Source organism: Rossellomorea sp. DA94 (assembly GCF_029834455.1).
In the GTDB taxonomy this organism is placed as follows: Bacteria; Bacillota; Bacilli; order Bacillales; family Bacillaceae_B; genus Rossellomorea; species Rossellomorea vietnamensis.
In genome coordinates this window covers 37,501-95,171 of record NZ_CP122397.1, presented here as the reverse complement: position 1 = coordinate 95,171, position 57,671 = coordinate 37,501, and the positions used below count along the sequence as shown (strand labels likewise).

The following is a 57,671-nucleotide window of genomic DNA, read 5'->3' as shown; positions in this document are numbered from 1 at the left end:
GTTGACGTATTGTCTTGTTTTGTTCAGTTTTCAAGGTTCAATGTGTAAGCACTTCTCTCGAAGCGACCCTTACTATGTTACATGATCGTTAACTTGTTGTCAACAACTTTTTAAAAGAAGTTTTGATCAAGTTTTTCATGTTGTGTGTCGCGTTTTGCGGCAACAGATAATACTATACCACCATAAAAACCCTGGCGCAAGAGTTTTTATGATACTTTTTTAACTTCTATATAATATCAGTCAAATGACATTGTTTCCTTTCATTTTTACGTAAAAGAATGAGCTCCTTTAGTCCCGATTGAGTGTTTGCACCAAATTATTATCTACCATCCTTTTTGATATGATTCAAAAAAAACAGCCAAGGCTGAACCCTCGGCTGTTTTTACATATCTTATTAGTCACGATGACGCATTAATGGGAATAATAGTACGTCCCGGATGGATGGGGAATTGGTTAACAGCATAACAAGCCTGTCGATGCCGATACCCAGGCCACCCGTTGGCGGCATTCCGTATTCAAGAGCCTCGATGAAATCATTATCCATCATGTGGGCTTCGTCGTTTCCTTCTTCTCTTTCTTTCAATTGTGCCTCAAAGCGTTCTCTTTGATCGATCGGATCATTCAGCTCGGTGAAGGCATTGGCATGTTCACGGCCAACGATGAATAGTTCAAAGCGATCCGTGAAGCGCGGGTCTTCATCATTCTTCTTCGCAAGTGGAGAGATTTCCACGGGATGACCATAGATGAAGGTAGGCTGAATCAGCTTATCTTCTACCTTTTGTTCGAAGAATTCATTGACGACGTGACCATATTGCATGTTGTCTTTGATTTCGATGCCGTGTTCTTTGGCAAGGGCACGGGCATCTTCATCGGACATTTCCTGCCAGAAGTCTACACCTGTGTGCTCTTTAACGGCGTCTACCATATGAAGACGAGTCCATTCCGGCTCAAGGTTGATTTCATTGTCAGCGTATTGAACCGTAGTAGATCCGAATACTTCCTTTGCGATATGGGCAACAAGATTTTCAGTCAGAGCCATGATATCACGGTAATCCGCATACGCTTCGTAAAGCTCGATCATTGTGAACTCAGGGTTATGTCTTGTTGAAACTCCCTCGTTACGGAATACACGTCCAATTTCGTATACTTTTTCAAGTCCGCCAACGATCAGGCGTTTTAGATGAAGCTCGATTGCGATACGCATATAAAGCGGCATATCAAGAGCGTTATGATGTGTATTGAACGGACGGGCAGAAGCCCCACCTGCGATTGCGTGCATCATTGGTGTTTCTACTTCCAGGTAACCGTTATTGTCCAAGTATCTTCTCATAGATTGAATGATGCGGCTGCGCGCGATGAACGTTTCTTTGCTTTCCTGACTTGTAATCAGGTCCAGATAACGTTGACGATAACGCTGTTCAACGTCTTTTAAACCGTGGAATTTTTCAGGAAGCGGGCGAAGTGCTTTCGTCAGCAGGTGGAATTCTTTCGCTTTAACAGAAAGTTCCCCTACCTTTGTTTTGAATACAGTACCCGTGATCCCTACGATATCACCAAGGTCTGCTGTATTGAAAACCTCATACGCTTCTTCACCGATGGTATCTTTACGAACATAGATTTGAACTTGTCCAGCCAGATCCTGAAGATGGGCAAATCCCGCTTTCCCTTTTCCGCGCTTCGTCATGATGCGACCTGCGATCGTGACAGTGATATCTTTCTCTTCCAGTTCCTCTTTAGAAAACTCATCGAATTGAGATTTGATATCTGATGAACTGTGTGTACGATCATATCGTTTACCGAATGGATCCTGTCCCTTTTCACGGATGGCTTCCATCTTTTCGCGTCTGACGCGAAGCTGGTCATTGATTTCTTCGTGACTCATGTGTTTCACTCCTATTCTATCTGCTTGCTTTAGTAGACTAATACGGTTATATACCATACTATTTTACACAATATCTATGTTTGTAACACCCCTAAAGTATGAGTAATTTCAGAAACGTACGTCGAGGTGCCCGAAAACCTATTGAAAAAATCTAAAAAAGGCCGATCCAATTGGGTGACAGGGTCACATATTGGTTACAGCCTTATCTAGAATAACATAAAAAGGAATACAGGTGAATCAAGCGGCTTTTACTCACTACGGTCAGATTCTTCTTGAGGGATCAGATCGTTAAGTGGAATGTCCAGGACTTCCGCAACGTTCTCCAAGAAATCCTCTTTCGGTATCCGACTCCCTCTTTCCACTTCTCCAAGGACCGAAACGGAGATGGAAAGTTCCTTGGCCAAACTTTCCTGAGTAAATCCTTTTAGCTTTCTGAATGCACGAATGCGTCTTCCCCATTTATCTGTTTCCATAACCGAACTCCTTCTTTGTCAGGTATTTCGTCCAGAAATTCAGCCAACGGGGCATTAAAAGACGGGTGCTCGATACTCGGAGCCACCTCTAATAACGGGATTAATACAAATGCTCTTTCTTGCATTCTTGGATGAGGGATGAGAAGATTCACTGCTTCGATCGTTTCGTGATTAAAGAGTAAGATATCGAGGTCGATTATCCTCGGACCCCATTTGAACTCCCTTTCCCTTCCAAGGTCGATTTCCACCTGCAAGCACTGATGTAATAGAGTTTCTGGACTTAAACTGGTACGAATTTCGATGACCATGTTCAAAAATTGATCTTGTTCTGTAAATCCTACCGGGTCTGTTTCATACAGAGAGGATCGTTTCGTTACCTCTATCTTACCATGACTGCCTAAGATGTTTATGGCTTTTTCTAAATAACCCGCCCTGTCCCCCATATTGGAACCAAGGGAAATATATGCAGTATTCATCCTATCGACTCCTATTAATCTCCACCGCCACCGACCGGTAATGACCAGGAATGGGTGGATCAGGCTTGATTAGTGTGATTTTGCAGCTCTTGACAGCGTTGAATGTTTCCAGGATCCGGGAAGCGATGTCTTCAGCCACAGCTTCGACCAGATTCCTTGGCTCTCCTTCCACAACACTTTTGGTAATGGAATAGATCTCCGCATAGTTTACGGAGTCTTCAAGCTGATCGCTTTGACCGGACTTCCTTAAATCTAAATGCAACTCTACACTAACACGAAAACGTTGTCCAAGTTTGTTCTCCTCCTGGAATACACCGTGATAGCCGTAAAACTCCATTTCGTTCAATAGAATTTTATCCATATCTTTTCTCCTTTCCAACGAGAACATCCATCATTTTTGCCATGCGTGCCATTTCCTTTACATCATGAACACGTACGATGTGACAGCCTTTTTGAATACCGTAGCAAACTGTCGCCCCCGTCCCCTCCATCCTCTCCTCAACAGGGAGATCAAGGACATGTCCGATGATGGATTTCCGTGATGTTCCGAGCAGGACCGGATAGCCAAGGGAGACGATGACATCCAGATGCCTCATCATTTCTATGTTCAATTGTACTGTTTTGGCAAAACCAATGCCAGGATCGAGGATGATCTGTTCATCTTTTACACCCGCTCCCTTGGCGATGAAGATGCTCTCCTGCAAATCTTGAATCGCATCCCGGACGAAGTGGTTGTAATCCCGATTATCCCGGTTATGCATGAGAATGATCGGGGCACCGGTATCTGCCGCTACCCGTGCCATTTCAGGGTCCTTTTTCGCACCCCATACATCGTTAATGATACTTGCGCCCGCTTCAAGCGCTTTTCTTGCCGTCGCAGCCTTATACGTGTCAATGGAGATTGGTACGTTCACTTCCCGGGAGATCGCTTCAATAATCGGCACAACCCGTGAAATCTCTTCTTCGGCAGGTACGACCTCGTGGCCAGGCCGGGTCGACTCACCACCTATATCAATGATATCAGCACCCATCTCCACCATTTCTTTCGCCCGTTCCACAGCCCGGTCTAACTCATTGAAAGACCCGCCGTCCGAGAATGAATCAGGAGTGATATTCAGTATCCCCATGATAAGGGTCTTCTCTGTAAAATCAAGTTCGTATGTTCCGCACTTCACTGCGTCATCCCCCCTCTTTTCATTTCCTGTATGGAATTCAAGTGTCGTGTATATTTCGTGTACTGCTCATGAAAAAGCCCTACGTACTTTCCATGTCGCCCCGGTAATCGTAAAGAATCCATTTTGTTTACCGGTATGATCTCTTGAACGGAATTCGTGAAAAACACTTCATCCACTTCAAGCATGTCCACTTTTTCAAACATCCCGACCTGCACCGGTATATTCAATCGATCGGCAAGAGCCAGGATGAACTGCCTGGTGATCCCGTTTAACAAACCGGTTTCCACCGACGGCGTATATAATCTCCCGCCCTTTACCCAGAAGAGGTTGGAGGTGATCCCTTCACAGAGGTACCCTTCTTTTGTCAGAAAGATCCCTTCTTTATCCACGGTTGCTCCCAGTTCCCTTTTTGCCGCCATGTTGTTCAGGTAATGATGGGATTTGAGACGCTCTCCCGTTTCCGGAGTGTTTCTTCTAAGCTTCAGGAACACTCCTTCCTTTTCCTTTAAGGGGGCGGAAGGAGGTAATTCCTTTTGAAAAAGAATGACGGTTGCGTTCTCGTAAGGAGTCGTCTTCAAGCCGATTTCCCCTGGTCCGCCTGACACATTAAACCGGCAATATGCATCCTTAAGGTCGTTTTTCTTTAATAGCTCCGAGATGGTCGACCTGATCGTTTCCTCATCCAGGTCGGCTTCAATATTTAATTCCTTTAACCCAAGTGACAGTCTGTTCAGATGATCTTTTAGTAAAAAGGGATGACCGTCATAGGTACGAAAGGTTTCAAATACTCCCATGCCGTACAAATAGCCGTGGTCGAATGGAGAAATGGCCGCTTCTGACTGGTGTATGATGTCCCCGTTTATATATAGATACATGGGTCAGGCCATCCCTACTTTTTTATACGCGTTCAGAAAGTTAAGGAGCAGCCGCTTCCCCTGCTCCGTCATGATGGATTCAGGGTGGAACTGCACTCCCTCCACGGGAAGGTATTTATGTCTGATCGCCATGATCTCTCCCTGTGCCGTTTCCGCAGAAATATCGAAGCAATCCGGAAGGGTCTCCCGTTTAACGATCAGGGAATGATACCTCGTTGCATTGAAAGGATTCGGCATCCCTTCAAATACGGTTTTCCCGTCATGGATCATCGGGGAGACCTTTCCGTGCATCAACCGTTCGGCACGAATGACATCTCCTCCGAAAACCTGGGCGATTGACTGATGTCCGAGACAGACGCCGAAGATCGGAATCTTCCCGGCAAATGTCCGGATCGCCTCAAGACTTACACCCGCTTCGTTCGGGCTGCACGGACCCGGAGAAATCATCAAATAATCCGGAGACAAAGCTTCAATTTCATCGAGGGTGATCTCATCGTTTCGCTTCACGATCAGTTCCTCCCCAAGCTCCCCTAAAAATTGCACAAGATTATAGGTGAATGAATCATAGTTATCAATCATGAGAATCATAGATTTTCTCCTTCCGCCATTGCCTTTGCGACCCAGAGGGCTTTCGCTTTTTTGAGGGATTCCTTGTATTCGTACGCCGGATTGGAATCGATCACCACTCCCGCTCCTGCTTGGATGTGACCTATTCCTTCTTTGACAAGCATCGTCCGTATGACGATGTTCAATTCCATATCGCCATTGAGACCGATCCAGCCAATGGAGCCTGTGTAAATGCCCCGCCTGACCGGTTCAAGCTCCTCAATGATCTCCATCGTCCTCACTTTGGGCGCCCCGGTAATCGTTCCTCCGGGAAAAACAGATCGAATGACGTCCGCCCCTGTTTTGGTTTCATCCAGTTTGCCCCTGACATTGGATACGATGTGCATGACGTGGGAGTATTTTTCGATCACCATGAACTCGTTGACTTCGACTGTCCCGTACTGGCATACCTTCCCCAGGTCATTACGCTCCAGATCTACAAGCATCACATGCTCGGCTCTCTCTTTTTCATTATGGATCAGTTCCAGGGCAAGTCTCTCATCCTCATCCGCATCCTTCCCACGGGAACGGGTACCCGCAATCGGCCTCGTACTTACTTCCATTCCTTTTTTCTTCACGAGCAGTTCAGGTGACCCGGAAACAATCTGGAAGTCCGGGCTGTGGATATAACTCATATAAGGTGAGGGATTTAATTCCCGAAGCTTTTTATAAACCGCATACGGCTCTGTTCTCAACTGTTGAGACTGCCGGACAGATAAATTCACCTGAAAGACATCCCCCTGTGAGATATACGCTTGAATTCTTTTCACTGCTGCTGAGAATTCTTCCTCATCCATCGACACTTCAACATCCGCCATGTCGTCATTAGGATCCTTCTTCGTTTCATTCTTGGATGACAGGGCATTTTCCCAGGAGGCAGTCCACTGTGAAAGCTTCGCCTCTGCCGATTCCGGATCTTGCTCGGATAACATCATTGTCCATAAACAATCCTCCTGATGATCGAAGACCGCCCACTCTTTCAGGTAGTAAAAATAAAGGTCGGGAATCTCCAGATCATCACGTCCCAGCGAAGGAAGTTTCTCGATCTTTCTTGCATAGTCATAACTAAGAAAACCGATCACTCCCCCCTGGAAGTCAGGGAGATCCTCTCTTCTTTCCGTTCGATGGGGGGTCATCCATTTTTCCAATTGGATCAATGGATCTCCATGTATCACTTCAGCTCCAGTAGAGTCTTGTATTCTCAAACCTTCCGGAATACTTTGTAAAATGACGTCAGGTTGCAGTCCAGCCACACTATAACGACCACCCCGTCCGCTTTCTAACAAAATGTGATGTGTTTGATGCTGACTGAGCTGTTCATATGCTGCGAAAAATTGTTCTTTGGTTGTATGGTTTTTATGAAAATACAGGTGCTGCACGGACCCCTCACACTCCTAATGTTTATCTCCTTTCATGATACATGAACTTCAGGAAGGTTTCATCGTTAAAAAATTGAAATTATGCAGGGCTGAGAGGTTTTTTAAACATAAAAAATGGATCCTGAAGCAACGTGCACTTCAGGATCCGGCATTCACATTTTATTCTTCATCAAATTGGTAAAGTGGAGTGCTTAAATAGCGCTCCCCATTACTAGGAAGGATGGCGAGCACTTTTTTGCCCTTTCCTAACTTCTTCGCTACTTCTAGGGCTGCATAGATGGCTGCCCCGGAGGAAATCCCGCCCAAGACCCCTTCTTCTTTAGCTGCTCTTCTTGCATACTCAAAAGCTGAATCCTTATCCACCTGTATAACATGGTCATACACATCTGTATCTAAAATCTCAGGAATGAATCCGGCTCCGATTCCCTGAATTTTATGAGGTCCCGGCTTTCCTCCTGATAAGACAGGGGAATCCGAAGGCTCGACTGCGTATAATTCAACCGATGGATAATGTTTTTTCAACACTTCACCAACGCCTGTAATCGTTCCGCCAGTACCGATACCTGCGATGAAGGCATCAAGCTGATCACCCATCTGTTCCACGATTTCCGGTCCGGTCGTTTCACGATGAACCTTGGGATTAGCTTCGTTTTTGAATTGCTGCGGCATGAAGAAGCCTTTTTCTTTCGACAGCTCTTCCGCTTTGCGAATGGCGCCATTCATTCCTTCAGAACCCGGTGTCAATACAAGTTCTGCTCCGTAGGCCCGTAACAGGTTACGCCTTTCTGTACTCATCGTGTCAGGCATAACGAGCAAAGAACGGTAACCTTTAGCGGCAGCGACCATTGCAAGACCGATACCCGTGTTGCCGCTTGTCGGCTCAACGATCGTATCTCCGGGTTTGATCGTACCTGCAGCTTCCCCTGCTTCAATCATGGCCAGGGCGATCCGGTCTTTCACGGAACTGCCCGGATTCATGTATTCTAATTTCAAATAAACATCCGCACTATTCTCATCCACTAATCGATTCAGTTTTACCACTGGAGTCTGACCTATTAATTCTGAAATTGAATTGGCTACTCTCACCATTCGTTCATCACTCCTAATTCCAAGTAATTTTGTTGGTTTTAATAAAATGTAACAATATTCAATATATTTGTCAACGATATTGCTTTTCTTTTCCGGGCACTGCTATACGGCATACACCGATGGCACACCCTCTTCACTCACCTACATTTATATGCACCTTACACTTATCCTATGTTACGTTGAAAGGGTTCGAACTATGTAAAAGGAGCTGACCGAAAGTCAGCTCCTTCATTACTCTTGCTTGCCATAAAACCACTCGGCGTCCACTTCATCCCAAAAGGATTCAGGCTTAAGCGGTGTTTCGACCTGTTCTAAAGCAATCTGTCTGCGAATTTGTGATTTTACTTCCTTAAACGAAAAATCCCTCTCCTTCAGGATACCGTCGACATAATAAATCATATAGTCTGAATCCTGTTGAATCGGTGATGTCCATTCACCCTGCGATAAGGGTTCTACCTCCGACTTCGCTTCCGGAGAAAGAATATCCCCATCAATGGGAACATACCCAATGTCCCCTCCTAGATGTGCGCTTTGCTCATCGGTAGACCGTTCCATGGCCAGTGCTTCAAAGTTAGATCCGCCATCGAGCTCCTTCAGAACCTGATCCGCTTCTGTTTGATCCGCTACCTTCAATTGCTTCAGCTTATACATTTTAGGGATTGAATACTGCTCCTCATTCTGGGCATAGAATTTCTTCATTTCTTTTTCGGGAACCTGAACGTCCTTCGTGATGAGCTCCTCTAATAATAATTCAGATTTGATCTGCTCTTTCAGCGTATCTTCATCTTCAAGATTCTCTTCATCATAGGCATTATAAACGGATTGAATCAGGTAGTATTCCTGTTCTACTTCTTTATTTGAAACAGAAATATCGTATTTCTTCGCCAGGTGGTCGATCACTTTTTGATTGACCATGGCCCTCAATTCTTCTTTACCATGTTGTTGTTCCAGTGCGTATAACCAATCCTCCCGGGTCACGGATTCCCCGCCAACCGATGCCACCACTTCAGGGGTACCGACTTTCCCCGAGGACCAGTTCCACACAAGTGTGATCAGATTCGTGACAAGCAGTACCCCGATGATCACCATGAGTACAGACCGTTTAATTCTCATTTCTCCCATTCTCCCTGAATGTAATTTATTCCTTAGCGCTTTCTTTCAGTTCTTCTAATTCTTCTTTAGAAAATAGATAGGTTTCATTACAGAAATGACAGCTTGCTTCCGCACTGCCGTCTTCATCGATCATCTCTTGAATTTCCTGTTCCCCTAAGCTGATGATCGCATTCGAGAAACGCTCTTTATTGCATTGGCACTTAAATGCTACTGGAAGTGTTTCAAGTACTTTGACTTCCCCTTTTCCAAGTACTTCTTCCAATACCTCTTCAGGACTTAGACCTTTTTCAATCAATTTAGAGATTGGAGGGATTTTGGCCAAGCGTTCCTCAATCTTTGTAATCGTTTCATCCTCCGTACCAGGCATAAGCTGGAGGATGAATCCTCCTGCAGCAAGTATCGAGTTGTCTGGATTGACCAGCACTCCCACCCCTACAGAAGAAGGCACTTGTTCTGACGTGACGAAATAATAGGTGAAGTCTTCCCCGAGTTCTCCTGATACAATGGGTACCTGACCAGAGAAATGGTCTCTCATACCGATATCTTTCACAACCGATAACATACCTTCCGTACCGACCGCACGGCGGACATCAAGCTTTCCGTGCTCATTCAAATCAAAGTGGACATGGGGATTGGTCACGTATCCTCTGACCTCACCTTTTGCATTGCTGTCCACAAGGATGGCTCCGATCGGACCGCCGCCTTCTACTTTGATCGTCAATTTATTTTCACCTTTGAGCATAGCCCCCATCATCACACCGGCACTGATGCTTCGACCAAGTGCTGCAGATGCAGTCGGCCATGTACCATGTCTTCTTTGTGCTTCTCCTACTGTATCCGTACTTTTGACAGCATACGCACGTACCTGCCCGTCATAGGCTAACGCCTTTACTAAATAGTCACTCATGGTTGTAGCTCCTTTCACTCTAGTTCATGTTTCTCTTATAGATTAATTTTAGCCCTTTCAACGTCAAGAATGGATCTACTACGTCAATGCTATTGGATTCTTTCGAGATCAGCGTGGCCAATCCTCCCGTTGCAATGACCGTTGGCTCCTTCTTACTTTGTGCTTTCATTCTTTGAACGATACCTTCGACTTGTCCGACATATCCATAAAGGATACCCGCCTGCATAGCTGTGACGGTATTCTTACCGATAATCTGTTCCGGACGGGCGATTTCGATCCTTGGCAGTTTGGCCGCCTTCGAGTACAGGGCCTCCGTTGATATGCCTATTCCCGGGGCGATCGCACCACCCATATATTGTCGTTCTTCATTGATATAGCAATACGTCGTCGCTGTACCGAAGTCAACGATGATAAGCGGGCCGCCGTATTCGTGAATGCCAGCGACTGCATTGACGATCCGGTCCGCTCCGACTTCCCTGGGATTTTCGTACTTGATGTTCAAGCCTGTCTTAATCCCGGGTCCAACGACAAGCGGAGTAATATGAAAATACTTCTCGCACATGCGTTCCAAACTGAACATGATTGGAGGGACAACAGAAGAAATGATGATCCCGTCAATTTCCTCAAACGTCAGATTCACATGCTCAAATAGATTCTTTACAAGCATGCCAAACTCATCTTCCGTCTTATGTCGATTCGTTTCAGCTCTCCAATGATATTTTAAATGGTCATTTTCATACACACCAAATACAATATTGGTATTCCCTACATCCATTACAAAAATCAATATCCTCACCTACTAAGCCAATTGTTTTCACACTGCCAACATCATACCATAATTTATTTTAAATAGGTATAAAAGCGCAATCCGCGTGGTTAGGTCCATTTGTTTTGTATAAATTCCAAAAAATTCATTTACCATAAGTGACAGCGGGAAAACTTTGACCGTTCCTTTCCGCTCCAGGCACTTGCTTTCCACGGGGAGGAAGTCGAGCCTCCTCGGGCTTCGCCCTGCGGGGTCTCGACCTTTCCTCTTTTTCCCGCTGGAGTCAAGTGCCTTCCGCTACAATCCACTCTGTGCTTCTCCATTGTGGCTGTGACTTCCTAGTTATTAATTGCCTTTTGGTACCATTTTGATTCAGTAATCAAAAAAGGATGCACCCATAAATGGATGCATCCTTCATTATCATGTGCGATCAGTATGAGAGTCGTCTTCTTTGGAAGTCGTGTCTTCTACAATCGCAGTTTCTTCATTTTTCTTCTGGATGTTGACCTTCACGTCACTGCTATCCTGATCGGATTCATATGTGCGTTCAGGCAATTTGCCGTGATCCATTAGAGACTTGATTTGCGCTGCGTCTAATGTTTCTACATCCAACAAAGTTTTGGCAATGAGTTCAAGCTTGTCACGGTTCTCAGTAAGAATCCGCTTCGCTCTCTCATAGCTGTCTTTGATCAGACGCTGCATTTCTAAGTCAATTTCATACGCGATGGCATCTGAATAGTTTTGTTCACTATTGATGTCACGTCCAAGGAACACTTGACCACCTTGGGATTGACCGAACTGAAGTGGTCCGAGCTTATCACTCATACCATATTCAGTGACCATTTTACGGGCGATTCCAGTTGCACGTTGGAAGTCATTATGCGCACCAGTGGATACATCTCCGAAGATGATTTCCTCTGCCACACGCCCACCAAGTAATCCGGTAATCTTATCAAGAAGCTCCGGCTTCGTCATGAAGTAACGATCTTCCTTAGGTAGCATGACAGCGTAGCCGCCAGCCTGCCCACGAGGAACGATGGTCACTTTATGTACCATGTCAGCTTCATCAAGGACTAATCCGATCACGGTGTGACCCGCTTCGTGGAATGCCACAATTTTACGTTCTTTTTCAGATATGACTTTGCTCTTCTTAGCAGGACCTGCAATGACACGGTCCGTTGCTTCGTCGATATCACGCATATCGATTTTCTTTTTGTCCTCACGGGCCGCAACAAGTGCCGCTTCGTTCAGAAGGTTTTCCAAATCGGCTCCGGAGAAACCTGGTGTTCTCATGGCAATCGCTTTAAGATCTACTGAATCATCAAGCGGTTTGTTATGAGAATGTACTTTAAGGACAGCTTCACGACCTTTTAAGTCTGGACGATCTACTGTGATTTGACGGTCGAAACGTCCCGGACGCAATAATGCCGGATCCAGAATGTCTGGTCTGTTCGTTGCAGCGACGATGATGATTCCTTCGTTCGCTCCAAAACCATCCATCTCAACAAGTAACTGGTTCAGGGTTTGCTCACGCTCATCGTGACCTCCGCCCAATCCTGCTCCACGCTGACGACCGACTGCATCAATCTCATCAATGAAGATGATACAAGGCGCGTTCTTCTTCGCATTTTCAAATAAATCACGTACACGAGATGCACCGACACCGACAAACATCTCAACGAAGTCGGAACCACTGATTGAGAAGAATGGAACTCCCGCTTCTCCAGCTACCGCTCGTGCAAGTAAGGTTTTACCTGTACCAGGAGGTCCCACTAGAAGGACACCCTTCGGAATACGGGCACCCACTTCAGAGAACTTGCGTGGATCCTTTAAGAATTCCACTACCTCTACAAGCTCCTGCTTTTCTTCATCTGCGCCCGCTACATCTTTAAAGCGGACTTTCTTCTTCTCTTCACTGTAAAGCTTTGCCTTACTCTTACCAAAGTTCATGACACGGCTTCCGCCGCCTTGAGCTTGGTTAAGTAAGAAGAAGAACAGGATGAAGATGATGACAAACGGAATGATGGTTGTGAAGAAAGATACCCAGCCGCTTGTTTCCTTGGCCTGTAATACTTCCACATCGATGCCCTGCTCTGACGCAGCTGCATTGATCTTATCCATCAGCTTTCCATCTGTGGTAAGGACATAGGTCAAGAAGTACTCTCCTTCTTTAGCCCCTTCCATTTGTCCTTTTACTTCATAAACACCTCTGCCAGGCTGAATTGAAAAAGAAGAAACATCTCCGTCTTCAAGGTTATTAATAAATGTACTGTACTCGATATTTTTGGTTGGCTCGTTGTTGTTACTGAAATAACTCACCACACCTATAATCACTAAAAAGACTAGTAAATAGAATATGGTGTTTCGAAAGATCCGGTTCATCCCTTACCTCCTCCCACGGGTAAACAAACTAAGTAAAATAGTATCATAGAAAATCATGGCATTACAACAAATTGCACTTGCAAGATTCCTCTTTAGAATATACTTATTCTCCCGTTGTATACACTCTTGGTTTTAAAACACCGATATACGGCAGATTACGATATCTCTCCGCGTAATCGAGACCATATCCGACCACGAACTCGTCAGGAACAATAAAGCCCACATAGTCCGCTTTGATATCTGCTTTACGACCGGTTGGCTTGTCGAGCAGAGTCACTATGCTGATGGATTTTGCCTTACGATAGCGGAAAAGCTCCACCAGATAGCTTAATGTCAATCCGCTGTCGATGATATCTTCAATGATGAGGATATCCCGGCCTTCCACCTTGGTATCTAAATCTTTCACAATCTTTACTTCTCCGGAAGAGACAGTAGAGTTCCCGTAGCTGGATACATCCATGAAATCCATTTCCATATGGGTATCCATGCGCTTGCAAAGGTCAGCCATGAATGGCATGGCGCCTTTTAAAACGCCAATCGCCAAAGGAAAACGATCTTGATATTCCTCTGTTAATTGTGCACCTAACGCTTTGATCTTTTCTTGAAGTTCTTCTTCTGAAATTAACACTTTCTCAATATCTTGGTTTAACAATGTTCAACTGCCTCCTAGAAGATGATTGCTTGTAAATTGTAGTACTAAACTATTTTCCTGCTCTTCTCCCAAATCGTAAATAGACTTCTTCATGCCCGGAACCCACAGTATATGTTGTTCAGCGTCCACTACAACCGGCCACTCCTCACGAAGGTGAGCGGGAAGTTTATGATCGATAAAGAGGTTTTTCAGCTTCTTGGAGCCTTCCATCCCCTTCACTTTCATTCTATCCTCTTTTCTTCTCGTTCGCACGTAAAGAGGAAGGGACACAGCGCGTGGATCAAGATAGATCACATCACTGGTACAGTCCGGGGTGTGCGGGGAAGAATTGAGATGAAACTGATATTCACCTTGAATGTCCAGCCCCTTATCAACCTGCAGCTCATAACAATAGGGAACCTCGGTTAAGGCTAATTCTCCAAAGTGAAAATAGCATGTATGATACGCACGTGTTACCTTAAGCCCCTTTGGTAAGTCTATGCTGGCATTCGGCGCTTTTCCTTTTAAAATACCCAATACATCGTAAATATGTATAGACGATAAGGAAGATGGTCTTAGTTTGTAAAGATAGTTTAATATTAGATTAATCCCTCTTCTTTGTAAAGGCTGAGCCATTGCAAGAAAACCATCGATATGTATGGAGGAGTAATCCCCGGTGTTATTCCATACCTTATTCAACTTTTCCTTTGTTAATTCCTCTAAATATGCCTCATCTTCTGCCAATTCTTCACTAAATCGTTGGAATTGAAGATGAACATGAGGGTTTTCCTGTTTTAAGAATGGAAGGATTCTCTTTCTAAACCGATTCCTTGTATAAACTTCCTTCTGGTTACTGGGATCTCTTCGCGGCTCAAGATCATGTCTTTCACAATAGTTCTCGATCTCCAGTTTCGTCACAGTCAGGAAAGGCCGGATAATATCACCGTCAGCAAATGATCGTTTCAGGGGGATGCCGGCTCTACTCGCCCCCGATGCCCCTCTTGTCAATTTCATCAGGATGGTTTCGACTTGATCATCCCCGTGATGACCCAGGGCAAGCTTGGTGGCTGACATCTCTCTCATGACACCCTCAAGAAACCCATAACGAATCTTTCGGGCCATATCCTGCATGCTTCCATTTACCGCTTCGATTTCCTTCGAAACATCCACTCTTTCTCCGTAAAAGGGGATATTCCGCTGATGACAGAAATCCCGGACGAACTGAAGCTCCTGAAAGGATTCGTCCCCCCTGAACATATGATCCAGATGGGCCGCCGCCACTTCCACCCCTAACTCTCCTTTGTTCGAGTCAAGAAAGTGCAGCAGCGCCAGGGAATCAGGACCGCCTGATACGGCTACCAGAATGCGGTCGCCCTTTTGAATGAGCCGGTGATCTTGAATGAATCGTTTTATCGTATGCTCTAACATTGTGCTTCCTCTTCCTAAAACCATTTTCCCCATTGTATCAATTTATACTGGTTTCTCACACCGTTACGCTACAGCAATTCTCCATAAATATACAAAACGTACAGGAGCGATACAATGATCACAACAAGCACAGTCTCCAGAAAGTGACTAGAATTTTTATTCCGTTGATTTTGATATCTGCTTTGGTGGGGGGAAGATGTTCTTACAGTAGAGCTTTGCGGAACGGATCTTTGGGCCTTCGGTTTAGGCTTCGTCTGCTGCACCGGCTGGGCATGAGAAAGTCCATGTAAAAGACTCTCTCTCATTTCATTGGCAGATTGAAATTTGCCCTCGAGGGAAGCAAGGATCGTCCCTGCGAACTTTTTCAGCTGGTCCTTGGAATCCACAGCCTGCCTCAGTTGTTTTATATTCCCTTCCCCGGTCTTGGTGAAACGCGTTGGATGGGCCAAATTGATAAGAATCATCCCTACTGAGAAAAGATCATAGGAAGGTTCTGCCCTCCTGGATCCCCCGATCCAATATCCTCTATCAAAAAACTCCGTAAACTCCTTGATCGCCCGGCCATTGATGGTCGTCCCCCCGACGTCAATACAGCGAATTCTGTAAGGAGGACCCGTCACAATTAAGTTTTCTGGCTTTAAATCCCCAAAGACCCATCCTTCCTTATGAATCCGCTCCAGGTCTGTCAGGAGCTGGGCAACGAGGACACCTGTCCAGGAAAATCCCTTGGACTGGACGAAGGACAAAAGATCGGTACCCTGTATATATTCCATCACATAGAAATGGATTTTTTGACCCCTTACCTCCCAATCGTCCACATCAAGAAGCTTGGGCCCAAGGGGAGAGCCTTGGACCTTGGAGAAAGCTTTTAATACATTGACCTCAGATGTAATCGACACATTGCTGTCGCTCATCTTTAACGCCTGATATCCTGAGGATCCCTGCACCAGATAGACCATCCCATTGGCGCCGAACCCCAGTTCTTTTACGATTGTATAAATATTCTTATACCATTTGCCTCTTATAACTGTTCCAGGGGGAAAACTAAATGGTTTCTTCGAAGTATTGTTCATCATCGCCACGAGAGAGCAATCCCCTTAATGAACGTTTTTTCTTAAAGTGTGTAATGGCTTCTGAGATTGCAGGCCCCGTTGGAGTGATTCCGCCTGGAGACAATTTAGAGAAAATACTCGTCAGTGTTTCGAGTCTTGGTGTCCAATCCAGCAGTTTTTCGACATCTTGTCGTTTCCCGGGAAATACAAACACAGAAAACTTATTATCACCCATCCTTGCATTTAAGCTTAATGATAGGTCCAATAGGGCTTCCTTGACTGTCGGAAGCTTATGTTTCATACTTGCTGACGTATCGACAAGAATCAACACTTCCATATCGACGGATTCACCCAGTTCATCGACCACTTCCATGACCTCTCCACGCTGTTCGGGCGGAAGTTCCTCCATGGAGGCGGATTTCCCAAGGATTTGTTTCAATTCTTTATTCACAACTCCCTGCAAGGTTTGGGTCATCGCTTTACGCGTGACCATCTGTACCGTTTGCGAAAGCTGCTGTGCATATACGATCTGGCTCACTCCACCCCCCGATAGAGCAATCCCTTCAATTTCCTGCATCCCATTATCATCTATGACATCATTGTCCATCACACCGATCACATTGACCGAGATTCCCTGCTCCTTGGCGAGGGCCGCCATTGCAATCGGGTCTTCTCCTTGATTCGAGCAACCATCCGTAATTAAAAGAATTTGACGAAGTGTACCTGGCTTCATCAGACTCCCCTCCTCATTCTAAAGTTGATATCATCTTCGCCGAATAAGGAGGGATTTATACTCTAGTTAACTATTTTAAAGGGTGCGAACCCTAGGAAATTTTATCTTTCTTCTTTGATTTTTGCATGGGGATGGATGACCACTTCGGTATGTTATGTTTGATTTTCGATACCACAATCGTCATATCATCCTCTATTAATCCGGAGCTCGACCGGATGACCTCCTCCATTAATATGTCTGCCACTTCCTGTGGATCATCGGTTTCAAGTTCTTTTATCTTCCGCTTCATCCACAGGTCATAATTTTCTACATGCTTCGGTCCCTCAAAGGCACCGTCACTCATCATGATGAGAAGATCTCCCGCTTTCAGCTGCTCCGAGACGACATCGACATCAAAGTCCTGCTGAAGCATCCCCATCGGCAAGTTACTGGCTTCCACCTTGAGGATTTTATCCCCCCGCTTAATGAAGCTTGGGGTCGAACCTATTTTTAAGAACCTCGAAGACGCATTCTGAAGATCAATCATGGCTAAATCCAGTGTGGAGAAAATTTCATCATTCGTTCTGAGGGAAAGAATCGAATTGATGGACTTGATCGCCACCTGTTCTTCGATCCCCGATTCCAGAATCTTTTTCAATAGCCTCAGTGTTTCATTGCTTTCATAATGGGCCCGTTCACCGTTCCCCATCCCGTCACTGATCGCAACGGCATACTTCCCCCTTCCCAATTCAATCATGGAGTAACTGTCTCCCGAAACCAGTCCGCCTCCTTTTGCCGCATGGGAGGCCCCTGTATCGACGACAAATTTCTTGGCAGATTGAAAGGTTACGTGACACTGACCGTTCGGAAATTGAGCGCACTCCTCCTTTTGTACAACGATGTTTTCCCCTAGAATATCCGATAACATGGGTGCGATGAGCTTTTCCCCCTGTCCGTGACCCCCGCAATAAGGCATGGTCATATCGATATCGACATTCCCTTGCTCCAGATTATAGATTTCTATATTTTCAATTTCGATCCCGAACTCTCCGATACTCGCCAGGATCTGTTCTTCCTGAATATGATGATTCTCCCTTTCTCTCTGGATTTCTTTCGCGAAATTCCCCATGACTTCGGACACACCAAGCAACTGGTCAGCCACAAGCTTCCTGCTTTCCTGGACCTGTTTCTTCAATTTCAGATTGGCCTGATAGAAAGTGAGCTCCTGATAGATCGTATCCTTCAACTTCTTCTCTCTCGTACAATGCTTCTCTACTTCTCTTGCAAGTCTCGGGGAAAGGGGGACCCTTCCCTGATCATACTCAGTCATCACTTCTTTCATGAGATTATAGGTTTTATCAAAATTCCGCGCCCAGCACTGATCCTTCTTAAAGCAGGTTTGACACGTCTTCTCCGTGACATTGCTGAGAAAATAGTCAAATTCTTTATCTTCCTCCTCTTCAAACCGGTCTTCTATTTGTTGAAAGCTGTTCGAAAGAGCCTGAAACACTGACGAGAATTGAGTGACCCGATTGGCGGTCACATCCCTCACCCGGCGCATATACCCCTGTTGGTCCTGCTGATATTCAGCAGTACCCGGTATATGCCTAGCAATTTTAGACGTTAAACTTTGAGGAGTGAGAAATAGGAGTAATATCGCTACCCCCGATTCATAAAGGGTTTTCGTTAAGACTGTATCCGTATCCCCGTACATACCCATTAGCAGTGTAGCGATTAACAAACCGATTGCCGCTCCGAATTTCTTCCCTTCTTTCATGAGTCCGCCCAGAAGTCCGGAAAAAGCAAGCAAGCTCATTTGATAAAAGCTTGAAACGTTGGCTAAACTGAAGACGAGGCCGGTCACGACCCCTACCGTCGATCCCACTGTGGCCCCTGCGATAAAGGAGAACAGCAGTACCAGATATCTTGATAACACATGTTCTACAGACAGATTGTATACGGACCATCCGATCGTTCCCGTCATGATCGAGGCCAGGAGGATGATCAAGCTCACCACTTCTTCTGTTTTCAGTGATTTCCTTCTACGCTGTACCGTAACAAGGGGGACGCTCTGGATGAAGATATAGGTTAAGAGAAACGCAAGGCTTGCTTCAATGACCGCCATGACCCCGTTATAGATCGTCAAGGCCTGTCCCTGTTGGATATAATCGAACCCAAGCTTGGCAGCCATCACCGTAAAGAACACATAGAAGGCGACAACCCTCACATTATTCTTGTGATATTTTTGCGATAATCGATACGTTAACAGGAATAATACCGCACTGACAAACGTATAACTGATACTAGGAATGGATAAGGTGAGCGCTCCTGCCAGCAATCCCATGAGTGCGATCGGCGACTTCTCTCTCCGTATGATATAAACCGACGCAAAGAATGGCAGAGCAAAAGGTGTCAGATGTGAAAGGATTAAAGCTCTTCCGAGGAGAAACCCGATGACGAATAGAGCAACCCCCTTTTCTACGAATAACCACTCAAGCTTTGAATAAATGGACCGGATCCCCTTGGACAGTTCCACCCTCGTGTGTTCAATGTCTACGTTCTGAACTGGTTCGATGATCGACTGATCGACTTTCCCCATGTATGAAACACTCCCCATTTCTTTTTTTGTTCAGTATAAAGGGTACAAGCTCAAAACTTTGTCAAAATGAGGGAATGCATTCCAAGAATGTTTCGACGTCTTTCTATGGTTTCTGGTAAAATATTCAGAATATTCATGAGGGTTCCCCGTATATTCCCGTGTTTTTTCTTTCAAATTCCTTACGTATCGTTGCTTAAGGGAATTTTGACAATTTCTTTAGGTTTGTATATTGACAAGCAAACCCTTTCTCGGTATCATAGTTTTTGTGCCAAAAAGGCGCATATCCATATGGCGGTGTAGCTCAGCTGGCTAGAGCGTACGGTTCATACCCGTGAGGTCGGGGGTTCGATCCCCTCCGCCGCTACCATATTGTGTCGGCCCGTTGGTCAAGCGGTTAAGACACCGCCCTTTCACGGCGGTAACACGGGTTCGAATCCCGTACGGGTCATAGAAAAAAGACTATCATGATGATAGTCTTTTTTGTTTATTCTATTTTCCCGTCAAACCTTTTCGGCAGATACCAATTCTTCGATCTGCTCTTGGTGGTGCTTATCGTGACTGATGAAGTCTTCGAAAAATTCTTCCAGGGTGAAGCTTTGATCCCCGACTTTGAACGATTGCCCGAAATCATCTTCCGGTACGTTTTTTACATAAGTGATCATCAGATCCCTTGTTCTGATCCCTTCTTTGATCAAATCTCCCTGGTTCACTACATGATGGGCATAGTCTTCCGCTTCTCCATTAAATTTCTGGAAATCAGGAAAGGGTGGTAGTTCTGCTCCTTCTGAAACATGAGGGAGAATATCCTGTAAAGAATATTGATCCCATTTAATGATGTGGGCTATATTGGCAGCGATCGACCATTTATCTTCTTCCATAGGCTTGAACCATTCAACTTCACTTAGCAGCTTCAATTCCTCCAACCACATCTTAAATGACTCATAGTGATCGATAATCTGTTCGTATTTCATCCATTCTGCCCCCACTCACGATATTTATCTTTACCTATTCGATAGGAGCAGGGGATTTTCCTGTGTTGATGTCCATCAATAATATAAAAAAACAGGCATACCCATCAGAATGGGTATGCCTGTTTTCCGTTCACAACCTGCTATATGGGTTAATAGACAGCAAGTTAACCTTTTTTCGCCCCTTTTCCACCACGACGAGACTCAGTATTTTTCTTTAAAGATGATAAACGATCTTCACTGTCTTTCAAGAAACGTGCCATCTTTTGTTCGAAACTTTCTTTCGTACGAGTGTCGTTCGGTTTATTATTAGTACGCGGGCGCTGAGGACGCTGAGGGCGCTGCGGGCGTTGTGGTTGATCTTTCGCTTTACGGATGGATAAACCGATCTTTCCATCTTTCTCAACATTAATAACTTTAACCGTTACTTCGTCGCCGACTTTAAGGTGTTCGTTAATATCCTTAACATAGTTGTCTGCAACTTCACTAATGTGAACTAATCCTGTTGAACCTTCCGATAATTCCACGAACGCTCCAAAATTTGTAATACCTGTTACCTTACCCTGTAACTTGCTGCCTACTTCGATTGACATAAAAGAAATGCTCCTCCTTAAAATTATAAAAGATAAACCTTACTATATATTATAGCCAATTAAAAAAAAGAGTGTCAATAAGACACCTCTTCTTCTTTCTCTTTATCTGTCTCAGGTATGTTGAAAATAATCTCACCTTCATCTGATAAAAAGTAATCCCGGCGCGCCAGTTTGGCTATATATTCATCATCGTTAAGCTTCACAATCTCTTCTTCCAAGGCTGATTGCTTATCTTTCAGGTTTTCTAACTTTTTTTCCAATTGTGCTTTTTCCGTTTGTTTATCTTCTAAAACCTGGGCTCTGGAAATGAGGGTCGAGATTAAAAATCCACTAATTGCCAACACTAAAACAAAGAAAACTGCTAATCGACGGACCAAACGCTTTTTTCTCTTAGAAGAAGATTTATGCATATGCTCCTGATGGCGGACATATTCATTTTCCATTGGTGTCACGTTTTTTCTCATTCCCAAACCTCCTTTACAATATGGAGTGGCAAAGCCTTAAGCCCTATTCTTTATCTTTAGGTTTCTTTTTGAACTTTTCTACCACTCTATATACTTTTTTGATGTACGCTTTAAAAATTCCTGCCACTTTATTATATAACTTCTCGACTCTTTTTGTAAGATTTTTCGGCAATAAATTCCAAATACCCTTCAATATCCACCATATCGGTGTGATTACGAGCTTAATCGCCCATTGCATCACTTTCATGATCACCTTTAAAAAGAATAATATGACGGATAAAAGCCCTTTTCCTATAGATAATACAATCGTGATCAGAAGCACAATCATCCATTTTATCGGTGAATAAATCAATCTTTTCACCATTTTCACTCCGAAATTATACAGGGAGATAAAAAACAATATCAGGCGTTCAAGGAACGCCAAATAATGTTGCTTGATCAACGCCTGGTAAGCGGCAAAACCGCATAATAGCGCAATGAAAATATAAAAGCGGATCTCACCGAAATTCACGACGAATAAAATATAAAAAATCGCCAGTGCCTGCAAAACCCAAAACATGATGTCATTGATGAATACAAGCCACCGTTTTCTCTCGGACCGGTGTAAGAACCGGGAATACGTGTCCAACGTCATACCAAATAGTGCCCCCATGCCGATCATGGAGAGCATGGTATAGAACTGGGTCGAGAGGGTCATCGAAACAGCTTGCTAAAGAAGCCTTTAGCCTTCTCCCCGTTTTGTTCATCCAGGTAGACGAGATCGAACACCTTTCCTTTTATAGAGACGATGCCTTTATCCACATCCAGATTTTTCATTTGAAGATTCTGGCCCCTGACGGAGAGGAATCCCATGACGGTTTCAAGGAGGAACTCTTCGTTATCGAAGCTTTCCACTTGCTTCACTCCTGTAATATCAAGCAGCTTGCGGCCCCTCATCATTACGTCATGTTCCTGAAAGGTTTTATCTTTGTTTCCATCATATTGATTCATATCCATCCCTCACATTCCCATAGTACAAGCTTTGTAACTATGTTTATGTGTATAGGGGAAAAATAGAACCAAATAACAGACCAAATGCTATGTATCCCTTACTCCGTTTCCTCGACCCTTTCCTCTGAAAGGACGGAATAAAGCCCGCTCGCTTCTTCTTTTTTCGTTGTTTCAAGAAGCCTTTCAATCTTTACCCTCATAATTCTCTGGCCAAACCTTACGCTTAATTCATCCCCTACTTTTACATTGGAGCTTGCTTTGGCCTGTTGCCCATTCACAGTGATACGTCCCTGGTCGGCAATCTCTTTCGCCAGGGTTCTTCTTTTTATGAGCCTGGATACTTTTAAAAATTTATCTAATCTCATGGATACCATTGTACATTTCCCCTTATTCGATATTCATCTTTTTCGCTTCGTTCCAAAATCGGTCCAACTCTTCCAATGTAAAATCTTCAAAACTCTTACCCGATTTCATTACTTGTTCTTCCACATAGGAAAACCTGCGGTAAAACTTCGTGTTCGTCATGGCTAATGCTTCCTCAGGGAGAATCTTATAAAATCTGGCCACATTGATTAGAGCGAATAACACATCTCCAAATTCTTTTTTCATGTCGTGTTCACTATTATTCTCGACTTCTCTTTCAAATTCCTTTAATTCTTCCCATACTTTCTCCCAGGCACCTTTAGGGTCTGCCCAATCAAAGCCCACTTTTGCAGCTTTTTTCTGATATTCAAATGCCTTCATGAGAGCAGGCATACCTTTTGCCACGTTCTTAAGCATCGGTTCCTTGTCGTCCTGTTTTTCACGTTTCTTGATTTCGTCCCAGTTTGCTTTCACCTGCTCCGTGTTTTCCACTTGAACGGTTCCGAATACATGAGGATGTCTCCGGACCATCTTGGACGCCAGTCCTTCGATGACTTCTTCCATGGTGAACATGCCCTCATCCTCGCCTATTTGTGCATGGAGCATGATTTGAAGGAGGACATCCCCCATCTCTTCGATCATATGATCAATATCTTCTTCCTCGATGGCTTCCAGTAGCTCATATGTTTCCTCAAGGAGATATTTCTTGAGTGAATGGTGGGTTTGTTCTTTGTCCCATGGGCAGCCATTCGGTCCGCGAAGCGTCGAAATGATTTCCCTTAATGTCGCATATTGCTTAAAGGAGGATTCCATTTCCTCGACAGCCGGAACATAGAGGCTTGTCAAATTACTGAGATCAGCAACCCGGTCAAGCTCCACCAGCGGGATCCGCTCCACCTTTTCTTCCGTACTTCCGGCAGCCGTTACAAGGGAGACCTCATAATCATACGGATAAAGCTCCATCAGAGTGAGCTTCACTTCAGAAGCGATGAAGGCATCATACACCTGCCCGATGATAAGCTGCTGGTTCATATGGATATCATGAAGCTTTAAGCTGGTACCATCAAGGAGCTGGAATCCATCAATCGGATCCGCTCCCACAGAAGCAAACAGGGCATCGATAAAGCTCTGTCCACCGCCGATTTCAACGTGGATTGTCCCTTCTTTATGTAGGTCCAACAGCATTTGGACAGCCTTTTCTGCAACCAATGGGTGACCCGGAACGGCATAGACAAGGGAATGCTCTTCTGATGCCGTGATCAGGTTTTGAACAATCTCTTCATATACGAGATCGAACTGATCATGTTTTTCATAGACAGCATCGAAAGAATGATAGGTGATCCCTTCTGCTATTAAATCCTTTACGACGGGATGCTGATCCGTCCTTAAGTAAAGGTGTGAACTGTTCTTAATCCTCCTGTATACTCCCAATGGCAACTGTTCTATATCTCCTGCGCCTAACCCGACGATCGTTATCGTATTCATGTTAATCTCCTCGCTACTTATTATTCGGCTGAACTTTATTCATCAACCACACCCATTTACTCCCAAAGGGCAAGAAACTGATGTCTTCTCTTGAAAGGACATTCCCTCTTAAAAACACGATCAAAAAAAGGATGCCGCCGATACAAACGCCTCCTATTGAAAAAAGGACGGAAAGCGGACGCCCGGGCATTCCATTATCCAAAAGTGTATCATATATCCACAATAGCCCCTGTAATCCAATCGTCATGGCCGCTCCACTCAGCAGCAATGTCTTATAAAAAGAGAACGTAAAGAATCGGATTGGAAACCATTTTCTAAGCTTGATCACCATCATGATGGCAATGATACTTAAAGAGCCAACAGTCGAGACCGATGCCCCCATGACTCCCATCACTGGGATGAGACAGGCATTTCCGAGGTATTTCACTAAAATTCCCATCAGGATACAGAATGCCGGGTAATAAATTCTCCCGATTCCCTGAAAGATGCCTGCAAACGTCAAAATAAGGCAGCTGAAGAATATCGATAGACAGAAGACAGCGATGACCTTGGAACCGAGGGCATTTTCAAATAGCATCGTATTGGTCGGCACCATGATATTGATGATTCCCAGCGTGGCAGCGAATCCGATGGTGATGCTGATCTTAAGGGAAAGCTGACTGTACTCCCTTACTAAAGATTCTCTTCTTTTGAGATAGGCATTTGTCACCAATGGAACGATGGTCAGTGAAATGGAGGTAGCCACTACCGTCCCGAGCTGGACAAAGGGTTGTCCCCGGTCATAAATCCCCTTCCACGTTTTCGCGCTTTCCGCTTCCATCCCTGATGACAGAAGAAGGGAGTATACATTTAATGAATCCACAAATTGGAGTAAGACGAGCAACATGGCACTTACACAGATAGCTGTTCCGTTCTTGAACAACCGGGACCAGATCTGTACGTAATCGGCAGGAAGAGAAAGATATTTACGTGAAAACAGCTTTTCCCTCCGCGCAGTAAGGAAAGTAAGAAGAACAAGAAGTCCGCCCAGACCACCGGTAATCGACCCGAACAGCGCACCTTTCCCTGTCATGTATAAAGAGTACCCTTGAGATACTAGGATGGTCGAAAAAATCAGAATCGTCGCGACCCTGATTGCTTGTTCCGTCACTTGGGAAACAGCCGTTGGCACCATATCTTCTTTCCCTTGATAATACCCCCTGATGACGGAGAGGGGGGCTAATAATAGGAACGATAAAGAAATCACTTGAAGTAACGGCTTCAGCAGGGGATCTCCCATCCAACGTGCGATCACGCCTGAACCGAAGTAGACGAGCAGAAACCAGGAAAAACCAACGAAACAAAGGAATAAAAAGGAGGTGACGGCCACTCTCTTTGCACCCTCTTCATCCTCTCCTTCTAATTTCTCTGCAACCATCTTTGAAATGATGACAGGGAATCCATAGGTGGATAGAGCGATGGCAATTCCGTAGAACGGATACACCTGCTGATATATATAAAACCCGATATCTCCAACAATATTTTGAAAAGGGATCCGATAAACGGCACTTAATAATTTGGTTACCAATGCCGCAACCGTTAATACCATGGCCCCTTTCAAAAATCGGCTGGAGGAGTACTTCTGACTCAACCCGTTTTCCTGCCTTTCTTTACCTCTTACTTCAAGTCTTGACAGACCGAAGAAAAATCATTTATATACTGGTCATTTTACCATAAAGGGTTGTATGTTTTCTCGAATGGGGATGACGACAAAAAAAAGAAGAGCGGCGATTTGCCACTCCTTTACGTTATGACTCCATTTGTCTTGCTAAAAAGCCAGCTGCCGTTTCTACTGCCTTTTGTTCCACTTCGCCTACTGTACGGTCCTTTGAGAAAATCGCAACGGCACCAATCGGATCTCCATTTGCGACAATCGGAGCGATCGTATAGGAAGCAAGATCCTCACCGTGTCCTTCTACAAGCTCAGCTTGTCCCTGTTGAGTGTGTAATAGAGACGTGCGGTCATCCATTACCTTCTCGATGAGTTCACTGATGTTCTTATTTAAATACTCTTTCTTTGAAGCGCCGGAGATGGCGATGACTGCATCCCGATCACAAATTAACACGGCACTTCCCAAACTGTCGTACAATGCTTCGCCATATTCCTTAGCAAAGTCACCAAGTTCACTGATTGGGGAATATTTCTTTAAGATGACTTCTCCGTCACGATCAACGAAGATTTCCAGGGGATCTCCCTCGCGAATCCTTAATGTCCTGCGAATTTCTTTCGGAATGACGACACGTCCTAAATCATCAATACGACGAACAATACCAGTTGCTTTCATCTATAGTTGCCTCACTTTCATCAGATGATTTTTATTTGGCAATGCATCCTTGTTGAATACTTTACCATTGTTGAGTTTAGTATCTTACAACTTAGAAGTTCTATACACATTCAGTTATTTTTTCTGTAATTTCACTAAAATTCTAATGCAGGTATCTTTTTCCATTGTTGGCAGCTGCATAAATACTAATACCCTTATCATAGTAGAGTGAAACAATCCACGCGTTTACATTTTGGTTACATTATTATAACGAAGGGAAGAAATGCCACTGGTTTGTGTCGAATTGATGAAATGATCACACGTTTTCTTCTATTTTTACCGCTTCATCCAGATGTTTGATGATGTCATATGCCATGTTAAACCATTTGGACGGTTCCAAGCGTGTTGTGTTAATCGAGATTTTGAGCTTGGAGCCTTCCATTCCAAGTCCGACTGCACGGCCGTGTTTGTTGCAAAGATTGAATACTTTGGAACCGTCGATCTGTGCCGTTCCTTCCGGCGACATAAAGATATTCACCGTTTTCTTATCCTGCTTGATGGATTCGAGCTTTGTATTCTTCGCATAGATCTTCATTTCAGAGATGAGGAATAAGTAGCCCACCTCTTCCGGATATTCACCGAACCGGTCCAGGATCTCTTCTTCGAGTTCCTCGATTTCAGGAAGGGAAGAAAGGGATCGGAACCGTTTATACATTTCGATCTTTTGATGACCATCCTTAATATAATCATCCGGAATATAAGCGTCGATTTCAATGTCCACTTCAAAGCTTGATTCAGGCTGCTTCGGAAGATCTCCTTTTCGTTCTTCGATGGCTTCTTTCAGCATTTGGGAGTACAGGTCGAATCCGACAGAATCGATGAATCCGTGTTGCTGCGCCCCGAGGAGGTTACCCGCTCCACGGATCGTCAAGTCACGCATGGCAATTTTGAACCCGGATCCCAGTTCCGTGAATTCTTTGATCGCCTGCAATCGCTTTTCTGCCACTTCTGTCAGGACCTTATCTTTACGATAAGTAAAATAGGCATAGGCAACCCTGTTTGAACGCCCTACCCGTCCCCTTAATTGGTACAACTGGGATAAGCCCATCCGGTCGGCATCAAACACAATCAACGTATTGACGTTCGGAATGTCTACACCGGTTTCAATTATCGTGGTTGTGACTAGCACATCATATTCTCCTGCAAGGAAGCTTAGTATGACGGCTTCGAGCTCATTCTCGCTCATTTGACCATGAGCATAGGCAATCCGGGCATCCGGTACGAGCATGGAGATTTCATCGGCTTTTCTTTCAATATCTTCGACACGATTATAGAGGAAATACACTTGGCCATTCCTTGCCATTTCCCTTTCAATCGCTTCTTTAATCAGGGCACCGTTGTACTCCATTACATAGGTCTGAACCGGGAACCGGTTTTCAGGCGGCGTTTCAATAACCGATAAATCCCTTACACCGAGCATCGACATATGAAGGGTGCGGGGAATCGGTGTAGCCGTTAAGGTCAGAACGTCAATATTCGTTTTTAATTGTTTGATCTTCTCTTTATGCGTGACACCGAACCTTTGTTCTTCATCGATGATCAAGAGTCCTATATCACGGTATTGAATGTCTTTTGAGAGAAGTCGGTGGGTTCCCACCACAATATCCACCGTTCCGGTCTTAAGTCCCTTCGTTGTCTCCTGCTGCTGCTTCCTCGTGCGGAAACGGCTTAATAAACCGATTTCCACTGGGAAGTCCTGAAAACGCTCTTTGATGGTTTCATAATGCTGTTGAGCAAGGATGGTGGTAGGCACGAGGATGGCCACCTGTTTCCCGTCTGCAATCGCCTTGAAGGCAGCCCTGATCGCAACCTCGGTCTTTCCATATCCTACGTCCCCACACAACAGGCGGTCCATCGGACGTTCTCTTTCCATATCGTGCTTGATTTCACTGACAGAGCGCAGTTGATCATCTGTTTCTTCATAAGGGAAAGCCATTTCAAATTCTCTCTGCATGTCCCCATCAGGAGAGAAGGCATAGCCTTTTGCCGCTTCCCGTTCAGCATAAAGCTTGATCAAATCATCGGCGATATCCTGAACGGAAGATTGAACCTTCGACTTGACCTTCTTCCATTCACTTCCACCCAGTTTATAAAGCTTTGGATCCTTATTTTCCGAGGCAACATATTTCTGGACCAGTTCAATTTGATCGACCGGTACATAAAGTTTGTCATTCCCCTGATACTTCACATGGAGATAATCTTTGTGCACCCCGTTGATCTCCAATGTTTCGATCCCAAGGAATTTACCGATCCCGTGATTCACATGAACCACATGGTCCCCGACTTTCAGCTCAGAGTAACTTTTGACTCTCTCTGCGTTTGAAAGTTTCTGCCTTCTCGGCTTCTTTTGGGTTTTCTTATTGAACAATTCTTCTTCTGTAATAACCGCAAGTTTCTGAAGAGGGAGCTCAAATCCGCTTGTCAGGCTTCCATTGATCATCTGGATCGTTCCCGGCAGGAGCTTATCTCCATCTTCGACAAAGGCAATCTCAATCTTATAATCGTCCAGTACCCTTTGAAGCTTCTTTACGCGTTCTTCATCCGGTCCTAACAAGACAACGGTATATCTTCCTTTTTTCCACCTATCCAACTCTGCCTTCAATACGTTCATCTGCCCATGGAAATTCTGCATGGGCTTCGTTGAAACATTGAAGATGTTTTGTGGACTGGTATTCGGAATATGGCGCAGGAACAATGAGAAATACACCTTTGGCAGCTTCGTCTTACTAACTAACGAAGAAAACGTGTGGGACACAGGAACGTCTTGAATGATTTGTCCTTCCTGAAGCAGGGAGGTAAACCATTCCGCTTCCTCTTTCTCCAGGGATTCACTCATTTCCTGGACGCGACTGTATTCATCAAAGAATAGAACCCCGTCATCTGGTAAATAATCTAGCAAACTACTAGGCTTTTCATATGCGAGTGACAGGTACTTAAAGATTTGCTCAGGAACCTGCCCATTTTCGAGCTGACTCACCTCATACCCTATGTACTCTGTCATCTTCTCTTTTACGGCCGCCGATTTGACCTTCTTCAAGCTTGTGGAAAGACCTGCGTTGATTTCATGAATAAGCCTCTCCATATTTTCATACTTCAATAAGACCTCTGTGGCAGGGCCTATTTCAATCTCATTGAGTTTATCAATCGAACGCTGATCTTCAACCGAAAAAAGGCGGATCGAATCAATTTCAGTGTCGAATAATTCAATCCGGACAGGGTTCTGAGTGGTTAACGGAAAAATGTCGACAATCCCCCCGCGAAGGCTGAATTCACCAGGTGTGCTAACCATCCCTGTCCGTTGATAGCCCATTTGCACCAGCTGATTTAAGATTTCATCCAAGTCGATATCTTCACCCATTTGAAAACGGATCTGATTCGTTGCCCACATCGATTGAGGTGGAAGGATTTTTCGCAATCCGGCAACAGGTACAATATAGACACCCTTTTGATGATTGGAAAGCTTATTCAATACTTCGATCCGTTGTGCCCTCAACTCGGGACTTGCCACACTTAGCTCAGCTGCGATCAGCTCATTAGCAGAATATAAATATACTTCGTCCTCAGACAAAAATTGAATGAGGTCATCATAAACTTTTTGTGCCTGAAACAAATTATGCGTCACCACTAGGGTAGATTTATTCGTTTGTAGATAGACATCTGCTATATAAGCTGTCCGGGATGAGCCCGATAATCCTGCCACAAGTTGTTCAGACAGACGCTCCTCCACTCCAGCGATGATGGACTGTAGTTCTTCACTTTGGTGAACCTGCTTTAAAATACCTTTCAAGTGTACGCTCCTCCCCTGTGGTTCTTTCTATAAATGATCTAAAAGTATAAACAGAAAAATGCTTTGGCTCTTCACCAAAGCGTTCTTACTGAATGATATGATCTAATTCATGGTAGTCCGGATTTCTCTCCAGGCTCTCCTGACAATCTTCACAGATCGTTTTCACTTGGATGTCCCCGTTATCCTGATAGTGAACCATATGTAGCCGCTCTTCATCCGTCAGCATATGAATCCCGAGCTGCTCGGAATGAACGGACACATTTGAAAGAGTCCCGACATTCGTTCCGCAATGCCGACACTGATAATGGATCGCCATATCTTTCCCTCCATACACATTTATACTGTTAGTATGAACCTGTTAGAAGGGAGTTATTCAGACCCCGGAAAGGATTGACGATAAAGGGCCCCTGGACATTCAGTATATGACATGGTCAGTTGAATTTATTCATGACCTCAAGGAATGGTTTATCCAACCAGGTTTCACACGCTTCCACGCTTGAAGAAATGGCTTTATCCAGTTCAGGCTGCTCTTCCTTCGAAAATTTGCCCAGAACGTAATCCGGCACGCTCATTCCGTTGGTCGGACGGTCGATGCCCACCCGCAGACGATTAAACTGCTGGGAACCTAAATGGGCAATGGTCGATTTAATGCCATTATGCCCCCCGGCACTCCCCTTTTGCCTTAATCTTAATTTTCCTACAGGCAAGTCCAGGTCATCATAAATGACAAGTAAATCCTCATCTTCAATTTCAAAATAATCCATCAGGGGTACAATGCTTTCCCCTGACAGATTCATATACGTAAGCGGCTTTAACAGCACGACCTTTTCACCTTTATGATGATATGTGCCGTAAACCCCTTTAAATTTGGACTGGTTCAACGAAACGCCCAGTCGATCGGCTAATGCATCTATAATAACGAAACCGATATTATGTCTCGTTTTTTCATATTGTGATCCCGGGTTCCCGAGCCCAACGATTAATTTCATTTCTCACACCTCTTCTGACCTTATACCTCTAGAATAACGTAAAAAGCGCAACCTGCAAAAGGTTACGCCAAAAAATATTGATTTTTTACTCTTCCTTCGATTCGCTTTCATCACTGGCTTCCGATTCTCTTCCTTCTTCATTCTCAGGTGTGCCAGCTTCCTGCTCTTCACCACTGTCGATTTCTTCTTCCTGTCTTGGAGCAAGGATGGAAGCAATGGTGCGGTCATCCTCTTCATTGAGAGTGACGCTGTACTTATCACGGATATCACTGATCGTTACCGTTTCTCCCACTTGGAGCTCGGTTACATCCACTTCGATGGATTCAGGGATATCATTTGGTTTCGCTGTTACAGATACCTCATGCAGAGGCTGCTGCATTACGCCACCGTCTTTCACGCCGGCCGCTTCTCCTACAAGCTCGATACGAACATCCGCATCGATTTCTTCTGACATATTCACAGCAAGGAAATCCACATGCGTGACAGCATCCTTCAGATGATCCTGCTGGTAATCACTTAAAATGACGTTTTGTTTATTACCCTCTACATTTAAAGAAATGATGCCGTTTCTTCCTACTTCACGGATGGTTTTAATGAATGTAATGGCATCTACCATAATTGGTGTATTATCTGCTTTGTAGCCGTACACGACTCCCGGGATATTCCCCTCATGTCTCAGCTTTGTTAATGAAGATCGTTTAAAATCTTTCCTGGTATTTGCTTTTAATTCTGTTGCCATGTCTAATCCAACACCTTCCCTAATCTTTTATGTTAGTTAAAGTTCTATATATAGTAATTACCCTAATGTGATTTGAAATAAACATAGAAAAATCAATTCATTACAGGAAGAGTGCTTCGAGGTTGTTGACAGATAAGGGTCTCAAGCCTTTCCGACAGGAGCCGGAAAACGAAAAAAGAAGAGCTGGTCCTAAGATTAAAAGGACAAGCTCTTCTTTCTATGCACAAACTACAAATATTAATTCTTAATCAAAAAGCGTGCTGACAGATTGTTGCTCGTAGATGCGGATGATCGCTTCGCTGATCAAAGGAGCCACTGACAGGGACTTCACTTTACCGATCATTTTCTCTTCACCCAATGGGATGGAGTTCGTCACAACCAATTCTTTGATGTTGGAGTTTTCAATGCGCTCGATGGCAGGACCAGAAAGAACCGGGTGCGTACAGCAGGCAAAGACTTCTTTCGCTCCGTTTTCAACCAATGCATTGGCTGCCAGTGTAATCGTACCGGCAGTGTCAATGATATCATCGATCAAGATCGCAATTTTCCCGTCGATATTACCGACGATGTTCATCACCTCTGCCACATTCGGCTTTGGACGACGCTTATCAATGATGGCGATAGGCGCTTTCAGACGTTCTGCAAGCTTACGTGCTCTCGTCACCCCTCCATGGTCCGGAGATACGATAACAAGATCTTCCGTATTGAATCCTCTTTCTTCAAAGTAATCCGCTAAAATCGGCACACCCATGAGGTGATCGATCAGGATATCGAAGAAACCTTGAATTTGAGGAGCATGCAGATCCAGTGTGATGACACGTGTAGCACCGGCTGTTTCTAAAAGGTTCGCCACTAATTTAGCAGTGATCGGCTCACGCGCTCTAGCTTTACGGTCTTGGCGGGCATAACCATAATAAGGCATCACGATGTTAATCGTCTTGGCAGAAGCACGTTTCAGGGCATCCACCATGATCAGAAGCTCCATCAGGTTTTCATTTACCGGCTGACAAGTGGATTGGATGACAAATACGTCACAACCACGGATACTTTCTTCAATGTTGATTTGGATTTCACCGTCACTAAAACGTTTCACGGACGATTTACCTAATTCCACTCCTACTTCATCTGCAATTTCCTTTGCAAGATGGTAGTTAGAATTAAGAGAGAAGATTTTCAACTTGGAATTAATATAAGAGTTTGGCATTGTGGACCTCCCATTATTTCTTATGATTTAGATTTTGAACATAATTTTCTTTATTTACTTGGCGAGCTCTTGCAATGGAAAGAGACTCACCGGGAACATCCTCAGTAATGGTAGAACCAGCGGCAATGTAGGCACCTTTCCCTATGCTGACAGGGGCAACCAGATTAGAATTGCAGCCTACAAATACACCGTCTTCAATCTTTGTCAGGTGCTTATTCTTCCCATCATAGTTCACGGTGATCGATCCACACCCGATGTTGACGTCACGTCCGACTTCAGCATCACCAATGTAGCTTAAATGTGAGGCCTTACTCGCTTTACCGAATGTTGCTTTCTTGATTTCTACAAAGTTACCGATCTTCACTTCATCTTCAATGGTAGAAGCAGGGCGGATATGAGCAAATGGCCCGATTTGAACATCCGCTCCGATCGAACTGTCATGAGCCACAGACTGCTTCAAGACTGTACGGTCCCCGATCTGACAATCCTTCACCTCGGAGTTCGGTCCGATCATGGCATCTTCACCGATCGATGTGCTGCCTTGAAGCACTGTGCCAGGCAGGATCACGGTATCTCTTCCGATCGTTACATCTGCATCGATATACGTATTGTTGGGATCTTTGATCGTTACACCATTGCGCATATGGAATTCATTGATGCGCTTTTTCATTGTGATCTCTGCTTGAGAAAGGGCCACGCGATCGTTGACACCAAGCGTCTCATCAAAGTCACTTGTCTGATAGGCACTGACGATTTCACCTTCCGATTGAAGGATCTCAATGACATCCGGCAAATAATATTCACCTTGTACGTTATCATTCGAAACCTTCTTCAGGGCGTCGAATAACGCTTTATTATCAAAACAATACGTTCCGGTATTAATTTCTTTCACGCTTCGTTCTTCTTCACTTGCATCTTTATGTTCCACAATGCGTTCCACTAATCCATCCTGGTTACGGATGATCCGTCCGTATCCATCAGGGGATTCCGTATGCCCCGTCAATATGGTCGCTTTGGCACCCTGTCCTTCATGATGCTTCACCAGCGCTTCCATCGTCTCTCCTTTAATGAGCGGCGTATCGCCACATACCACCAAAGTCGTTCCTTCCAAGTCACCCAGGACATCTTCAGACTGCATCACAGCATGAGCTGTCCCTAACTGCTCAGCCTGAAGAGCGAAATCACTCTTGCCTTCTAAATGCGACTTCACAAGCTCAGCACCATGACCGATGATTGTGACAGTCTTCTCTATATGTAGTGTTGAAATTTGGTCGACCACATGTTCCACCATCGGCTTGCCACACACAGGATGAAGAACTTTATAAAGCTTCGACTTCATTCTCGTACCTTGCCCAGCAGCTAATATAACGGCATATCGATTTGTCATTTTTGGTCCTCCAATAACCTTTTTATCCATAACGAATATATCCTAAAAACTCTACCATTTCAAGGATTCATGTAAAAGTACATATATTTGACAAACAGAAAAGCGGAGGCGGCTTGCCCAGAGGCGACAAGCATAGGACGAACCTGCCGGAAAGGCGCTCTTTGCCTTTTTGGCAGGTTTGACTTATGACCTCGAGCCTCTAGCCGCCGGAACTGGACATCGCAGAAAAGCAGAAACCCCAATGTCGAATTTTCTTTCCCACAAAAAAACAAAAAATGTTCATTTAGAGGTTTCGCCTTTCTATAAGCCTGGGTATACAAAAAACGTAAGAACCAGCGCTTTTTAAAAAGGGGCTCCAGAAGACAAAAAAAAAGAGCCTTACAAAAAGTAGGCTCTTGATGCTATAGATCCTATTAGGAAGCCCCAGCTTCTTCTAACTCAACTTCTTCCAGCTCTCCTAAACGGTGGTACTCAGCTAAAACGGCGTCTTGAATCTTGCCGCGGGTACCCGAATTGATTGGATGAGCAATATCACGGAATTCTCCATCCGGAGTCCGCTTACTTGGCATCGCTACAAATAAGCCATTGTTCCCATCAATCACGCGAATGTCATGAACAACAAATTCATTATCCAGCGTAATAGATGCGATAGCTCTCATGCGACCATCGGTGTTTACTCGGCGTAATCTTACGTCTGTTACTTCCATTCTGTTCACCACCTTTTTCCCTAGATGAAATCTACTCTATGTATTCAACGAATTATTTAGATATTCCTTCTTAAATTGTAAAATTTTTTGAAAAGTTTTATTTTTTCCATTCATTCAACCATTCCATTTGAACTACACTTCTTTTTTGATACAAAAAAACACCCGTGAAGATTACTTCACGAGTGCGATTACTTCAATTTCAACCTGAGCATCTTTAGGTAAGCGGGCTACTTCCACACAAGAACGGGCCGGCTTGTGGTTGCTGAAATATTCCCCATACACTTCATTGATTGCCCCGAAATCATTCATATCCTTGATGAAGACCGTTGCTTTGACCACTGTTTCGAAGGAAGCCCCAGCTTCCGATAGTACAGCTTGAAGATTGCGGAACACTTGATGCGTCTGCTCCACTACATCTCCTTCGATCATTGAACCCTCGGCCGTCAAAGGAATCTGTCCTGAACTGTAGAACAAATTATTTACGACAATACCTTGTGAATATGGCCCGATTGCTGCCGGTGCTTCCTTAGTAGAAACTACACGCATAGTAAATGCCTCCCCTTATGGTAAAAATGTTAGATCGGATTGAAAGTAATTTCCTTCCGTTAAGGAAATCTGCTTATCCTTTTCATTTACATCAGACAATTTCAACAATGAAACATAATCATCCACCAATCGTCCGTCCATGCTATTGGATTCAACCAGAACCCCGATCCCCGACAAGGTGGCAGAAAACTCTTCCAACAGGTTTTTCATTCCATTGATGGTCCCGCCAGCTTTCATGAAATCATCGACAACCAATACTTTGGACCCTTCCTTCAAACTTCTTTTAGAAAGAACCATGGATTGGATTCTCTTCGATGAACCGGACACATAATTGATGCTCACTGTCGATCCTTCGGTTACACGGCTGTCCCTTCTGACAATGACCACTGGTACATTCAAATATGAGGCAATCGCATTGGCAATCGGGATCCCCTTCGTTGCGACCGTCATAATGACGTCTATATCTTTTTCAGCAAATGCGGATGCCAGTAATTTGCCGACACTCTTCATGAGCTGAGGGTTACCAAGCAGATCGGTCATATAAAGGTAACCGCCCGGTAATAGGCGATCGGAGCTTTCCAGGTGGACACATAGCTCTTCAATCATAGCCTTCGCTTCCTGACTGTTTACCTTTGGTACATATTTCACTCCACCTGCTGCCCCGGGAACCGTTTGTACCGTTCCGACACCCCGTCCCTCAAATGTTTCCTTTACAATCGTCAAGTCTTCACTGATAGAAGACTTGGCAGAACCGTACCGTTCAGAGAAAAAAGTCAAGGGCACAAGTTGGTGGGGCCGTTCTAATAAATAGTGCGTCATATCAATCAATCGTTCGCTGCGCTTAAACTTCACCAAAGAAACCTCCTAAATCCGAATATTATAAAGTAAATATATCATTAATATACGGATTTCGGCAAGAGCTCTTAATCTCCAAGCATGCGCACTGCGAAAACTTGATCACAAAAACCTCTTAAACCATTGTAGATTCGATGAAGTCTTGATTCATATTGCACCAATCCATATACTGTCGGGCCGCTTCCGCTCATCAGAACGGCATCGGCACCGAACCGCTCCATTTGATCTTTAATCTGGGATACTTCCGGATGCATATCCAATGTAACCGATTCGAGTACATTCCCGAGATTGGAGCAAATATCACGATAATTCCCATGTTCTAAAGCTGATACCATTGCGCTGGTATCCGGATGCTGTATGTTTTTCAAGTCCAGATTTTTATACACATCCGCTGTTGAAACGCCTATCGTCGGTTTGGCCAGGATCACCCAGCAGTTCGGGGGAGCGGGAAGATGTTTGATCTTCTCTCCTCTTCCCGACGCCAGGGCTGTCCCTCCATAAACACAGAAGGATACATCAGAACCGATTTCAGCACCCAGCTCTGCCAGTTCGTCCATACTCAGACCTAAATCCCATAAACGATTCAGCCCTTTCAAGGTCGCAGCCGCATCACTGCTTCCCCCTGCCAACCCTGCCGCCACAGGGATCACTTTATCGATGGAAATGGCTACACCCTTCTTGATGTTTAATTTCTCTTTCAACAGATGTGCAGCCTGATAGGCAAGGTTTCTTCCATCATCCGGCACAAATCGATTGTGGGAAAGAATTTTGATCGTATCGTCTGAAAGATTCGTCAGTTCAATTCTATCCGCTAAATCGATTGTCGTCATAACCATCTCAACTTCATGGTAACCATCTGAACGTTTATGTAAAACATCAAGTGATAGGTTAATTTTTGCCGGCGCCTTTACTAATAACCTCATATCATCACCTTCTTACCAATACTCTTTGTTATATTGTATCATACACTTATTATAGAGAGTGTTAACTTCTAAACATCCTCATATAAGTATGTTATTTTATCACGTAAAGTACTGATAGGAAAGATGGCGTTGCCTCTTATAAAAAAGGGCCGCCGGAAAAGCATGACACTTTTTAGGCGACCTTTTGTATATGGTACTGATAAAAGATGTAATCCATATGTGTAAAAGAGTTAGTGAGTATGATGTTCGGACAGCTGCCGGCTTGCGCGCTCAACTGCACGCTTTACCATATTCCCTGCGTCCCGGGACGTGATCCCCCCCCAGCCATCCTTCTGAACAACGTCATAGAACCCTAATTCCTGAGCGATTTCCTCTTTTAATTGGTCAGACATGATCCCTCTTCTTCTACTCATTGTCTACCTCCTTTAGTTGCACCACATGGTTAGTATGTGTACGGAAAGGTTAAATAATGTTGAAAGATCATATGTAAAACATGTATTTTTAAACAAATAAAAAAGCAGCAAACAATTGTCTACTGCTGGCTAAAGATGATATTTCCTGTTGCTTCATCATAAAATGTTAATTGAACTGTCTCAGTGAGAACATCTGCATAGCTGTAAGAAACTCGTTCGAACGCATTCTCTTCTTGATCCAGCTGAACCACGAATACAGAAGGATACGTTTCGGCTAGAACACCTGAACGCTCAATTGTTTTTCGACGTCCACCGTTTGCTTTAAGCATTAAACGTTTCCCCAGATTAGAATCAAGGGATCTTTTAATGTCGGCTAATGTTTTTGGCATTTCGCTTCCACCTCACTGTTATTAAATATAACACATTATGTAATTTTAGTCAAATAAATTTATTATTTTAACAAGAATCATGAACACCTGTCAATATATTTTATTCAACAAAAAGTACGTTTTTTCTACAACCCTAACATTCCCCAATGAATGAAAAATTATGTAAAAACTAAAAGCGGAGGCGGCTTGCTCAGGCCCGACAAGCATAAGATGAATGGGCTGAGAAGGCGCTCTTTGCCTTCTTGGACCATTTAGCTTATGACCTCGAGGGACTAGCCGCCGGAGCTGGATAACACTAAAAGCGGAAGGGCTTTGCCCAGAGGCGACAAGCATAAGACGAGCCTGCCGGAAAGGCGTTCTTTGCCTTTTTGGCAGGGTTGGCTTATGACCTCGAGCCTCTAAGCCCTGGAGCTGGATAACACTAAAAGCGGAGGCGGCTCGTTCAGTCCCGACAAGGTTAAAAAATCACCACCCAACCAGTATATGTCACCTGAAAAGGAAATAGACCCTACAAGTAATTGTAAGGTCTTAGAAGGTTTTGTCGAACCTTCCCTATTCTTCTTCTGTGATTTTGTATGGCATTCCCGTCCGAAGTACACCTTTCGTCTCGATTCCACCCAATCCTTTGTCTCCTGTCAGTGTATTGCGGATGACATCCCAGACATTCACCGAATCTTTAAATCCTGTGAAACAGATCTTTGCTACGATATAAACAGGATCGAGGGCATGGATATTGACTCTTGAGGGGGAACTCGCGAAGTTGGCACCTGCATGGATCAGGGATTCAAAGTGGGATTGACAGGCGCCGGCGAAGATCACAAGCTGATCCAGGTGGGGGGATTTGCTGCGGGCCTCCCTTACTGCCTGAACAAAATACTTCGAATGGCGATACGCGTTGATATCAGCCTTGGCCCCTTTCGACTTGGAGTAGGCATCATGACCTGTTAATACAATAATATTCGGTCTATATTTATCGATAAGGGATCCGATTTGGTTAGGCATCTCTGTTTCACTACAGTGCACGCCTTTAACCGGGACACCGATTTTCTCATAAAGATCTAGGCATTTTCTTAAATAGCTGGGATCTCCATCAAGATGAAGCACTTTCCCCGGGACTTGGAAATAGTTGTAATCGTCTCGATAAGCATTCGTGACCCTGTATTCCTGCTTATACTTGAGAAGCTCTATATCCTGTCGAAACAGGTCGAGGGATTGTTCTTCTTTCGAACGAAATTCCTGCGCAATGCGGTCCTGTTCTCTAGGGTCCATCTTCTTCAAATCATGAAAAGGAGCATCCGCTATTAATCGAAAATCTTCACCATACAGTACTGCCGTTTTATGACCATCTATCATGCGGATATCTATTACCCTGAATAAAATATCACATCGATATGAAAGGCGACCTACGACATCATTGATTTCGATATTCACATCAGTCACTCCCATGGGCTAAACATTGGTTGATAAAACAAAATAGGAAATCAACAAGCCGAGGAGGGTCTGCATCCGCCTGCCCTTCTCAAAGCCCTTCCTTATCATCCATTAAGTAAATATTCCCTGTGATAACCTATGCACTCCCGGAATATTCCGTGTCAATAAAATGGGAGTGGACTGATCAGTTAACATATACAAAAAAATGGCTAAACGCTCCTTCACGTTTAGCCATTTATGCATGCTTTAGTTGAAATTCGGGTACAACTCATCGCTTAAGCGGCCGAATTCCTGTATCGTCAGTGTCTCCCCCCTGCGGGTAGGTTCGACGCCAGCTTGGGATAATGCCTCCAGGATCAGCTCTTTCTTTTCCTTCCCCTGAGGGAGTTGACTCGTTAAGTTATTCAAAATCGTCTTTCTTCTTTGAGCGAAGGACGAGCGTGTAACGGTAAATAGGAAGTCTTCACTGATAACCTCTACAGGAGGCTTCTCACGCTTCGTCAGGCGGATGACGGCAGAGTCTACATTCGGCTGGGGCATAAAGACCGTTTTAGGGACAGTCATGACCATCTCAGCCTCTGTATAATACTGAATGGCGATGGAAAGTGATCCATATGCCTTTGTTCCCGGTTGAGCTGAAATACGGTCCCCTACTTCCTTTTGGAGCATGACGCATATTCCCCTGATCGGGAGACGTTCCATTAATAATTTCAGGATGATGGGCGTGGTGACGTAATACGGAAGATTGGCTACCACCATAATATCGTCGAATCCTTCAAATTCTCTGTTTATGATCGCTTCAACATCCGCTTCAAGGATATCTTCATTTATTATTTTCACATTATCATAAGGAGACAGGGTGTCATCCAGGATCGGGATCAGTCGCTGATCGATCTCAAAGGCTACAACTTTTCCCGAAGTACGGGCAAGATGTTCTGTCAGGGCTCCGATTCCAGGTCCGATTTCAATAGCCGCTGTTTTCTCGGATAGTCCTGCATATTCCGTTATGTTCCTTAAAATATTGGGATCAATTAAAAAATTCTGACCAAGACTCTTCTTAAACGAAAATCCGTACTTTGTAAGGATTTCCTTTGTTCGTATCGGGGTTGCAATATCTTTATGCATGTTCTTCCTCCTGAATGATTTCCATTAACGCTTTTTTAAATTCTTCTTTTTGAATATTAAACATCCGTAAACGTTTCTGCAGCTGTTTTCCATTAGTGTATCCGATTCTAAGCTTCTCACCAAGGGCTATTCGCCTGTCCTTCGACTGCGGGCTTCCGATCAAACCGGCATCGATCAGATCTTCTTTCGAAATGATTTCCACCTGATCGACATCCAATAAATGAGCTTCCTTCAAGGACTCCCTTATGACGTCCGGGCTTGCATGTTCGACACCTATCCCCCTGCCTGATTTCGGCAGCGCGTCTTTCTTATGTACAAAGGCATGCTTGCATCCGGGTACCGCTTCACTCACAATCTTCCGAATTCGTTCTCCCGGATAATCGGGATCCGTAAATATGATAACGCCCCTTTTTTCCTGGGCGTGCTTAATTTTCTCTATAGTAACAGGAGAAACCGCAGAACCATTCGTTTCGATCGTATCTGCATCGACGGCACGCTGAATGGCTACCGTATCGTCCTTTCCTTCCACCACAATGATTTCTTTGATTTTCATAATTCCTCCAAAAAAGTTGAAACATTTTTGCACTTCAATTCGTCTAATAAATGAAGACCTAAAGCTATTATAACGGTTTTAACCGAGAAATAAAAAAAAGCAGGAAAACACCCTGCTCCTAGTTCAATATTTTCACTTTGATTGTTTTTCTTCCCCAACGATAAGCGTCTGATTTGGATGCGAAGAATACATCGATTTTATTCCCTTTGATCGCTCCGCCTGTATCTGCCGCAACAGCATATCCATAGCCTTCCACATAGACCTTTGAACCTAAAGGAATAACGGAAGGATCGACTGCGATCACTTTAACGTTAGGATTCGATTTCAGATTGATGCCTGTAGCCGTATGGCCGGAGCATCCATTACATGAAGCTGTGTACGCAGTAGAACTGACATAGAATTCCCGTCCGCCACTAGGAGCGGCTGATGCTTCTGCACTGGATGATGAGGATGAAGAACGTCCACGTGAAACCTGGGCCACTAAAACCTTTGTTCCGACATTGACAATTTTATCCTGACTTTCTTCCACGACTTTTTCACTCACTAATTTTCTGGAAACCTCTTTACCATTCTCTTTTACGATTTCATACTTCTTTTCAACTTTTCCGTTTTTGCCTTCTTGAACGACTTTCTCTTTTCCTTTTGAAAGGTCGGAGTCCTTCTTGGAAATAACGGTGAAATTCTTTGTCTCTTCCACTACATCGGTGACTTTTTCAACTCGAACGACATTTACGACATCATTTGCTTTAACAACTTTGTCTAAACTTGGTTCAACACGGTCTGAATCTTTTAGTGTAATTCCTTGTTGCTTTAAAAAGTCAGCGACCGTAGTCGAAGTAGACCATACCTTTTGTTCTTTTCCACCGTTTACAAGCTTAAGTGAAAATGCGGTATCAATCTTTACATTCATGTTCCCTGTTACTTTTTCTGATAAGCCGGGTTGGACCTTATCATGTTCTCCTACTTGGATTTCATTTTCGGAGAGTAACTCTTTTACTGTTTCAGCAGTCGTCCAGATTTTTTTCTCCTGGCCACCTACTGCTATCCCTACCTGTTTTGCCGGTTCCCAAACGATATTCATGTTATTTGAAACCTTCGTATTCCCCGAGGGGTACAAATAGTCTTCTGAGCGGGGTGAAATCTCTAATTCTTTTAATATATCTTGAATCGTGTTTGCATGCGTCCTAATCTCTTTTTGCTCGCCGTCTAAGGTCAATGCTACAGTGTTCTTCGATCCTTCATAAAAAAGAATTCCGAATACAGCTGCCGATGTTACGATGGTTCCGATTGTAACAATCCATTTCCTTCGACTCAAAGACTTGGAAAACAGGCTTTTCATGGCTTTAAAGTTCATGAAAAACGCCTCCTTTTCTCGGAGTGATTATATAGAGTTATCCAGTGACTGTCAACCCTTGCTTCTTCTAACCTAATCTAGCAAAATATTACAACCCAGGGAACACAAAACATATTATGCAGAAAATGCAAGAAAAAGAAAAGAGAGAGTTATCGACACGTTTATCCTATGAAACACGATTCCTATGTAGAACTTTTTGTTTTACTTAACTATTAAGACAAGCTCTCTCAATTCTCGACAATATCTGATGTCAGTTTATGTTGAATAATTTTATTGCGTTTTCTGTTGTGATCCTTTCTACTTCCTCCAAAGACACTTCTTTCAATTCCGCGATTTGTTCCGCTACAAGCTTCACGTAAGCCGGTTCATTTCTCTTCCCTCTATACGGATGAGGAGCGAGATAAGGACAATCGGTTTCAATCAGAAGCTTCTCAAGCGGGATTTCTTTAGCCACATCTTTAGGTTTCTTGGCATTCTTGAACGTTACGGGACCTCCAAGGGAAATATAGAAATTCATTTCTACACATTCTTGAGCGATTTCAGGACTTCCACTGAAGCAGTGCATGATCCCTCCTACTTCCTCCGCTCCTTCTTCCCTGAGAATATCCACGATATCCTGTGTGGCTTCACGGTTGTGTATGACGATCGGGAGTTTTACTTTCTTAGCTAGTTGAATCTGTTTTCGGAATACTTCTTTTTGAACATCCTTGGGGGATTTGTCCCAATGATAGTCAAGCCCCATCTCCCCTATAGCAACGACTTTAGGGTGCTGTGAAAGTTCTTCTATCCAAGCTAAATCCTCATCATTCATATCAATTGCATCCACTGGATGCCACCCGATTGCGGCATATAGAAAATCATATTGACCAATGAGTTCCATGGCCCGATTAATGGTCGGACGGTCAAAGCCGACAACCACCATTTTTTCGACTCCAGCTTCTCTTGCCCTTGACAATACCTCCTCCAGATCTTCGTCAAATTGTTCAGCATTCAAATGAACATGTGTATCAAATAGCATATAAGACACTCCTTGTAATAAAGATAAGTTTAATATAAAAACGCATGACAAGCATCACATTCATGTAACATTCATATTACATATTATGGTTTACTTGGATATTTTTTATTTACAGAGTTCCCGTTACAGTCACACTTCATTTTATCTATTTTAGTGACAGAACCAAAATCATCTGTTTACCCCTCTTTTTTAACTATACTGATATAATTAATTTTCTTAATTAAAAACTACCATTCACCGAATTCATTATATGCATATTGCATATAATAAAGGGATGTTCCACGTGGAACATCCCTTTATTTCATCTATCACAAAGAATCATTTATTTAACTTTTGTTCCATTTGGTAAAGACTGATCGATGGAAGCAAGAGATAACGTTCCACTTTCTTCTCCGGCAAGAATCATTCCTTGGGAAAGTTCCCCGCGAAGTTTTACCGGCTTCAGATTCGTTACGCAGATCACTTTTTTCCCAACGAGCTCGTCCGGCTGATAGAATTTCGCAATTCCCGATACAACTTGACGTTTTTCATAGCCTAGATCCAATTGCAACTTTAGCAGCTTATCGGCTTTTTTAACCGGTTCCGCTCCAATCACCTCGGCTACGCGAAGCTCGACTTTCATGAAATCGTCAATCCCGATTTCCTCTGAAGCTTCCGGTGCGGAAACTTCCTTCTTCTCTTCCACGACAGGAGCAGATCCCTGCATTTTCTCTTTAATAAAGGCTACCTCTTCCTGTAGTTCAAGACGCGGGAAGATAGGCTCCCCTTTTTTGACTACTTCGGTGCCTGCCGGAATGGCTCCGAAACGCTCAAGGCTTTCCCATGTGTGCATGTTTTCATCATGCAGATTCAGCTGCTCGAAGATCTTCTTAGGTGTTCTTGTCAAGAAAGGCTGTAAGAGGACTGCCACTCTTCTTAATGATTCAGCCAAGTGACTCATCACACTTCCCAGTTCTTCCTTCTTGCTTTCATCCTTTGCAAGGGCCCATGGCTGTGTTTCATCAATGTACTTATTCGTACGGCTGATTAACTGCCAAAGGCTGGACAGTGCAACTGAAAACTCCATATTTTCCATGGCTTCTTCATATTTCTTCACCGTCTCATTGTTCATATCCAGGAGTGCTTGATCAAATTCACCGTCAGAATCAACATAAGTTGGAATGACCCCATCGAAGTATTTATTGATCATAGCCACTGTCCGGTTCAATAAGTTCCCAAGGTCATTGGCCAGGTCAAAATTGATCCTCTCAACAAATCCTTCCGGCGTAAAGACACCGTCAGATCCAAATGGTACTTCTCTTAACAAATAGTAGCGAAGAGAATCAAGGCCATATCGATCAATAAGGGTAACAGGATCCACGACATTCCCTTTGGATTTGGACATTTTTCCGTCTTTCATCAGAAGCCATCCATGAGCGAAGACTTTCTTTGGAAGCGGAAGATCCAAAGCCATCAGCATGATCGGCCAGTAGATCGTATGAAAACGGACGATTTCCTTTCCTACCAGATGCACATCCGCTGGCCAATATTTCAAGTAGTTTGCGTCTTGTTCGCTGCCATACCCTAAAGCCGTGATGTAGTTGGAAAGGGCATCGATCCAAACATAAATGACGTGCTTCGGATCACCAGGTACCTTCACTCCCCAATCAAAAGTGGTACGTGAAACAGCAAGGTCTTCCAAACCTGGTTTAATGAAGTTATTCACCATCTCATTCTTCCTTGATTCTGGTTGAATGAACTCAGGATTTTCTTCATAATAAGCAAGTAGGCGATCGACGTATTTACTCATCTTGAAGAAATACGACTCTTCCTTTACTTTTTCAACGGGGCGTCCACAATCAGGGCAATTCCCGTTTTCTAATTGTCTTTCCGTAAAGAAGGATTCACATGGGGTACAGTACCATCCTTCATACTGATCCAGATAAATATCGCCCTGCTGGACAAGCTGGTTGAAGATTTTTTCTACGATATCCTTATGACGCTTCTCTGTCGTCCGGATAAAGTCATCGTAGGATATATCCAACTTCTCCCACAAGTCTTTAATGCCGCTTACAATTCCGTCAACATATGCCTGAGGTGTGATCCCTTCTTCCTCGGCTTTTCTTTGGATCTTCTGGCCATGTTCGTCCGTCCCGGTAAGGTACATGACATCGAATCCACGCATTCTCTTATAACGGGCCATGGCATCACCGGCAACCGTGGTGTATGCATGTCCAATATGTAAATTTCCACTTGGATAATAAATCGGCGTTGTAATATAGAAGGTGTTCAACTTTTCTTCCACTTCCTGTTCCTCCTCATTTTTTCACTTACCCCCATAAACCCAAATCAGACTCCGTATGGTTTATAGTGGCAGGTCTGTTATATACATCCATCCTTGACCTTACCTATCATCTTAACCTCTTATCTCATCAAAATATACCTAAAATAAAGGGTTTCTGCAACTAAACAATGTTGATTGTAAGTTTTGTCGAAAACGACATTGAATTTTGTCGAAATATGTCGAACTTATGCATTAGGTAAAGAAAATTCGACAATTTTATTGAATATTACTTTCATTACAATAATATTCAATTGGTAATACAATTTTTTACAACAAAGCGTAAAGCTTATTATAACAAGACTTAAACATCCATTTATTATTAATAATTTACAGATTTAATTATTGACGAGATTCCTAATCGTTGGTATGATAGTATCAGTTAATGAAATTTGTCGAATATTGACGAAACAGATAGAGATAAATAATCATATTTATTTGGAGGAGATTCTCAAATGAAGTCTACAGGTATTGTAAGAAAAGTTGATGAACTGGGCCGTGTCGTTATTCCAATCGAACTACGTCGTACATTAGGTATCGCTGAGAAGGATGCTTTGGAAATTTATGTGGATGACGAAAGAATTATCTTAAAGAAATATAAGCCAAGCATGACTTGCCAAATCACTGGTGAAGTTTCTGATGACAACATCAAGCTTGCGAATGGTAAATTAGTTCTTAGCCGTGAAGGTGCAGATCAGTTACTGAAAGAAATTCAGGAATCTTTACAATCAAAATAATCCTTTGCTATATGACAGGCCTGAGTCCATTCGACTCAGGCCTTTTTGTTTGGCAGTTATTCCACGTGGTAAGCCTGGTATACTTCCCGTTTAGGGAGGGATCTCTCTTTGGAGACTTGTTTGATGGCTTCCTTTGAGGACATGCTTTCTTCATCTACATAGTGTTGGACATGATCTTGCAGGGAGTAACTGCTCCACCAAGCTTCTTCCACCTCTTGCTCTTGTGGACCTGCCCCTTCGATCAACAAGCAGAACTCCCCCCGCACTTCTCCCTCATTCGCCCATTCGATTACTTCCTCGATTGAACCTCGTATGAACTCCTCGAACTTCTTCGTGAGCTCTCGGCAGATGACGATTTGTCTATTTCCCAAAGCCGCATATAATTCTTTTAATGTTTCTTTTAATCTGTGGGGTGATTCGTAAAGGATAAATGTATCCTCCAAGGATTTTAGGGTTTCAAGCTCAGCTCTTTTGTCTTTTTTTCCTCTATGCAGAAAACCATAGAAGTAAAATGGCTGAGGAGCTAAACCTGAAGCGATGAGAGCCGTAAGGGCGGCATTTGCCCCTGGCAGTGGAATGACGGCAATGTTGTGTTCAATTGCTTCTTTCACCAATTCATAACCTGGATCTGAGATCGATGGCATTCCTGCATCACTGACAAGGGCCACGAGCTCTCCCTTCTCCATTCGCTCAATCAGTTTCTGTCCGCTCGTTTCTTTATTATGTTCATGGTAACTGATGATTGGTGTATCAATTTCAAAGTAATTGCACAGTTTCTTGGTATTCCTCGTATCCTCCGCTGCAATCACCGTCGCTTCCTTCATCATTCGGATGGCACGGAACGTCATGTCCTCGAGATTTCCGATCGGCGTGGGGACAAGATACAGGCTTCCTTTTTCACTGTCCTGAAAACTTTTCTGCTGCTTCATGGTGAATATCACCTCCTGGTTCATGTTTGGTGGTTCGTTTTATGTTTTCCAAATAGCATATCATGTACTTCTTTAGAGTACTCATTCTGCTCATCGTATACATATAAAGGGGGAAGGATCTTTAGGTCCGGTTTCCCATCTTTTATTCCTTCTATTAATATCGTGTTGGCTTCTCTCCCGGGCTTTGGATACACAAAGCGCAATCGTTTGGGCTCGAGACGATGTTTTCTCATCAGTGAAAGGATATCCATCAATCGGCTGGGGCGGTGAACGAAGGAAGCCTTGCCTCCCTGTTTCAGCAAATAGCTGGACGCTTTGATGGTATCCTCAAGGGTGCATAAGATTTCGTGACGGGCAATCGCATAGTGCTCGTTCACATTTCGTTTATCTCCTGGCGGCGTATTGAAATAGGGAGGATTGCATGTAACCACATCATAGTGAGAATGATGGAGGAGTTGATCAATTTCCTTTACATCCCCCATTTTCATCGTGATCTGATGCTGACGGTCATTATACTCGACACTCCGCTGTGCCATATCAACTAGCCGCTCTTGAATTTCCACTCCTGTTATCTGGACATTGGTTCTTGCACTCAGCAATAAGGGGATGATGCCGTTCCCTGAACATAAATCAACCACCTTACCCTTATGAATCGGCAAATAGCTGAAGTGGGCCAATAGGACCGCATCTGTTGAAAAAGAGAAAACGGAAGGACTCTGAATGATCCTCATGTTTTCAGCTAATAAATAATCTAAACGCTCATCTTCTTTTAACTCGACCATGCCTTTCCTCCATTTTTTCTTCTATTATATGTTGTTTTTGCTTTTCGATTGTCCAGCTCCGGCGGCTAGTCCCTCGAGGTCATAAGCTAAATGGTCCAAGAAGGCAAAGAACGCCTTCTCAGCCCATTCATCTTATGCTTGTCGGGCCTGTTCAAGCCGCCTGCGCTTTTCGAATAAAAAGGACCAATCCCACTATATCGTGGATCAGTCCTTTTTATCTGTATTCTGTTCAGAAGAATGAAGTATCCTTTATTTCTTATTTAAGAAAGAAAGGCAGAATAAGCAGTCTTCATCCTTCCGGGGACTTCCGAAATGTATGTTACAAATATGAAATCCTTCCTGGTATAGTCGAGCAAGGTTGTCATAGCCTTCTCCAATATCCAGTGTTTTATCTTCTAAGTCTGACTCACTCGTCGTACCCGCATCGTTGTTTGTTTGTACCTTTTTTGGTGAGTTCTCTGTTTGTTCCAGTCTACGGCGCAAATGTTCATTTTCTAACTTTAGAGAATTATTTTCCTCTAACATTTCAGCTAGGCATTGTTTGAGCTCACCTAATTGATGATACAAGTCACCAATTTGTTGTTCCATGTTACTGACTGAATCAAAGAACTCTTTCTTATCCACGACACTACACCCCGTTACTCTGTGGCTTGGAATGATACGGCACCTTCGTTCATAATTTCATCTAATGTGAATTCCAGAACCCGCTCTTCTTCTTTGATTTCCACCTGAAGAATACGTTCCAGAATATTAAGACCTACCACTTTACCTTTTCCATGAGGTGTCTTAATCACTTCTCCGATATCAGGTAGTTCTTCTTTCGCTGCTTCATACTCGTCATTCTCGTATTTCAGACAGCACATCAAACGTCCGCATAAACCTGAAATCTTCGTGGGATTAAGGGATAGATTTTGATCCTTCGCCATTTTGATGGACACAGGTTCAAAATCCCCTAAAAAGGTTGAACAACACAGCATGCGGCCACAAGGACCAATACCACCCAGCATTTTTGCTTCGTCTCGAACGCCAATCTGACGAAGTTCAATGCGCGTACGGAAAATGGAGGCCAGATCTTTCACCAGCTCCCGGAAATCAACACGTCCATCAGCCGTAAAATAGAATATGACTTTATTACGATCAAATGTATATTCTACATCCACCAATTTCATATCCAATTGATGCTGATTAATTTTATCACAACATACGTTATAGGCTTCCGTTGCAGACGACTTGTTCTCGTCCACGATCAATCGATCTTTTTGATCGGCAATCCGAATCACTTTTTTCAACGGAAGAACTACATCATTTTCTCCGACTTGCTTTCTCTCTACGACTACTTTTCCAAATTCGACTCCGCGGACCGTTTCAACGATTACATAACAATCTTTTTGAATGTCCAAATCACCCGGATCGAAATAATAGATTTTACCCGCTTTTTTAAAGCGAACTCCTACAACATCGTACAAAGGACCATCACCCCTGCAGTTTTAGCATAAGCTGTTCTACTAGCAGCTGCGAATTCATATTGGCGTTTAACTTGCGTTTTGCTTCAAGGATCACCGTCATATTAGTAGAAAGACGATTGGTTGATACTTGAAGTGCGTTGGATTTCCAGTTTTCCTTTTGGTCCGGGTACACGAGCTGCTCTTCTTTTCCTAACTGGATATGAAGTAAGTCTTTATATATTAGAAGTAAAAGATCCAATGCTCGATCGACTTGATCTTTTTCTTTGAAGTGCTGTACAAAATCCTCTTGTATTTTGACCATTGCTTGGAAGGGACTTTTTTGGAGGACTTCATATAATTTTAACACTATTATTCTTGCTTGTGCAAACCACTCATTTTGACATATTTCTACAGCTTCCTCATAATGGTTCGTCAAGTTGGCTGCAAGAGTGGCAAAGTGAGGCGGGATCCCCTCTTCCAATAACTGTTTGGCCAGTTGTTCTTTCGGTAACGGTTTAAATGAAACCGTCTGGCACCTGGAAAGAATGGTCGGCAGGATCCGATGAATATTTTCTGTGATGAGAATCGCGGTTGTATCCGCTAACGGCTCTTCAAGAAACTTTAATAGGCTGTTAGCAGCATTCGCCGTCATCTTATCTCCGTGAACGATAATGTAGATTTTCTTCTTGGATTCTACACCCGTTTTCGAAAATTCTTCTTGCAGACTTTTAATTTGATCCTTCTTGATAGATAGACCATCAGGCTCCACTACATGTAGATCCGGGTGATTCCCGTGATTGATCCTTTTGCAGTTGGAGCAGTCTTCACATGGCTTTCCGTCTACCCGGTTCAGGCATAATAAGGCCTTGGCGAACAGCATGCTCATTTCTTTCTTTCGTGTCCCTTTTTCACCCTCGAATAAATAAGCATGAGCGACACGATCCTTCAATATACTATTCTGCAGCATCTGAAGGACGACTGGCTGAAATGGTTGTATCTCTTCAAACAACATGTCTTAACATCACTCTCTTACATATAAAGATTAATAAGCAGACCTTTTATTTCCCCGATTTTCCCTAATATATCAATTGACTTCTTTTCTTTATCCAATACATCTTCCGTTAATCCGACAAGATGCTGATCCACCGTTTCGACGATATTCAGCTTTCGTCCCTCCCCGTATTGATTCCAGGTATGGGACTGCTTCAAGTCCATTCCGAAGTCGACTGCTTCCCGTACAAACTTCTTGACCAATGTTTTATATTTGGCAAGATCTTTGAATGTCCTTGACTGGGCTAATCGGGTGCCGGCGTCCTCTATCGTCCCAAGAAGCTTATTAAGCTGATCCATCTGCATTTTCTGATCATGTTTCTGAACGAGCTGACCGAACTTCATTTGGCCGGTACTGCCAGTTCTCTGATCTTTCGCCACGCTATCCAAGGACACACGGTGGTCCTGATTAATTTTCATCGTGATCCAACCTCACTTTAAAACTGATGGAATTGTTCTACAGGGAGAACGAATACCGTCGCCCCGCCTACAGCCACTTCTACGGGATAAGGCACATAGGAATCTGCATTTCCACCCATAGGGGACACCGGTGCTACCATTTGATCCCGTGACTGACAGTTTTCCTTAATGACCTGTAAGGCTTTTTCCACACGAATATCCTCAGTACCAATAATGAACGTCGTATTTCCTGACTTCAGAAAACCGCCGGTGCTCGCTAATTTTGTCGAACGAAAATTATGTTCCATCAGGGCATTAGACAAACGATTGCTATCCTTATCCTGTACAACTGCCATAATTACCTTCATGAATGAACTCCTCCGTTATAAAGCCATTTACTTCCTTCTATTATATCATTGAAAAGACTCCAATGCTTCATCTAAAAAAGAGACGGAGGACCAGGCAGCGAATTTTTGCCCGGCAGTCCGTCTCTTCTACTAGTCTCACCTGTTTAAATAACCCGTCACGATTTCATACGCGTCAGCAAATACCGCTTCCTTACTCTTACTGGCATCGATGACTTGAATGCGATCCGGATATTGTTTGATCAACTTCTGATACCCCTCCCGGACGCGAGTATGAAATTCAACCGATTCGAGATCCAATCGATTCACTTCTCTGCCGTTATGCTTGGCAATTCTCTTTAACCCCTCTTCGGGATCAATGTCAAAATACAGCGTGAGATCCGGCATCTTATCCTCAATCGCAAATTGATTGATGTCCATGACTTCTTTCATCCCGATTCCACGGGCATTTCCCTGATAGGCAAGGGAACTGTCGATAAACCGGTCACAAATTACGATCCTGCCTGCCTCAAGGGCGGGGATCACTTTCTCCACCAGATGCTGACGTCTCGCAGCTGCATATAACAGTGCTTCCGTCCGCTTATCCATTTCCGTGTTCTTTGTATTTAATATGACTTCCCTGATCTGCTCAGCTATGGAAATACCTCCCGGCTCCCTCGTCTGGACAACATCCAGGCCATCCTGCAGCAGTTGTTGATATAACTCTGATAATATCGTTGACTTCCCGGCTCCCTCGGGGCCTTCAACGGTAATGAACAATCCTCTTGTCATCTGTTTCCCTCCGCTTTATCGATACACATACACACAGTGGTCAGCCAATCGGTGGTGCCCCTGTATGTTTGCCTTATTCCTTATATATTCGTTCAAACGCCGGATTACATCGGCAGTGATCCGTTCCCCCGGCACCAGTAAGGGGATGCCCGGTGGATAAGGTGTCACCATTCCAGCGGAAACTTCTCCTTCTGCATCGTCCAGGGAAATCAACACTTCCACTTTCCCGTTCATTTCCTCCAGGGTTAATGCAAGGCTGGAAAAAGGGGTTGTCCTTCTCGGGCTGATTATTCCCTCCATAGGAAGGACTTCCACCACAGGCTCATCCTCGAGCGCCTTTTTTATCCTAGCGATCGCTTCCTTATACGGAAACGAAAAATCCTTCTTTACTAAAGGAAGGATCAGAAGTACCTGATTCGGATCAGCAAGTTCAGGGTAGACACCTACAGATTCTAACAGCTCCTTTAGAACATAACCCGTCCGCCCTGCGAACTTCATCATCAGCTTTAATGGATCATGTGCCTGTCGAACAATGAGCTGAGGATGGATCCGTTCAATCCCATCTATAAATTCGCGAATATGCTCAAGTGTTTGATCCAAGTCCTCTTTTAAAAACGTCCCGACATAGGATCTCGCGTAATCAAGAGATGCCATAATCGGATACGAAGGACTACTTGATTGTAGCATAGTTAAATAGTCTTTTACCTTATGCGCATCCACCCGGCTACTTCCAATATGTAAATACGATCCCATCGTCATGGCCGGAAGCATCTTATGAGCGGAATGAACCACAATATCTGCCCCGCACTCCATGGCAGACTCGGGAAAAGGCGTGCCCAATGTAAAATGAGCACCATGAGCCTCATCAATGATACAGATGACACCATGCTTATGACACTCATCTATGATTTCTTTAAGATTGTATGTAAAGCCATAATAAGTCGGATACGTGAATACACAAGCTTTCACATGAGGGAATACGTTCATCGCTTCCTTTATATCCTCCAACCGTATCCCAAGGGCGGTCCCCATGTCATCCCACTCGGTTTCAATGAAAACCGGAACAGCCTTGGCTAGTCTGATGCCGTTCAGCACCGACTTATGACAATTCCGTTGAACAAATACTGTATCTCCAGGTTCACAGGAAGCAAGGATCGCCGCAATATTCCCTACGGTACTTCCATTCACCAGAAAATGACTCACTAAAGACCCATATACATCCCCAAGCAATTCCTCCGCTTCCCGGATCGCCTCATGGGAATCATGTAAATCATCCAAACCACTTAACTCTGTAAGATCCGATTGATAAAATGGCTGATCCTGCACCAATAAACCGTTCTTGTGCCCTGGTACATGAAATGAAATGGGTTGTATGGACCGATGCCTCTCGATCGCCTCAATCAGCGGGGTTCTTGTATGATCTCGCTTCATTCCATCTATCTCCTTAAAGTAAAATATCCATCCATATCGTATCATACCCCTGGGGCACCATGCTTCGGAGAATTCAAATCTTTTTTGGATAAAGGTGAATCAACGAAACTCATAATCCATTGAAACGCTGAAAGCAAAAAAAATCATAACCATGTATACCTTCTGGTTATGAGTAGATTTGAGGAGTATTCACTTTTTTCAGTCTTTGTATGAACGTTTTGTACAAAGGATCATTCGTTTCTGTGTGAACCATTTCCTTTTCACAATCTGTGCAGATAAACGATGTGTATAGATGGATTCCAACCTTCTTCTCAACGTGACAAACGATGCACTCTTCCAAAGCCGCCTTACGTTCCTGATTTACCATCGGGCCCTCCACCTCCATACAACCTATTCTGCCTCAAAACCACTAATTGTATACATAATTATAAACATTTCAACTGACAGAATAATCAAGTGTACTCTAATCTTATGTTGCCGTTAACGTGTCTGTGTATGTCTCTATAAAAAAGATTGTGAAAAGATGTTGGTATATTGGTGACTTGAGATTATGAGTGTATTAGGTTGAGAGATGGAGAGGTTTTTCGAACAAATTTAATTAAAACAAAAAAAGAACAACTCCCAATGAGTTACTCTTTTTTCACATTTGCCTGGCGACGTCCTACTCTCACAGGGGGAGCCCCCAACCACCATCGGCACTGAAGGCTGCGGCTAGTGATGAGCGGCGAATCTCTTTGTCCGCTTCACTCGTTCAGATCCTCGTGTGGGAGCCTGAACGAAGGTCTTCTCTCCCTCGCGTCCTCGACCTTCTTGCTCCTCCCTACCCTCGCACTGCGGTCTAGGAGAGATTTAATAAAACAATCATGTTCTTCGAACTTCAAATCAAAACAAAAAAGAGTAACTCCTATGAGCTACTCTTTTTCTTATTTGCCTGGCGACGTCCTACTCTCACAGGGGGAGATCCCCCAACTACCATCGGCGCTGAAGAGCTTAACTTCCGTGTTCGGCATGGGAACGGGTGTGACCTCTTCGCCATTATCACCAGACGAATATTTAATTGAAGGATTGTTCCTTCAAAACTAGATAAAGGATTGATGTCAAGAAAGCCGAATATCGACCAATTGTTGTTCATATAAATATGACTCTTTGTGGTTAAGTCCTCGATCGATTAGTATCAGTCAACTCCACATGTCGCCATGCTTCCATCTCTGACCTATCTACCTAGTCATCTTCTAGGGATCTTACTCACTTACGTGATGGGAAATCTCATCTCGAGGGGGGCTTCATGCTTAGATGCTTTCAGCACTTATCCCTTCCGCACATAGCTACCCAGCGATGCCTTTGGCAAGACAACTGGTACACCAGCGGTGCGTCCATCCCGGTCCTCTCGTACTAAGGACAGCTCCTCTCAAATTTCCTGCGCCCACGACGGATAGGGACCGAACTGTCTCACGACGTTCTGAACCCAGCTCGCGTACCGCTTTAATGGGCGAACAGCCCAACCCTTGGGACCGACTACAGCCCCAGGATGCGATGAGCCGACATCGAGGTGCCAAACCTCCCCGTCGATGTGGACTCTTGGGGGAGATAAGCCTGTTATCCCCGGGGTAGCTTTTATCCGTTGAGCGATGGCCCTTCCATGCGGAACCACCGGATCACTAAGCCCGACTTTCGTCCCTGCTCGACTTGTAGGTCTCGCAGTCAAGCTCCCTTGTGCCTTTACACTCTGCGAATGATTTCCAACCATTCTGAGGGAACCTTTGGGCGCCTCCGTTACTCTTTAGGAGGCGACCGCCCCAGTCAAACTGCCCACCTGACACTGTCTCCCACCCCGATAAGGGGCGCGGGTTAGAATTTCAATACAGCCAGGGTAGTATCCCACCGATGCCTCCACCGAAGCTGGCGCTCCGGTTTCCAAGGCTCCTACCTATCCTGTACAAGCTGTACCAAAATTCAATATCAGGCTACAGTAAAGCTCCACGGGGTCTTTCCGTCCTGTCGCGGGTAACCTGCATCTTCACAGGTACTATAATTTCACCGAGTCTCTCGTTGAGACAGTGCCCAGATCGTTACGCCTTTCGTGCGGGTCGGAACTTACCCGACAAGGAATTTCGCTACCTTAGGACCGTTATAGTTACGGCCGCCGTTTACTGGGGCTTCGATTCGCACCTTCGCTTGCGCTAAGCACTCCTCTTAACCTTCCAGCACCGGGCAGGCGTCAGCCCCTATACTTCGCCTTACGGCTTCGCAGAGACCTGTGTTTTTGCTAAACAGTCGCCTGGGCCTATTCACTGCGGCTCTCTCGGGCTTGCACCCTACCAGAGCACCCCTTCTCCCGAAGTTACGGGGTCATTTTGCCGAGTTCCTTAACGAGAGTTCTCTCGCTCACCTTAGGATTCTCTCCTCGCCTACCTGTGTCGGTTTGCGGTACGGGCACCTTTTTCCTCGCTAGAGGCTTTTCTTGGCAGTGTGGAATCAGGAACTTCGCTACTATAATTCGCTCGCTATCACAGCTCAGCCTTCGCGATGACGGGATTTGCCTCATCATCAGCCTAACTGCTTAGACGCACATATCCAGCAGTGCGCTTACCCTATCCTCCTGCGTCCCCCCATTGCTCAAACGGAAAAGAGGTGGTACAGGAATATCAACCTGTTGTCCATCGTCTACGCCTATCGGCCTCGACTTAGGTCCCGACTAACCCTGAGCGGACGAGCCTTCCTCAGGAAACCTTAGGCATTCGGTGGATGGGATTCTCACCCATCTTTCGCTACTCATACCGGCATTCTCACTTCTAAGCACTCCACCAGTCCTTACGGTCTAGCTTCGCAGTCCTTAGAACGCTCTCCTACCACTGACACCTAGAGGTGTCAATCCACAGCTTCGGTGATACGTTTAGCCCCGGTACATTTTCGGCGCAGAGTCACTCGACCAGTGAGCTATTACGCACTCTTTAAATGGTGGCTGCTTCTAAGCCAACATCCTGGTTGTCTAAGCAACTCCACATCCTTTTCCACTTAACGTATACTTTGGGACCTTAGCTGGTGGTCTGGGCTGTTTCCCTTTCGACTACGGATCTTATCACTCGCAGTCTGACTCCCATGGATAAGTCTTTGGCATTCGGAGTTTGTCTGAATTCGGTAACCCGATGAGGGCCCCTAGTCCAAACAGTGCTCTACCTCCAAGACTCTTACACATGAGGCTAGCCCTAAAGCTATTTCGGAGAGAACCAGCTATCTCCAAGTTCGATTGG

Annotated in this window: 56 protein-coding genes, 2 tRNA genes and 2 rRNA genes (1 of these 60 running past the window's edge); 3 read left to right on the top strand and 57 right to left on the bottom strand. The window is 44.2% G+C overall.

Annotation, left to right across the window (positions count from 1 at the left end):
* Positions 1–394 precede the first annotated feature (394 nt).
* The 18 genes from lysS to spoIIE all read right to left on the bottom strand — a co-directional run bounded on the left by lysS (position 395) and on the right by spoIIE (position 19,545).
* Complete coding sequence (gene lysS / locus P8596_RS00485; RefSeq protein ID WP_279725493.1) at positions 395–1,891, bottom strand: lysine--tRNA ligase; 1,497 nt, start codon at positions 1,889–1,891, stop codon at positions 395–397.
* 239 nt (positions 1,892–2,130) lie between these two features.
* Positions 2,131–2,355: a helix-turn-helix domain-containing protein gene (locus P8596_RS00480; RefSeq protein WP_034763022.1), complete on the bottom strand. Its 225-nt coding sequence runs from the start codon at positions 2,353–2,355 to the stop codon at positions 2,131–2,133.
* A complete protein-coding gene (gene folK / locus P8596_RS00475; protein ID WP_224522365.1) occupies positions 2,307–2,831 on the bottom strand; it encodes a 2-amino-4-hydroxy-6-hydroxymethyldihydropteridine diphosphokinase in 525 nt (174 codons plus the stop codon). Before folK ends, P8596_RS00480 begins: the two co-directional genes overlap by 49 nt.
* Position 2,832: 1 nt before the next feature.
* Entirely contained in the window at positions 2,833–3,192 is a 360-nt protein-coding gene (gene folB / locus P8596_RS00470) for a dihydroneopterin aldolase (RefSeq protein ID WP_224522366.1), read from the bottom strand.
* Positions 3,185–3,958 carry a dihydropteroate synthase gene (gene folP, locus P8596_RS00465; RefSeq protein WP_279726946.1) on the bottom strand — a complete coding sequence of 258 codons (774 nt, stop codon included), beginning with the start codon at positions 3,956–3,958 and terminating at the stop codon, positions 3,185–3,187. Before folP ends, folB begins: the two co-directional genes overlap by 8 nt.
* Before the next feature lie 44 nt (positions 3,959–4,002).
* Positions 4,003–4,881 (bottom strand): aminodeoxychorismate lyase, encoded by an 879-nt coding sequence (gene pabC / locus P8596_RS00460; RefSeq protein ID WP_279725491.1) that lies wholly within the window; start codon positions 4,879–4,881, stop codon positions 4,003–4,005.
* Positions 4,882–4,884: 3 nt separating this feature from the next.
* Positions 4,885–5,469 carry an aminodeoxychorismate/anthranilate synthase component II gene (gene pabA / locus P8596_RS00455; RefSeq protein ID WP_224522368.1) on the bottom strand — a complete coding sequence of 195 codons (585 nt, stop codon included), beginning with the start codon at positions 5,467–5,469 and terminating at the stop codon, positions 4,885–4,887.
* On the bottom strand, positions 5,466–6,866 hold the full coding sequence (pabB, locus tag P8596_RS00450) for an aminodeoxychorismate synthase, component I (RefSeq protein WP_279725489.1): 1,401 nt from the start codon (positions 6,864–6,866) through the stop codon (positions 5,466–5,468). The genes pabA and pabB overlap by 4 nt, the downstream gene beginning before the upstream one ends.
* Positions 6,867–7,025: 159 nt before the next feature.
* A complete protein-coding gene (cysK, locus tag P8596_RS00445; protein WP_159360924.1) occupies positions 7,026–7,955 on the bottom strand; it encodes a cysteine synthase A in 930 nt (309 codons plus the stop codon).
* 231 nt (positions 7,956–8,186) lie between these two features.
* The gene (locus P8596_RS00440; protein ID WP_279725487.1) at positions 8,187–9,068 is read right to left on the bottom strand and encodes a peptidyl-prolyl cis-trans isomerase; all 882 of its coding nucleotides are present in this window, start codon (positions 9,066–9,068) and stop codon (positions 8,187–8,189) included.
* A gap of 25 nt (positions 9,069–9,093) precedes the next feature.
* A complete protein-coding gene (gene hslO, locus P8596_RS00435; RefSeq protein ID WP_254652753.1) occupies positions 9,094–9,975 on the bottom strand; it encodes an Hsp33 family molecular chaperone HslO in 882 nt (293 codons plus the stop codon).
* Between the two features lie 19 nt (positions 9,976–9,994).
* Positions 9,995–10,762, bottom strand: a complete 768-nt coding sequence (locus P8596_RS00430; protein ID WP_179126166.1) for a type III pantothenate kinase — start codon at positions 10,760–10,762, stop codon at positions 9,995–9,997.
* A 399-nt stretch (positions 10,763–11,161) separates the two neighbouring features.
* Entirely contained in the window at positions 11,162–13,123 is a 1,962-nt protein-coding gene (gene ftsH / locus P8596_RS00425; protein WP_224522371.1) for an ATP-dependent zinc metalloprotease FtsH, read from the bottom strand.
* Between the two features lie 103 nt (positions 13,124–13,226).
* Positions 13,227–13,775 (bottom strand): hypoxanthine phosphoribosyltransferase, encoded by a 549-nt coding sequence (hpt, locus tag P8596_RS00420; RefSeq protein ID WP_034762998.1) that lies wholly within the window; start codon positions 13,773–13,775, stop codon positions 13,227–13,229.
* A gap of 3 nt (positions 13,776–13,778) precedes the next feature.
* Positions 13,779–15,182, bottom strand: a complete 1,404-nt coding sequence (gene tilS / locus P8596_RS00415; RefSeq protein WP_279725486.1) for a tRNA lysidine(34) synthetase TilS — start codon at positions 15,180–15,182, stop codon at positions 13,779–13,781.
* 68 nt (positions 15,183–15,250) lie between these two features.
* Positions 15,251–16,258: a protein kinase domain-containing protein gene (locus tag P8596_RS00410; RefSeq protein ID WP_279726945.1), complete on the bottom strand. Its 1,008-nt coding sequence runs from the start codon at positions 16,256–16,258 to the stop codon at positions 15,251–15,253.
* On the bottom strand, positions 16,227–16,967 hold the full coding sequence (locus P8596_RS00405; RefSeq protein WP_034762994.1) for a VWA domain-containing protein: 741 nt from the start codon (positions 16,965–16,967) through the stop codon (positions 16,227–16,229). The genes P8596_RS00410 and P8596_RS00405 overlap by 32 nt, the downstream gene beginning before the upstream one ends.
* Before the next feature lie 91 nt (positions 16,968–17,058).
* Complete coding sequence (gene spoIIE, locus P8596_RS00400) at positions 17,059–19,545, bottom strand: stage II sporulation protein E (protein ID WP_254652749.1); 2,487 nt, start codon at positions 19,543–19,545, stop codon at positions 17,059–17,061.
* A gap of 290 nt (positions 19,546–19,835) precedes the next feature.
* Between spoIIE and P8596_RS00395 the strand changes: the two genes are divergently transcribed.
* A tRNA-Met gene (locus P8596_RS00395) sits at positions 19,836–19,912 on the top strand.
* 9 nt (positions 19,913–19,921) lie between these two features.
* Positions 19,922–19,993, top strand: a tRNA-Glu gene (locus tag P8596_RS00390).
* Between the two features lie 52 nt (positions 19,994–20,045).
* On the opposite strand, the gene P8596_RS00385 is transcribed toward P8596_RS00390, so the two are convergent.
* The 27 genes from P8596_RS00385 to metG form a co-directional block, all read right to left on the bottom strand.
* Positions 20,046–20,516, bottom strand: a complete 471-nt coding sequence (locus P8596_RS00385; protein WP_254652748.1) for a DinB family protein — start codon at positions 20,514–20,516, stop codon at positions 20,046–20,048.
* A gap of 164 nt (positions 20,517–20,680) precedes the next feature.
* Positions 20,681–21,106, bottom strand: coding sequence for a S1 domain-containing RNA-binding protein (locus P8596_RS00380; RefSeq protein ID WP_034762990.1), 426 nt, complete (start codon positions 21,104–21,106; stop codon positions 20,681–20,683).
* Between the two features lie 74 nt (positions 21,107–21,180).
* Positions 21,181–21,570 (bottom strand): FtsB family cell division protein, encoded by a 390-nt coding sequence (locus P8596_RS00375; protein ID WP_034762988.1) that lies wholly within the window; start codon positions 21,568–21,570, stop codon positions 21,181–21,183.
* A 43-nt stretch (positions 21,571–21,613) separates the two neighbouring features.
* Complete coding sequence (gene yabQ / locus P8596_RS00370) at positions 21,614–22,267, bottom strand: spore cortex biosynthesis protein YabQ (protein WP_034762986.1); 654 nt, start codon at positions 22,265–22,267, stop codon at positions 21,614–21,616.
* A complete protein-coding gene (gene yabP / locus P8596_RS00365) occupies positions 22,264–22,560 on the bottom strand; it encodes a sporulation protein YabP (RefSeq protein WP_034763030.1) in 297 nt (98 codons plus the stop codon). The genes yabQ and yabP overlap by 4 nt, the downstream gene beginning before the upstream one ends.
* A 98-nt stretch (positions 22,561–22,658) precedes the next feature.
* The gene (locus P8596_RS00360) at positions 22,659–22,925 is read right to left on the bottom strand and encodes an RNA-binding S4 domain-containing protein (RefSeq protein WP_034763029.1); all 267 of its coding nucleotides are present in this window, start codon (positions 22,923–22,925) and stop codon (positions 22,659–22,661) included.
* A gap of 22 nt (positions 22,926–22,947) precedes the next feature.
* Positions 22,948–24,408 carry a bifunctional methyltransferase/pyrophosphohydrolase YabN gene (gene yabN, locus P8596_RS00355; RefSeq protein ID WP_224522376.1) on the bottom strand — a complete coding sequence of 487 codons (1,461 nt, stop codon included), beginning with the start codon at positions 24,406–24,408 and terminating at the stop codon, positions 22,948–22,950.
* Positions 24,409–24,421: 13 nt separating this feature from the next.
* A complete protein-coding gene (locus tag P8596_RS00350; RefSeq protein WP_279725485.1) occupies positions 24,422–26,038 on the bottom strand; it encodes a putative polysaccharide biosynthesis protein in 1,617 nt (538 codons plus the stop codon).
* Positions 26,039–26,195: 157 nt separating this feature from the next.
* Positions 26,196–26,732 carry a stage V sporulation protein T gene (spoVT, locus tag P8596_RS00345; protein WP_034762981.1) on the bottom strand — a complete coding sequence of 179 codons (537 nt, stop codon included), beginning with the start codon at positions 26,730–26,732 and terminating at the stop codon, positions 26,196–26,198.
* A 295-nt stretch (positions 26,733–27,027) separates the two neighbouring features.
* Positions 27,028–30,558 carry a transcription-repair coupling factor gene (gene mfd / locus P8596_RS00340; protein ID WP_279725483.1) on the bottom strand — a complete coding sequence of 1,177 codons (3,531 nt, stop codon included), beginning with the start codon at positions 30,556–30,558 and terminating at the stop codon, positions 27,028–27,030.
* 85 nt (positions 30,559–30,643) lie between these two features.
* On the bottom strand, positions 30,644–30,874 hold the full coding sequence (gene fin, locus P8596_RS00335) for an anti-sigma-F factor Fin (RefSeq protein ID WP_034762976.1): 231 nt from the start codon (positions 30,872–30,874) through the stop codon (positions 30,644–30,646).
* A gap of 115 nt (positions 30,875–30,989) precedes the next feature.
* The gene (gene pth, locus P8596_RS00330) at positions 30,990–31,547 is read right to left on the bottom strand and encodes an aminoacyl-tRNA hydrolase (RefSeq protein ID WP_034762974.1); all 558 of its coding nucleotides are present in this window, start codon (positions 31,545–31,547) and stop codon (positions 30,990–30,992) included.
* Positions 31,548–31,632: 85 nt separating this feature from the next.
* Positions 31,633–32,286, bottom strand: coding sequence for a 50S ribosomal protein L25/general stress protein Ctc (locus P8596_RS00325; RefSeq protein ID WP_279725481.1), 654 nt, complete (start codon positions 32,284–32,286; stop codon positions 31,633–31,635).
* 244 nt (positions 32,287–32,530) lie between these two features.
* Positions 32,531–33,490 carry a ribose-phosphate diphosphokinase gene (locus P8596_RS00320; protein ID WP_034762970.1) on the bottom strand — a complete coding sequence of 320 codons (960 nt, stop codon included), beginning with the start codon at positions 33,488–33,490 and terminating at the stop codon, positions 32,531–32,533.
* Positions 33,491–33,503: 13 nt separating this feature from the next.
* Positions 33,504–34,877 (bottom strand): bifunctional UDP-N-acetylglucosamine diphosphorylase/glucosamine-1-phosphate N-acetyltransferase GlmU, encoded by a 1,374-nt coding sequence (gene glmU / locus P8596_RS00315; protein WP_279725480.1) that lies wholly within the window; start codon positions 34,875–34,877, stop codon positions 33,504–33,506.
* 413 nt (positions 34,878–35,290) lie between these two features.
* Entirely contained in the window at positions 35,291–35,584 is a 294-nt protein-coding gene (gene spoVG / locus P8596_RS00310) for a septation regulator SpoVG (RefSeq protein WP_032085215.1), read from the bottom strand.
* A gap of 171 nt (positions 35,585–35,755) precedes the next feature.
* Complete coding sequence (locus tag P8596_RS00305) at positions 35,756–36,130, bottom strand: RidA family protein (RefSeq protein WP_224522380.1); 375 nt, start codon at positions 36,128–36,130, stop codon at positions 35,756–35,758.
* A gap of 15 nt (positions 36,131–36,145) precedes the next feature.
* Positions 36,146–36,982: a pur operon repressor gene (gene purR / locus P8596_RS00300; RefSeq protein WP_224522381.1), complete on the bottom strand. Its 837-nt coding sequence runs from the start codon at positions 36,980–36,982 to the stop codon at positions 36,146–36,148.
* 71 nt (positions 36,983–37,053) lie between these two features.
* Positions 37,054–37,908 carry a 4-(cytidine 5'-diphospho)-2-C-methyl-D-erythritol kinase gene (gene ispE / locus P8596_RS00295; protein WP_034762961.1) on the bottom strand — a complete coding sequence of 285 codons (855 nt, stop codon included), beginning with the start codon at positions 37,906–37,908 and terminating at the stop codon, positions 37,054–37,056.
* A gap of 230 nt (positions 37,909–38,138) precedes the next feature.
* On the bottom strand, positions 38,139–38,321 hold the full coding sequence (locus P8596_RS00290) for an alpha/beta-type small acid-soluble spore protein (protein ID WP_034762960.1): 183 nt from the start codon (positions 38,319–38,321) through the stop codon (positions 38,139–38,141).
* A gap of 119 nt (positions 38,322–38,440) precedes the next feature.
* Positions 38,441–38,710: a biofilm formation stimulator Veg gene (veg, locus tag P8596_RS00285; protein WP_032085220.1), complete on the bottom strand. Its 270-nt coding sequence runs from the start codon at positions 38,708–38,710 to the stop codon at positions 38,441–38,443.
* Positions 38,711–39,262: 552 nt separating this feature from the next.
* Positions 39,263–40,156: a sporulation peptidase YabG gene (gene yabG / locus P8596_RS00280; protein ID WP_079534934.1), complete on the bottom strand. Its 894-nt coding sequence runs from the start codon at positions 40,154–40,156 to the stop codon at positions 39,263–39,265.
* 231 nt (positions 40,157–40,387) lie between these two features.
* Complete coding sequence (gene rsmA / locus P8596_RS00275; RefSeq protein WP_224522382.1) at positions 40,388–41,266, bottom strand: 16S rRNA (adenine(1518)-N(6)/adenine(1519)-N(6))-dimethyltransferase RsmA; 879 nt, start codon at positions 41,264–41,266, stop codon at positions 40,388–40,390.
* Positions 41,259–41,819: a ribonuclease M5 gene (gene rnmV, locus P8596_RS00270; RefSeq protein ID WP_229597140.1), complete on the bottom strand. Its 561-nt coding sequence runs from the start codon at positions 41,817–41,819 to the stop codon at positions 41,259–41,261. Before rnmV ends, rsmA begins: the two co-directional genes overlap by 8 nt.
* Before the next feature lie 118 nt (positions 41,820–41,937).
* Positions 41,938–43,173, bottom strand: a complete 1,236-nt coding sequence (locus P8596_RS00265) for a G5 and 3D domain-containing protein (RefSeq protein WP_244886941.1) — start codon at positions 43,171–43,173, stop codon at positions 41,938–41,940.
* A 250-nt stretch (positions 43,174–43,423) separates the two neighbouring features.
* Positions 43,424–44,191: a TatD family hydrolase gene (locus P8596_RS00260; protein ID WP_061810601.1), complete on the bottom strand. Its 768-nt coding sequence runs from the start codon at positions 44,189–44,191 to the stop codon at positions 43,424–43,426.
* Positions 44,192–44,513: 322 nt separating this feature from the next.
* Positions 44,514–46,475: a methionine--tRNA ligase gene (gene metG, locus P8596_RS00255; protein WP_254652742.1), complete on the bottom strand. Its 1,962-nt coding sequence runs from the start codon at positions 46,473–46,475 to the stop codon at positions 44,514–44,516.
* Positions 46,476–46,966: 491 nt separating this feature from the next.
* Between metG and P8596_RS00250 the strand changes: the two genes are divergently transcribed.
* The gene (locus tag P8596_RS00250; protein WP_034762946.1) at positions 46,967–47,248 is read left to right on the top strand and encodes a transition state genes transcriptional regulator AbrB; all 282 of its coding nucleotides are present in this window, start codon (positions 46,967–46,969) and stop codon (positions 47,246–47,248) included.
* Between the two features lie 56 nt (positions 47,249–47,304).
* Here P8596_RS00250 and rsmI read toward each other — a convergent pair whose 3' ends face one another.
* The 12 genes from rsmI to P8596_RS00190 form a co-directional block, all read right to left on the bottom strand.
* Complete coding sequence (rsmI, locus tag P8596_RS00245; RefSeq protein WP_279725478.1) at positions 47,305–48,177, bottom strand: 16S rRNA (cytidine(1402)-2'-O)-methyltransferase; 873 nt, start codon at positions 48,175–48,177, stop codon at positions 47,305–47,307.
* Positions 48,178–48,197: 20 nt separating this feature from the next.
* The gene (locus tag P8596_RS00240) at positions 48,198–48,959 is read right to left on the bottom strand and encodes a tRNA1(Val) (adenine(37)-N6)-methyltransferase (RefSeq protein ID WP_279725477.1); all 762 of its coding nucleotides are present in this window, start codon (positions 48,957–48,959) and stop codon (positions 48,198–48,200) included.
* 249 nt (positions 48,960–49,208) lie between these two features.
* The gene (yabA, locus tag P8596_RS00235; protein WP_061810606.1) at positions 49,209–49,583 is read right to left on the bottom strand and encodes a DNA replication initiation control protein YabA; all 375 of its coding nucleotides are present in this window, start codon (positions 49,581–49,583) and stop codon (positions 49,209–49,211) included.
* A 14-nt stretch (positions 49,584–49,597) separates the two neighbouring features.
* Positions 49,598–50,425: a PSP1 domain-containing protein gene (locus P8596_RS00230; protein ID WP_098438567.1), complete on the bottom strand. Its 828-nt coding sequence runs from the start codon at positions 50,423–50,425 to the stop codon at positions 49,598–49,600.
* 7 nt (positions 50,426–50,432) lie between these two features.
* Positions 50,433–51,416 (bottom strand): DNA polymerase III subunit delta', encoded by a 984-nt coding sequence (gene holB, locus P8596_RS00225; RefSeq protein WP_224522388.1) that lies wholly within the window; start codon positions 51,414–51,416, stop codon positions 50,433–50,435.
* A gap of 17 nt (positions 51,417–51,433) precedes the next feature.
* Positions 51,434–51,874, bottom strand: coding sequence for a YaaR family protein (locus P8596_RS00220; RefSeq protein WP_229597134.1), 441 nt, complete (start codon positions 51,872–51,874; stop codon positions 51,434–51,436).
* A gap of 17 nt (positions 51,875–51,891) precedes the next feature.
* Positions 51,892–52,221, bottom strand: coding sequence for a cyclic di-AMP receptor DarA (locus P8596_RS00215; protein ID WP_034762933.1), 330 nt, complete (start codon positions 52,219–52,221; stop codon positions 51,892–51,894).
* A 135-nt stretch (positions 52,222–52,356) separates the two neighbouring features.
* Positions 52,357–52,989, bottom strand: coding sequence for a dTMP kinase (gene tmk, locus P8596_RS00210; RefSeq protein WP_279725476.1), 633 nt, complete (start codon positions 52,987–52,989; stop codon positions 52,357–52,359).
* Between the two features lie 15 nt (positions 52,990–53,004).
* The gene (locus P8596_RS00205) at positions 53,005–54,420 is read right to left on the bottom strand and encodes an aminotransferase class I/II-fold pyridoxal phosphate-dependent enzyme (protein ID WP_279725474.1); all 1,416 of its coding nucleotides are present in this window, start codon (positions 54,418–54,420) and stop codon (positions 53,005–53,007) included.
* A gap of 166 nt (positions 54,421–54,586) precedes the next feature.
* Positions 54,587–54,787: a sigma factor G inhibitor Gin gene (locus P8596_RS00200; protein ID WP_224522392.1), complete on the bottom strand. Its 201-nt coding sequence runs from the start codon at positions 54,785–54,787 to the stop codon at positions 54,587–54,589.
* A gap of 562 nt (positions 54,788–55,349) precedes the next feature.
* Positions 55,350–55,466: ribosomal RNA gene (gene rrf, locus P8596_RS00195) — 5S ribosomal RNA — on the bottom strand.
* A 102-nt stretch (positions 55,467–55,568) separates the two neighbouring features.
* Positions 55,569–57,671, bottom strand: a 23S ribosomal RNA gene (locus P8596_RS00190) (it continues 833 nt past the right edge of the window).

Excerpts from the sequence above, each read along its gene's own strand:
- pth (WP_034762974.1), bottom strand. The coding sequence starts at position 31,547 with ATGAAATTAATCGTTGGGCTCGGGAACCCGGGATCACAATATGAAAAA.
- P8596_RS00215 (WP_034762933.1), bottom strand. The coding sequence starts at position 52,221 with ATGAAGGTAATTATGGCAGTTGTACAGGATAAGGATAGCAATCGTTTG.
- rnmV (WP_229597140.1), bottom strand. The coding sequence starts at position 41,819 with ATGAAAATCAAAGAAATCATTGTGGTGGAAGGAAAGGACGATACGGTA.
- folK (WP_224522365.1), bottom strand. The coding sequence starts at position 2,831 with ATGAATACTGCATATATTTCCCTTGGTTCCAATATGGGGGACAGGGCG.
- P8596_RS00200 (WP_224522392.1), bottom strand. The coding sequence starts at position 54,787 with ATGGTAAATCAGGAACGTAAGGCGGCTTTGGAAGAGTGCATCGTTTGT.
- folB (WP_224522366.1), bottom strand. The coding sequence starts at position 3,192 with ATGGATAAAATTCTATTGAACGAAATGGAGTTTTACGGCTATCACGGT.
- fin (WP_034762976.1), bottom strand. The coding sequence starts at position 30,874 with ATGGCGATCCATTATCAGTGTCGGCATTGCGGAACGAATGTCGGGACT.
- glmU (WP_279725480.1), bottom strand. The coding sequence starts at position 34,877 with ATGACAAATCGATATGCCGTTATATTAGCTGCTGGGCAAGGTACGAGA.
- veg (WP_032085220.1), bottom strand. The coding sequence starts at position 38,710 with ATGCCAAAAACATTAGCCGACATTAAAAGATCCCTTGATTCTAATCTG.
- spoVG (WP_032085215.1), bottom strand. The coding sequence starts at position 35,584 with ATGGAAGTAACAGACGTAAGATTACGCCGAGTAAACACCGATGGTCGC.
- P8596_RS00480 (WP_034763022.1), bottom strand. The coding sequence starts at position 2,355 with ATGGAAACAGATAAATGGGGAAGACGCATTCGTGCATTCAGAAAGCTA.
- P8596_RS00305 (WP_224522380.1), bottom strand. The coding sequence starts at position 36,130 with ATGCGTGTAGTTTCTACTAAGGAAGCACCGGCAGCAATCGGGCCATAT.
- yabQ (WP_034762986.1), bottom strand. The coding sequence starts at position 22,267 with ATGACCCTCTCGACCCAGTTCTATACCATGCTCTCCATGATCGGCATG.
- rsmI (WP_279725478.1), bottom strand. The coding sequence starts at position 48,177 with ATGAAGCAGCAGAAAAGTTTTCAGGACAGTGAAAAAGGAAGCCTGTAT.
- P8596_RS00325 (WP_279725481.1), bottom strand. The coding sequence starts at position 32,286 with ATGGCAACAGAATTAAAAGCAAATACCAGGAAAGATTTTAAACGATCT.
- P8596_RS00360 (WP_034763029.1), bottom strand. The coding sequence starts at position 22,925 with ATGAGATTAGATAAATTTTTAAAAGTATCCAGGCTCATAAAAAGAAGA.
- P8596_RS00265 (WP_244886941.1), bottom strand. The coding sequence starts at position 43,173 with ATGAACTTTAAAGCCATGAAAAGCCTGTTTTCCAAGTCTTTGAGTCGA.
- P8596_RS00320 (WP_034762970.1), bottom strand. The coding sequence starts at position 33,490 with ATGCCAAACTCTTATATTAATTCCAAGTTGAAAATCTTCTCTCTTAAT.
- spoVT (WP_034762981.1), bottom strand. The coding sequence starts at position 26,732 with ATGAAAGCAACTGGTATTGTTCGTCGTATTGATGATTTAGGACGTGTC.
- ispE (WP_034762961.1), bottom strand. The coding sequence starts at position 37,908 with ATGAGGTTATTAGTAAAGGCGCCGGCAAAAATTAACCTATCACTTGAT.
- folP (WP_279726946.1), bottom strand. The coding sequence starts at position 3,958 with ATGGGGATACTGAATATCACTCCTGATTCATTCTCGGACGGCGGGTCT.
- spoIIE (WP_254652749.1), bottom strand. The coding sequence starts at position 19,545 with ATGGGGAAAGTCGATCAGTCGATCATCGAACCAGTTCAGAACGTAGAC.
- P8596_RS00220 (WP_229597134.1), bottom strand. The coding sequence starts at position 51,874 with ATGAAAATTAATCAGGACCACCGTGTGTCCTTGGATAGCGTGGCGAAA.
- rsmA (WP_224522382.1), bottom strand. The coding sequence starts at position 41,266 with ATGCATAAAGATATTGCAACCCCGATACGAACAAAGGAAATCCTTACA.
- tmk (WP_279725476.1), bottom strand. The coding sequence starts at position 52,989 with ATGACAAGAGGATTGTTCATTACCGTTGAAGGCCCCGAGGGAGCCGGG.
- yabG (WP_079534934.1), bottom strand. The coding sequence starts at position 40,156 with ATGGGAGTGACTGATGTGAATATCGAAATCAATGATGTCGTAGGTCGC.
- yabN (WP_224522376.1), bottom strand. The coding sequence starts at position 24,408 with ATGAATACGATAACGATCGTCGGGTTAGGCGCAGGAGATATAGAACAG.
- P8596_RS00250 (WP_034762946.1), top strand. The coding sequence starts at position 46,967 with ATGAAGTCTACAGGTATTGTAAGAAAAGTTGATGAACTGGGCCGTGTC.
- ftsH (WP_224522371.1), bottom strand. The coding sequence starts at position 13,123 with ATGAACCGGATCTTTCGAAACACCATATTCTATTTACTAGTCTTTTTA.
- P8596_RS00205 (WP_279725474.1), bottom strand. The coding sequence starts at position 54,420 with ATGAAGCGAGATCATACAAGAACCCCGCTGATTGAGGCGATCGAGAGG.
- P8596_RS00290 (WP_034762960.1), bottom strand. The coding sequence starts at position 38,321 with ATGAGTAGAAGAAGAGGGATCATGTCTGACCAATTAAAAGAGGAAATC.
- hslO (WP_254652753.1), bottom strand. The coding sequence starts at position 9,975 with ATGAGTGACTATTTAGTAAAGGCGTTAGCCTATGACGGGCAGGTACGT.
- holB (WP_224522388.1), bottom strand. The coding sequence starts at position 51,416 with ATGTTGTTTGAAGAGATACAACCATTTCAGCCAGTCGTCCTTCAGATG.
- P8596_RS00385 (WP_254652748.1), bottom strand. The coding sequence starts at position 20,516 with ATGAAATACGAACAGATTATCGATCACTATGAGTCATTTAAGATGTGG.
- tilS (WP_279725486.1), bottom strand. The coding sequence starts at position 15,182 with ATGTTAGAGCATACGATAAAACGATTCATTCAAGATCACCGGCTCATT.
- P8596_RS00380 (WP_034762990.1), bottom strand. The coding sequence starts at position 21,106 with ATGTCAATCGAAGTAGGCAGCAAGTTACAGGGTAAGGTAACAGGTATT.
- pabC (WP_279725491.1), bottom strand. The coding sequence starts at position 4,881 with ATGTATCTATATATAAACGGGGACATCATACACCAGTCAGAAGCGGCC.
- yabP (WP_034763030.1), bottom strand. The coding sequence starts at position 22,560 with ATGAATCAATATGATGGAAACAAAGATAAAACCTTTCAGGAACATGAC.
- P8596_RS00440 (WP_279725487.1), bottom strand. The coding sequence starts at position 9,068 with ATGAGAATTAAACGGTCTGTACTCATGGTGATCATCGGGGTACTGCTT.
- P8596_RS00240 (WP_279725477.1), bottom strand. The coding sequence starts at position 48,959 with ATGGTCGAGTTAAAAGAAGATGAGCGTTTAGATTATTTATTAGCTGAA.
- pabA (WP_224522368.1), bottom strand. The coding sequence starts at position 5,469 with ATGATTCTCATGATTGATAACTATGATTCATTCACCTATAATCTTGTG.
- P8596_RS00260 (WP_061810601.1), bottom strand. The coding sequence starts at position 44,191 with ATGCTATTTGATACACATGTTCATTTGAATGCTGAACAATTTGACGAA.
- P8596_RS00410 (WP_279726945.1), bottom strand. The coding sequence starts at position 16,258 with ATGATGAACAATACTTCGAAGAAACCATTTAGTTTTCCCCCTGGAACA.
- P8596_RS00375 (WP_034762988.1), bottom strand. The coding sequence starts at position 21,570 with ATGAGAAAAAACGTGACACCAATGGAAAATGAATATGTCCGCCATCAG.
- P8596_RS00405 (WP_034762994.1), bottom strand. The coding sequence starts at position 16,967 with ATGAAGCCAGGTACACTTCGTCAAATTCTTTTAATTACGGATGGTTGC.
- cysK (WP_159360924.1), bottom strand. The coding sequence starts at position 7,955 with ATGGTGAGAGTAGCCAATTCAATTTCAGAATTAATAGGTCAGACTCCA.